62 protein-coding genes (1 of these 62 running past the window's edge) are annotated in these 57,671 nt (G+C 32.8%); 36 read left to right on the plus strand and 26 right to left on the minus strand.

Features of this window, described 5'->3' with window-relative positions:
* Positions 1 to 849: coenzyme F420 hydrogenase subunit beta (gene frhB / locus F555_RS0104745; RefSeq protein WP_018153424.1), on the plus strand; the 849-nt coding region annotated here is incomplete at its 5' end.
* Positions 850 to 1,236: 387 nt separating this feature from the next.
* On the opposite strand, the gene hypE is transcribed toward frhB, so the two are convergent.
* A complete protein-coding gene (gene hypE, locus F555_RS0104755; protein ID WP_018154074.1) occupies positions 1,237 to 2,241 on the minus strand; it encodes a hydrogenase expression/formation protein HypE in 1,005 nt (334 codons plus the stop codon).
* Positions 2,242 to 2,646: 405 nt separating this feature from the next.
* Between hypE and comA the strand changes: the two genes are divergently transcribed.
* The gene (gene comA, locus F555_RS0104760; protein WP_018154075.1) at positions 2,647 to 3,402 is read left to right on the plus strand and encodes a phosphosulfolactate synthase; all 756 of its coding nucleotides are present in this window, start codon (positions 2,647 to 2,649) and stop codon (positions 3,400 to 3,402) included.
* Positions 3,403 to 3,673: 271 nt separating this feature from the next.
* Here comA and larC read toward each other — a convergent pair whose 3' ends face one another.
* Positions 3,674 to 4,888, minus strand: a complete 1,215-nt coding sequence (larC, locus tag F555_RS0104765; RefSeq protein WP_018154076.1) for a nickel pincer cofactor biosynthesis protein LarC — start codon at positions 4,886 to 4,888, stop codon at positions 3,674 to 3,676.
* Positions 4,889 to 5,147: 259 nt separating this feature from the next.
* Here larC and truA point away from each other — a divergent pair, with 259 nt between their 5' ends.
* From truA to F555_RS0104780, 3 genes are read left to right on the plus strand one after another with little or no spacing between them, the layout of a single operon-like run.
* Positions 5,148 to 5,930, plus strand: coding sequence for a tRNA pseudouridine(38-40) synthase TruA (gene truA / locus F555_RS0104770; RefSeq protein WP_018154077.1), 783 nt, complete (start codon positions 5,148 to 5,150; stop codon positions 5,928 to 5,930).
* Between the two features lie 14 nt (positions 5,931 to 5,944).
* A complete protein-coding gene (locus F555_RS0104775) occupies positions 5,945 to 6,670 on the plus strand; it encodes a hypothetical protein (RefSeq protein WP_018154078.1) in 726 nt (241 codons plus the stop codon).
* 45 nt (positions 6,671 to 6,715) lie between these two features.
* Entirely contained in the window at positions 6,716 to 7,336 is a 621-nt protein-coding gene (locus F555_RS0104780; protein WP_018154079.1) for a MarC family protein, read from the plus strand.
* 47 nt (positions 7,337 to 7,383) lie between these two features.
* Here the strand turns inward: F555_RS0104780 and F555_RS0104785 are convergent, their stop codons facing one another.
* Positions 7,384 to 8,445 (minus strand): mechanosensitive ion channel family protein, encoded by a 1,062-nt coding sequence (locus tag F555_RS0104785; protein WP_018154080.1) that lies wholly within the window; start codon positions 8,443 to 8,445, stop codon positions 7,384 to 7,386.
* A 14-nt stretch (positions 8,446 to 8,459) separates the two neighbouring features.
* Positions 8,460 to 9,389, minus strand: coding sequence for a tyrosine--tRNA ligase (locus F555_RS0104790; protein WP_018154081.1), 930 nt, complete (start codon positions 9,387 to 9,389; stop codon positions 8,460 to 8,462).
* Positions 9,390 to 9,711: 322 nt separating this feature from the next.
* On the opposite strand from F555_RS0104790, the gene F555_RS0104795 reads away from it, so the two are divergent.
* From F555_RS0104795 to hisH, 7 genes are all read left to right on the plus strand, one after another.
* Positions 9,712 to 10,341: a DUF2067 family protein gene (locus F555_RS0104795; protein WP_018154082.1), complete on the plus strand. Its 630-nt coding sequence runs from the start codon at positions 9,712 to 9,714 to the stop codon at positions 10,339 to 10,341.
* Positions 10,334 to 10,627 (plus strand): DNA-directed RNA polymerase subunit L, encoded by a 294-nt coding sequence (locus F555_RS0104800; protein ID WP_018154083.1) that lies wholly within the window; start codon positions 10,334 to 10,336, stop codon positions 10,625 to 10,627. The genes F555_RS0104795 and F555_RS0104800 overlap by 8 nt, the downstream gene beginning before the upstream one ends.
* A 193-nt stretch (positions 10,628 to 10,820) precedes the next feature.
* Positions 10,821 to 11,462: a 50S ribosomal protein L1 gene (locus F555_RS0104805; protein WP_018154084.1), complete on the plus strand. Its 642-nt coding sequence runs from the start codon at positions 10,821 to 10,823 to the stop codon at positions 11,460 to 11,462.
* 12 nt (positions 11,463 to 11,474) lie between these two features.
* Positions 11,475 to 12,491, plus strand: coding sequence for a 50S ribosomal protein L10 (locus tag F555_RS0104810; protein WP_018154085.1), 1,017 nt, complete (start codon positions 11,475 to 11,477; stop codon positions 12,489 to 12,491).
* Between the two features lie 92 nt (positions 12,492 to 12,583).
* On the plus strand, positions 12,584 to 12,889 hold the full coding sequence (rpl12p, locus tag F555_RS0104815) for a 50S ribosomal protein P1 (protein ID WP_018154086.1): 306 nt from the start codon (positions 12,584 to 12,586) through the stop codon (positions 12,887 to 12,889).
* A 140-nt stretch (positions 12,890 to 13,029) separates the two neighbouring features.
* Entirely contained in the window at positions 13,030 to 13,575 is a 546-nt protein-coding gene (locus F555_RS0104820; RefSeq protein WP_018154087.1) for a TATA-box-binding protein, read from the plus strand.
* A gap of 162 nt (positions 13,576 to 13,737) precedes the next feature.
* On the plus strand, positions 13,738 to 14,355 hold the full coding sequence (hisH, locus tag F555_RS0104825) for an imidazole glycerol phosphate synthase subunit HisH (protein ID WP_018154088.1): 618 nt from the start codon (positions 13,738 to 13,740) through the stop codon (positions 14,353 to 14,355).
* A gap of 29 nt (positions 14,356 to 14,384) precedes the next feature.
* Here the strand turns inward: hisH and F555_RS0104830 are convergent, their stop codons facing one another.
* Complete coding sequence (locus tag F555_RS0104830; protein WP_018154089.1) at positions 14,385 to 15,272, minus strand: PHP-associated domain-containing protein; 888 nt, start codon at positions 15,270 to 15,272, stop codon at positions 14,385 to 14,387.
* Between the two features lie 25 nt (positions 15,273 to 15,297).
* Complete coding sequence (locus F555_RS0104835; protein WP_018154090.1) at positions 15,298 to 16,884, minus strand: bifunctional ADP-dependent NAD(P)H-hydrate dehydratase/NAD(P)H-hydrate epimerase; 1,587 nt, start codon at positions 16,882 to 16,884, stop codon at positions 15,298 to 15,300.
* Between the two features lie 573 nt (positions 16,885 to 17,457).
* Here F555_RS0104835 and acs point away from each other — a divergent pair.
* Positions 17,458 to 19,575, plus strand: a complete 2,118-nt coding sequence (acs, locus tag F555_RS0104840) for an acetate--CoA ligase alpha subunit (protein ID WP_018154091.1) — start codon at positions 17,458 to 17,460, stop codon at positions 19,573 to 19,575.
* 116 nt (positions 19,576 to 19,691) lie between these two features.
* On the opposite strand, the gene F555_RS09655 is transcribed toward acs, so the two are convergent.
* Positions 19,692 to 19,991 carry a HesB-like protein gene (locus F555_RS09655; RefSeq protein ID WP_255296111.1) on the minus strand — a complete coding sequence of 100 codons (300 nt, stop codon included), beginning with the start codon at positions 19,989 to 19,991 and terminating at the stop codon, positions 19,692 to 19,694.
* A 256-nt stretch (positions 19,992 to 20,247) separates the two neighbouring features.
* Between F555_RS09655 and psmA the strand changes: the two genes are divergently transcribed.
* From psmA to F555_RS0104890, 8 genes are all read left to right on the plus strand, one after another.
* A complete protein-coding gene (gene psmA, locus F555_RS0104855; RefSeq protein ID WP_018154094.1) occupies positions 20,248 to 21,033 on the plus strand; it encodes an archaeal proteasome endopeptidase complex subunit alpha in 786 nt (261 codons plus the stop codon).
* Between the two features lie 166 nt (positions 21,034 to 21,199).
* On the plus strand, positions 21,200 to 21,904 hold the full coding sequence (locus F555_RS0104860; protein ID WP_018154095.1) for a ribosome assembly factor SBDS: 705 nt from the start codon (positions 21,200 to 21,202) through the stop codon (positions 21,902 to 21,904).
* Between the two features lie 36 nt (positions 21,905 to 21,940).
* The gene (gene rpl37A, locus F555_RS0104865; protein WP_018154096.1) at positions 21,941 to 22,231 is read left to right on the plus strand and encodes a 50S ribosomal protein L37Ae; all 291 of its coding nucleotides are present in this window, start codon (positions 21,941 to 21,943) and stop codon (positions 22,229 to 22,231) included.
* Between the two features lie 130 nt (positions 22,232 to 22,361).
* Entirely contained in the window at positions 22,362 to 22,502 is a 141-nt protein-coding gene (locus tag F555_RS0104870) for a DNA-directed RNA polymerase subunit P (RefSeq protein WP_018154097.1), read from the plus strand.
* Positions 22,503 to 22,540: 38 nt separating this feature from the next.
* Positions 22,541 to 23,059 carry an rRNA maturation protein gene (locus F555_RS0104875; protein ID WP_018154098.1) on the plus strand — a complete coding sequence of 173 codons (519 nt, stop codon included), beginning with the start codon at positions 22,541 to 22,543 and terminating at the stop codon, positions 23,057 to 23,059.
* A gap of 9 nt (positions 23,060 to 23,068) precedes the next feature.
* Positions 23,069 to 23,329 (plus strand): KEOPS complex subunit Pcc1, encoded by a 261-nt coding sequence (locus tag F555_RS0104880; RefSeq protein ID WP_018154099.1) that lies wholly within the window; start codon positions 23,069 to 23,071, stop codon positions 23,327 to 23,329.
* Between the two features lie 221 nt (positions 23,330 to 23,550).
* Entirely contained in the window at positions 23,551 to 23,889 is a 339-nt protein-coding gene (locus F555_RS0104885; protein WP_018154100.1) for a prefoldin subunit beta, read from the plus strand.
* A gap of 58 nt (positions 23,890 to 23,947) precedes the next feature.
* Positions 23,948 to 24,946 carry a DHH family phosphoesterase gene (locus tag F555_RS0104890; protein WP_018154101.1) on the plus strand — a complete coding sequence of 333 codons (999 nt, stop codon included), beginning with the start codon at positions 23,948 to 23,950 and terminating at the stop codon, positions 24,944 to 24,946.
* 2 nt (positions 24,947 to 24,948) lie between these two features.
* Here the strand turns inward: F555_RS0104890 and F555_RS09590 are convergent, their stop codons facing one another.
* Complete coding sequence (locus tag F555_RS09590) at positions 24,949 to 25,488, minus strand: V4R domain-containing protein (RefSeq protein ID WP_018154102.1); 540 nt, start codon at positions 25,486 to 25,488, stop codon at positions 24,949 to 24,951.
* Positions 25,489 to 25,600: 112 nt separating this feature from the next.
* Between F555_RS09590 and F555_RS0104900 the strand changes: the two genes are divergently transcribed.
* The gene (locus F555_RS0104900) at positions 25,601 to 25,975 is read left to right on the plus strand and encodes a dihydroneopterin aldolase family protein (protein WP_018154103.1); all 375 of its coding nucleotides are present in this window, start codon (positions 25,601 to 25,603) and stop codon (positions 25,973 to 25,975) included.
* A 72-nt stretch (positions 25,976 to 26,047) separates the two neighbouring features.
* Here F555_RS0104900 and F555_RS09230 read toward each other — a convergent pair whose 3' ends face one another.
* The 11 genes from F555_RS09230 to F555_RS0104950 all read right to left on the minus strand — a co-directional run bounded on the left by F555_RS09230 (position 26,048) and on the right by F555_RS0104950 (position 34,399).
* Positions 26,048 to 27,001 carry a hypothetical protein gene (locus F555_RS09230; protein WP_157205740.1) on the minus strand — a complete coding sequence of 318 codons (954 nt, stop codon included), beginning with the start codon at positions 26,999 to 27,001 and terminating at the stop codon, positions 26,048 to 26,050.
* Entirely contained in the window at positions 26,956 to 27,822 is an 867-nt protein-coding gene (locus tag F555_RS09235) for a DUF2341 domain-containing protein (RefSeq protein ID WP_050559941.1), read from the minus strand. The genes F555_RS09230 and F555_RS09235 overlap by 46 nt, the downstream gene beginning before the upstream one ends.
* A gap of 3 nt (positions 27,823 to 27,825) precedes the next feature.
* Positions 27,826 to 28,377 (minus strand): hypothetical protein, encoded by a 552-nt coding sequence (locus F555_RS0104910; RefSeq protein WP_018154104.1) that lies wholly within the window; start codon positions 28,375 to 28,377, stop codon positions 27,826 to 27,828.
* A 10-nt stretch (positions 28,378 to 28,387) separates the two neighbouring features.
* Positions 28,388 to 29,236: a hypothetical protein gene (locus F555_RS0104915; RefSeq protein ID WP_018154105.1), complete on the minus strand. Its 849-nt coding sequence runs from the start codon at positions 29,234 to 29,236 to the stop codon at positions 28,388 to 28,390.
* 101 nt (positions 29,237 to 29,337) lie between these two features.
* A complete protein-coding gene (locus F555_RS0104920; RefSeq protein ID WP_018154106.1) occupies positions 29,338 to 29,907 on the minus strand; it encodes a hypothetical protein in 570 nt (189 codons plus the stop codon).
* 79 nt (positions 29,908 to 29,986) lie between these two features.
* Positions 29,987 to 30,394 carry a class III signal peptide-containing protein gene (locus F555_RS0104925; RefSeq protein WP_018154107.1) on the minus strand — a complete coding sequence of 136 codons (408 nt, stop codon included), beginning with the start codon at positions 30,392 to 30,394 and terminating at the stop codon, positions 29,987 to 29,989.
* 32 nt (positions 30,395 to 30,426) lie between these two features.
* Positions 30,427 to 31,290: a hypothetical protein gene (locus F555_RS0104930; protein WP_018154108.1), complete on the minus strand. Its 864-nt coding sequence runs from the start codon at positions 31,288 to 31,290 to the stop codon at positions 30,427 to 30,429.
* Positions 31,287 to 32,438: a DUF515 domain-containing protein gene (locus F555_RS0104935; protein ID WP_018154109.1), complete on the minus strand. Its 1,152-nt coding sequence runs from the start codon at positions 32,436 to 32,438 to the stop codon at positions 31,287 to 31,289. Before F555_RS0104935 ends, F555_RS0104930 begins: the two co-directional genes overlap by 4 nt.
* 76 nt (positions 32,439 to 32,514) lie before the next feature.
* The gene (locus F555_RS0104940; RefSeq protein ID WP_018154110.1) at positions 32,515 to 32,898 is read right to left on the minus strand and encodes a class III signal peptide-containing protein; all 384 of its coding nucleotides are present in this window, start codon (positions 32,896 to 32,898) and stop codon (positions 32,515 to 32,517) included.
* Positions 32,899 to 32,907: 9 nt separating this feature from the next.
* Entirely contained in the window at positions 32,908 to 33,939 is a 1,032-nt protein-coding gene (locus F555_RS0104945) for an A24 family peptidase C-terminal domain-containing protein (RefSeq protein ID WP_018154111.1), read from the minus strand.
* Between the two features lie 112 nt (positions 33,940 to 34,051).
* Positions 34,052 to 34,399, minus strand: a complete 348-nt coding sequence (locus F555_RS0104950) for a cysteine-rich small domain-containing protein (protein ID WP_018154112.1) — start codon at positions 34,397 to 34,399, stop codon at positions 34,052 to 34,054.
* A 244-nt stretch (positions 34,400 to 34,643) separates the two neighbouring features.
* Between F555_RS0104950 and F555_RS0104955 the strand changes: the two genes are divergently transcribed.
* Entirely contained in the window at positions 34,644 to 35,333 is a 690-nt protein-coding gene (locus F555_RS0104955) for an HDIG domain-containing metalloprotein (protein ID WP_018154113.1), read from the plus strand.
* On the opposite strand, the gene F555_RS0104960 is transcribed toward F555_RS0104955, so the two are convergent.
* Complete coding sequence (locus F555_RS0104960; protein ID WP_018154114.1) at positions 35,330 to 36,445, minus strand: tRNA (guanine(10)-N(2))-dimethyltransferase; 1,116 nt, start codon at positions 36,443 to 36,445, stop codon at positions 35,330 to 35,332. The two genes, F555_RS0104955 and F555_RS0104960, sit on opposite strands and share 4 nt — an antisense overlap.
* Before the next feature lie 354 nt (positions 36,446 to 36,799).
* Between F555_RS0104960 and nrdD the strand changes: the two genes are divergently transcribed.
* The 3 genes from nrdD (at position 36,800) to F555_RS0104975 (ending at position 41,016) form a co-directional block, all read left to right on the plus strand.
* The gene (nrdD, locus tag F555_RS0104965; protein ID WP_018154115.1) at positions 36,800 to 39,103 is read left to right on the plus strand and encodes an anaerobic ribonucleoside-triphosphate reductase; all 2,304 of its coding nucleotides are present in this window, start codon (positions 36,800 to 36,802) and stop codon (positions 39,101 to 39,103) included.
* Positions 39,104 to 39,292: 189 nt separating this feature from the next.
* A complete protein-coding gene (queC, locus tag F555_RS0104970; RefSeq protein WP_018154116.1) occupies positions 39,293 to 39,991 on the plus strand; it encodes a 7-cyano-7-deazaguanine synthase QueC in 699 nt (232 codons plus the stop codon).
* 20 nt (positions 39,992 to 40,011) lie between these two features.
* The gene (locus F555_RS0104975; protein ID WP_018154117.1) at positions 40,012 to 41,016 is read left to right on the plus strand and encodes an iron-containing alcohol dehydrogenase; all 1,005 of its coding nucleotides are present in this window, start codon (positions 40,012 to 40,014) and stop codon (positions 41,014 to 41,016) included.
* 43 nt (positions 41,017 to 41,059) lie between these two features.
* Here the strand turns inward: F555_RS0104975 and hemL are convergent, their stop codons facing one another.
* The 4 genes from hemL to F555_RS0104995 all read right to left on the minus strand — a co-directional run bounded on the left by hemL (position 41,060) and on the right by F555_RS0104995 (position 44,100).
* On the minus strand, positions 41,060 to 42,322 hold the full coding sequence (gene hemL / locus F555_RS0104980) for a glutamate-1-semialdehyde 2,1-aminomutase (protein ID WP_018154118.1): 1,263 nt from the start codon (positions 42,320 to 42,322) through the stop codon (positions 41,060 to 41,062).
* Positions 42,323 to 42,386: 64 nt separating this feature from the next.
* Positions 42,387 to 42,662 carry an EMC6-like membrane protein gene (locus F555_RS0104985; RefSeq protein WP_018154119.1) on the minus strand — a complete coding sequence of 92 codons (276 nt, stop codon included), beginning with the start codon at positions 42,660 to 42,662 and terminating at the stop codon, positions 42,387 to 42,389.
* A gap of 64 nt (positions 42,663 to 42,726) precedes the next feature.
* A complete protein-coding gene (locus F555_RS0104990) occupies positions 42,727 to 42,966 on the minus strand; it encodes a hypothetical protein (RefSeq protein WP_018154120.1) in 240 nt (79 codons plus the stop codon).
* 210 nt (positions 42,967 to 43,176) lie between these two features.
* Positions 43,177 to 44,100, minus strand: coding sequence for a manganese-dependent inorganic pyrophosphatase (locus F555_RS0104995; protein WP_018154121.1), 924 nt, complete (start codon positions 44,098 to 44,100; stop codon positions 43,177 to 43,179).
* Between the two features lie 468 nt (positions 44,101 to 44,568).
* On the opposite strand from F555_RS0104995, the gene F555_RS0105000 reads away from it, so the two are divergent.
* From F555_RS0105000 to F555_RS0105015, 4 genes are all read left to right on the plus strand, one after another.
* Positions 44,569 to 44,916: an ArsR/SmtB family transcription factor gene (locus F555_RS0105000; RefSeq protein ID WP_018154122.1), complete on the plus strand. Its 348-nt coding sequence runs from the start codon at positions 44,569 to 44,571 to the stop codon at positions 44,914 to 44,916.
* 1 nt (position 44,917) lies between these two features.
* On the plus strand, positions 44,918 to 46,990 hold the full coding sequence (locus F555_RS0105005; RefSeq protein WP_018154123.1) for a heavy metal translocating P-type ATPase: 2,073 nt from the start codon (positions 44,918 to 44,920) through the stop codon (positions 46,988 to 46,990).
* Positions 46,991 to 47,198: 208 nt separating this feature from the next.
* Positions 47,199 to 47,801: an XTP/dITP diphosphatase gene (locus F555_RS0105010; protein WP_018154124.1), complete on the plus strand. Its 603-nt coding sequence runs from the start codon at positions 47,199 to 47,201 to the stop codon at positions 47,799 to 47,801.
* Between the two features lie 48 nt (positions 47,802 to 47,849).
* A complete protein-coding gene (locus F555_RS0105015) occupies positions 47,850 to 48,734 on the plus strand; it encodes a triphosphoribosyl-dephospho-CoA synthase (protein WP_018154125.1) in 885 nt (294 codons plus the stop codon).
* 11 nt (positions 48,735 to 48,745) lie between these two features.
* Here the strand turns inward: F555_RS0105015 and F555_RS0105020 are convergent, their stop codons facing one another.
* Complete coding sequence (locus F555_RS0105020; RefSeq protein WP_018154126.1) at positions 48,746 to 49,213, minus strand: hypothetical protein; 468 nt, start codon at positions 49,211 to 49,213, stop codon at positions 48,746 to 48,748.
* A 17-nt stretch (positions 49,214 to 49,230) separates the two neighbouring features.
* The gene (locus F555_RS0105025; RefSeq protein WP_018154127.1) at positions 49,231 to 50,697 is read right to left on the minus strand and encodes a hypothetical protein; all 1,467 of its coding nucleotides are present in this window, start codon (positions 50,695 to 50,697) and stop codon (positions 49,231 to 49,233) included.
* A gap of 204 nt (positions 50,698 to 50,901) precedes the next feature.
* Here F555_RS0105025 and glyS point away from each other — a divergent pair, with 204 nt between their 5' ends.
* The 6 genes from glyS to F555_RS0105055 all read left to right on the plus strand — a co-directional run.
* Positions 50,902 to 52,632 (plus strand): glycine--tRNA ligase, encoded by a 1,731-nt coding sequence (gene glyS, locus F555_RS0105030; RefSeq protein ID WP_018154128.1) that lies wholly within the window; start codon positions 50,902 to 50,904, stop codon positions 52,630 to 52,632.
* Positions 52,633 to 52,811: 179 nt separating this feature from the next.
* On the plus strand, positions 52,812 to 53,438 hold the full coding sequence (locus F555_RS0105035) for a class I SAM-dependent methyltransferase (RefSeq protein ID WP_018154129.1): 627 nt from the start codon (positions 52,812 to 52,814) through the stop codon (positions 53,436 to 53,438).
* Positions 53,439 to 53,590: 152 nt separating this feature from the next.
* The gene (locus tag F555_RS0105040) at positions 53,591 to 54,799 is read left to right on the plus strand and encodes a nitrogenase component 1 (protein WP_018154130.1); all 1,209 of its coding nucleotides are present in this window, start codon (positions 53,591 to 53,593) and stop codon (positions 54,797 to 54,799) included.
* A gap of 11 nt (positions 54,800 to 54,810) precedes the next feature.
* Entirely contained in the window at positions 54,811 to 56,214 is a 1,404-nt protein-coding gene (locus F555_RS0105045) for a nitrogenase component 1 (protein ID WP_018154131.1), read from the plus strand.
* Positions 56,215 to 56,263: 49 nt separating this feature from the next.
* Positions 56,264 to 57,136 carry a nitrogenase iron protein gene (gene nifH / locus F555_RS0105050; protein ID WP_018154132.1) on the plus strand — a complete coding sequence of 291 codons (873 nt, stop codon included), beginning with the start codon at positions 56,264 to 56,266 and terminating at the stop codon, positions 57,134 to 57,136.
* 76 nt (positions 57,137 to 57,212) lie between these two features.
* Positions 57,213 to 57,671 carry the 5' portion of a nucleoside recognition domain-containing protein gene (locus F555_RS0105055; RefSeq protein ID WP_018154133.1) on the plus strand. The gene runs 468 nt beyond the window's last position, so the window shows 459 of its 927 coding nt (coding positions 1-459); the start codon lies at positions 57,213 to 57,215; the stop codon falls past the right edge of the window.

Consider the following 57,671-nt stretch of genomic DNA (forward strand, 5'->3'; position numbering starts at 1 on the left):
ATGGATCCCTTTGGAAAGTATAAAACTGTGGTATCTGCAAGAGCTGCAGATAAAACCATACTGAAAAAATGTCAAGATGGAGGTATTGTTTCAGCCGCATATATATACGGTTTGGAAAATGGCCTCTTGGATGGTGTTATTGTTGCAGATAAAGATGACAAATTACAAACAACTCCTAAAGTTGCAACAACAGTTGATGAAGTTTTAGAGGCTGCTGGAACCAAATACACAGTCTGTCCAACTATAAGTGTGATAAAGAGTGCAGTTAGAGAGTATGGATGTGAAAAACTTGGAGTTGTTGGAACTCCATGCCAAATAATTGCAACTAGAAAATTAATGAAATATCCTATAGGATTTAGGCACGTTCCTGATAAACTGGCATTAATTGTGGGAATATTCTGTATGGAAAACTTCCCATACAATGGTATGAAAACCATCATCGAGGAACACTGTGGAATAAAGATGGAAGATGTTGCTAAAACTGATATTGGAAAAGGTAAATTCTGGGTATATTCCAAATGGGGAGATGTTAAATCCATCAAATTAAAAGAAACCCACCCATACGAACAACAATCCTGCCACGTATGTATGGATTACACAGCTGAATTGGCTGATATTTCCACAGGTTCGGTGGGAAGCCCAGATGGCTGGAGTACAGTATTCATAAGAACTGCTCAAGGAGAAGAGTTCTTTAACAAAATGGTTGAAGCCGGAGCATTGGAAGTTAAACCAATAGAAGAAGTTAAACCTGGTTTAGGATTAGTTGAGAAACTATCACTAACTAAAAAAGAGAAAAACGCAAAAGAAATCGAACATAGAAAAGAAATTGGATTACCAGTTCCTTATTAGAATCTTTAATTACTCACGGCTTTACCGTGATAATGCAAAAAGTTTCGTGAGTTCGACGAAACTTCGTTGGATGATTAAGCTTTCAGTTTTGGGATCCAACACTTTTTATAAAAGGGTTGGAAGGAGAATGGATTACCAGTTCCTTATTAACTATCTAAAAGGCACTACCAAGCATTTTCTTTCTATTTTTTTATTTATTCTATTTTATTCGGTGGAACTGATATTGATACTCTTTAACATACCCTTGGGACAGGATCCCACATGAAACTTTTAAAAAAAGTTGAACGAAAACGTTTAGGTTTTCGTTGCATTGAAAGTTTTCAACTTTCAAAGCTTGAAATTGCTTTGCAATTTCATGCTCGAAACAAAGTTTCGATTTCATCAAAATTAACATACCCTTGGGATAGGGTCCCCTATCGGCGTATCAATTATTCTTTTTCCTACGATGGTTTCCATTAAAACCCCATTGTATTCTGAGGTAACCTCGCCAATTATTTGAGCATTTTTTCCAAGAGGGTGACTTCTTAAAATTTCTAGAGCTCTTTCTGCATCATCCTTTTTAACTGCCATTACTACCTTACCTTCATTTGCAACTGTTAGGGGATCTATTCCAAGAGCATCGGCTATTGACTGCACTTCATCACTTATTGGTATTTTATCTTCATATATGGTTATTCCCAAACCGCTTTTTTCTGCCATCTCATTTAAGGAATCTGCCAAACCTCCCCTTGTAGGGTCCTTCATAGCATGAACTTCTATCCCCTCATCTAAAACCTTATGAATCAATTCATTCAAAGGTGCAACATCGGATTTTAAATCAGTCTCAAAATCAAATCCTTCCCTCGTAAGTAAAATCGCCATTCCATGTTCTCCAATATTTCCAGAAACTATTATGGTATCTCCTTCTTTCATTCCGCAGTCTCTTATCGCCTTTCCAGTATCCACAATCCCAATTCCTGCAGATGAGATTATAATATCATCTACATTTGAAACTTTTGTATCCCCGGTTATTACTGAAACATTTGCTTCTTTACAAGCTTCATTTATGGATTTCATGATTCTATCAAGTTTTTCTATATCAAAACCTTCTGGAAGTATCAAGGACAAGGAAATAGCAAGGGGTTTTGCCCCCATAACCGAAAGGTCGTTCACCGTACCACAGACAGATAATCTTCCAATATCGCCACCTGGGAAAAATATTGGCTTAACTGTATGACCGTCAACTGTAAAAACAATTTCTTTATCCCCTATAGGTATTGTCGATGCGTCATCTAGATCCTTTAATCCTATTCCTCCATTTACAGAGGTATTCTCCAAATTACCTAAAATTGTATTTTTAATTAGGTCTTGCATAACCTTTCCGCCAGCACCATGCATTCTAGTAATTCTCATAAAACCATCTCCAAATGTTTTAAAGCCATATGTCATATTATTCGATTATAATTTATAGTAGTGTGCATTTTAACTAACTTATAGATATTATAAAATTTAAAAATACAAAAAACTACTTTATTTTTAATTCAACGAATAATTAATATACCCATAAATAACTGTATTATTGGTGTAATGTAATATACACCACTATAATCCCCTATTCATCTAATACTTATAAATTATAATGTACATGTTATTATGATCTATAACTATTAATAATTCCAATTATCCAAATCGTATTATAAAAAGAATTTCTTAAAGAAATCGACAATTATATAAATTATCGTCCTTATATTGTTTAATAATATCATTTTAGTACTAATCACCATATGATTTTTTCTTATAAGAAAGGATGTGATAAATATGAACGCATTTTCATTTTTAAATATTAATACTAGAAATGGAGTAACAATGGTTTTAGACAAAGGTTTACCTCCCCATTTCACCAAAGACTACCTTAAAACCTGTGGAAAATACATAACATTTGCTAAATTTGGATGGGGAACCAGTGCAGTTCAAGAACGGGATGTTTTAAAAGAAAAAATAAGATACTACAAAGAATACGGAATTAAAGTGTATCCTGGAGGAACACTATTTGAAGCTTCTTTTTTAAAAGGGGTTTTTCAGGAATATTTGGATGAATGTAAAGAACTAGGATTTGAGTGTATAGAAATATCCGATGGTTCAATGGACTTAAGCCTGGAAGACCGAGCATATGCAATAAAGAAAGTTAAAAACGAAGGATTTCTTGCAATTACTGAAGTAGGAAAAAAGAGTATTGAAAAAGACAAAGAACTATCCATAGAGGACAGAATAGAACTTATAAATCACGACTTAAAAGCCGGAGCAGATTATGTGATTATGGAAGGAAGAGAAAGTGGTAGATCGATAGGACTATTCGACGAATGTGGAAAGATAAAGAAAGACGAACTTGAAACACTTGCTGAAAATGTAGATATTGAAAAAATTATCTTTGAAGCCCCAAATAAGAACCAGCAAGTTGAATTTATACTCAGATTTGGCAATAGTGTAAATTTAGGAAATATAGCTCATGATGAAGTTATTTCTTTAGAAACGTTGAGAAGAGGTTTAAGGGGAGATACCTTTGGAAAAATCTAATTGATCATACCCTGGATACGTAGTATTATAAACCTTAACTAAATCAAAATCATTGGCGGACATATAAACTGAGGGGTTCTAATAAAAGTTAGAGAATCAGCTGTAAAAAAGGAGAAATATTGGGGTAGTAAGGTCTACATGGAGTGTTGAATCAAATTTAATGAGCGTAAACCATTATTGGCGTAAAAAAGTTCATAACAGTGTGGTTACAAAAGTTGAAGAAAAAAGAGCTCGTATCCAGGTATGGATTTAAAAATCAGATAAATATATACTAAAAATTATAAACCTCTCTAATTTTTTCATTTGCGGCCCTTACAACACTCCTAAGTGGAATATTTAATTCATTTGCTATTTTTTTTAGATCTTCATACTCTGGCTTTATATTTACTACTTTATCCCCCAATTTTGAGATTTTAACATTGAATTGAAATTTTTTACCACATAATTTAATTTCATGCAGTTTTTCTGATCGACATGCTTTTATCTTTGTGAATTCGTTTATTCTTACCCCTAAAGTTCCTGTTTCTTCCATAAGAATTTCCACAAACTTTTCGTATTTTGAATAAGGGGCAATTACCGAAATAATATCCACAGGCCTGTTCTTTTTACCCATTGCAGATGTTACGAAAACATCAGGAGCTCCTTCTCTTAAAAGCCTTTCCACAGTATAGCCAATAACTTCCCCTGGAACATCATCCACATTTGTCTCAAGAATAACCGTTCTCTCTTTAAGTTTGGATGTCTCCATTCCTTCAACTACCCTAAGAACATTTGGGATGTCCTTCATCCTCCTTATCCCTGCCCCATAACCTACCTTAATTGGAGTTGTTGGAGGATAAACATCAACAATTTTATCTATAACATTTACCAAAATCGCAGCTCCTGTTGGTGTTGTAAGTTCAAAGTTTGCCTGTAAGTTTGAATACTTTATCTTATGTTTGCACAAAATTTCAAGGGTTGCAGGAGCTGGAGCTGGTATAATACCATGTTCCATTTTTACATGCCCTCCCCCAAGTGCTGGAGGTGTGGAATAGATATTTCCGTCTAAAAACCCATTTTTATCGAGTAAAAAGACAGAACCTACTACATCAAAAATGGTATCGAGAGAGGCCACCTCGTGAAGATGAAAATGATCTTTATGAAGTTTTTTTTCAGCATATATCAGATCATCTATAATATTTTCTGTTATTTTACGGGCTTTTTCGGACAAATTAAGTTTTTTAGATACTTTAACTATAGCATCCTTTAAATCTTTAGGATCCTCTAGTCTCTCCTCAGATATTTTCATGTCGAGTTTTTTTGCCATTATCCCATTTACCTTTTCTTCAACTACATCTACTTTAAACTCTTGGCAGTTTTCAAGTTCATTTATGGCATTTTCAAGTTGTTTAACTATTTCAAAAGATTCTGTGAGATCCAGAAGTGCAGAAATAAACATATCACCAGATATCCCGGCAATCTTTGGATCGATGATTAAAGTCTTCATAATTCCACCTATGAATAGTCGTTCCAACCATTTTTTACAATATTCTGCATTAATTGTGGAACGACTATAGAGAAAAGAATTAATTTTTTATATCTTTTAAATACTTTTATTTAAGTAAGATTTGTACAATTTATTTAACTATGTTATGGAGTCAGTCCCTATTTATTATATATTTATTCTCTTGCTTCAAATCTTGATTAGTATATTTGTTAGAGCTCGTAGAGAATTTTGTGTTTTGATAGTACCCCATGGTGATTAAATGTATATCTTAAAAATAGCCTACGATGGAAGATACAGTTTTCAAAAGCAGCCCCATAAAAATACAGTTTGTGATGTATTAATGGATACACTTGAAGAGTGTAATTATTTAAACGATGGGAGAATTATATACTACGGAGGAAGAACCGACAAAGGGGTGTCTGCACTTGGAAACTTTGTAGTTGTTGATTTGAAAAAAGAGCCAATTTTATCACATATTTACTCAAAATTAAAAGGAAAAGGCGTTTGGGTACTAGGATATCAAGAGATAGACGAAATCCCGGCGGTAAATTATAGACATTATAGGTATATACTACCAAACGAAGGCCACGATATTGAACTGATGAAAAAAGCTTCAAAGAAACTTATAGGAACTCATTCATTTCACAATCTATCTAGAAAGGACAAAAGCAAAGAAAGAGATCCAATAAGAACAATATATGATATTAAATTAAGTGAGAACGAATATTTCATTACAATTGATATAGTTGGAAAAAGCTTTTTATGGAATATGGTTAGAAGGATGGTTTCTGTTCTGTCCAAGGTCGGTAAAAAAGAAATTGAAAACTGGGACGAATATCTAAATAAAATTTTGAGTAAAGAACACAGAGAAGGTGTTTCTCCCGCCCCTGCAGAAGGGCTGATATTGGTAGATGCAAATGTTAGTTTAAACTACATCTATGATAATTACGTCCTAAAAAGGTTTAAAGAAGAATGGAAAGAAACCTGGAGAAAGAGTGTAATGACTATGGGAATCTGTAAAACCATTGATGCAACTATTTAAAGAGATGAGCGGCTATGTCACAATTATATATTTCATCGATAGGTGTGGATATATCTTCAAATGATGTTCAGACAAATCCAAGGGTAAACGAAAAAATAGAAAGAGAACTAAAATTAGAGCTATCAAAAATTGGGGTTAAATCTGCCTTAACAAACATTACTGGGGACGACATCGTAATTACATCCCTTGTTCCAGACAAACTTGTAGAAGAAACCAACAAAAAAATATTTCAGATGTTAAAAAAACATGCTGAAAGCTTTGATGATCTAGAAGGCGTTAGTAAAAATCCTGAAACTGCTGGAGAAGGAGTATCCTATGCCATTGCAGAAGCTGGATCAGAATACGGAGATTCAATAATAGTTTCATTTGATACATACTGTGGCGAAAGTATTGTAAATGAAATGGCGTTGTTTGTAGAAGAGATAGGTAGGAAATTTGGATACGATTCAAGCTCAAGTGTATCATCTAAACCAGTTGAAATCCCTGGAATAGGCTACTCTGGAACATGCACCGATGATCCGGTAGTTGTTATAACCATTGAAAATATTCAAAATCTACCAAAATTAGCTGGAATGATTTATGGGGGACTTTTAGGGTTTGATAGAGTTTACTTCACAAGAATGAGCTCTCCAACAAATATAGTGCCACCAGGGGTAATATACACAATGTCTGCATTCTTAAACGGAAATGTTATTGATTTGTACGATGGCATAATAGGAAGATTTAACACAATTGGTTAAAAGTTAAAAGTTCAGATAAATAATTTAAAAAATTAGTGGGAAAATATGGATTATCAATTTGTATTACTGGCATTCACATCATTATTTGCAATAATAAATCCCGTTGGGCTAGTTCCAATATACGTAGCATTAACTTCTCAATACACTCATGAAGAGAAACTTAAAATAATAAAAAAAACCACAATGGCAACTCTCTTAATATTGGTCACCTTTGCACTGATGGGAAAGTATATTCTATTATTTTTTGGAATATCCATTCAGGCATTTAGCATAGCAGGGGGAATATTGTTATTCACTATTTCATTAGATATGCTTCATGGGAAAATTTCAGGAGTTAGGCATTCAAAAACAGAACAGGAAGCTGCAACAGAATTGGATGATATAGCAGTCATCCCTCTTGCAATGCCATTATTGGCAGGTCCCGGAGCCATAACTTCAGTAATAGTCCTAATGACAAAAGCGCAGGGCTATAATGATAAATTAGCAGTCCTCTTAGCAATATTCCTTTGTGTTATTGCTGCCCATGTGACTTTAAAATCATCGGAGAAAATAGAAGATAGACTAAGTCCAATAGGAATTAAAATAATGACAAGAATGATGGGGTTAATATTGGCCGCTATATCTGTCCAAATGATGTTGGGAGGAATTAAAGAAATATTCTTTTAATCTTTTTTAATATTATTTTAATCATCTCTTTTTAAAGAAAACTATATTTAATCATCCTTCTTTAGATATACCGTCTGAGTCGGGAATGCCATTTCAATACCTTCTTTTTCAAATTCTTCCTTTATTTTCAGGTTTATTTCATCTATTGTATTTAAGTAGTAATCAAAACCAAAATTTCTGATAAAGTATTCTACCCTTATGTTCAGAGAAAAATCCCCAAACTCTTTAAATGTTATTCTTATAGGCAGTATAACTCCGCGGTGCTCATCTAAAATGTTTTTAATTATTTCTTTGGCTCTCTTCAATTTTTCAACTGGAGTATCGTATGTTAGACCAATATTAATCAAAACCCTTCTCTTTCTCATTGCAGAGAAATTTTCAATCTCTGTTCTTAGAATGTTCGCATTTGGAACCACAATTAAACTATCATCAAATGTCCTAATTCTTGTGCTTCTAATGCCTACTTCCTCCACAATTCCTTCGGAGCTCCCAAATTTTATCCAGTCCCCCATGCCAAATGGCTTATCCATTATAATCAAAATCCCTGCAATAAAATTCTCCACAGTTTCCTTTGATGCCAGTGCTACCGCCAAACCTCCAATACCCAATCCTGCAAGGAGTGTTGTTATATCGTAACCAATATTATCCAACATCACCAAAAAACCTATTACTATAATTAAAATCCTCACTAACTTCCTCAAAGGAGGAATTACATGATCATCTAACTTAGTTTCCGACTTTTCTGCAAGTGGGGCGATGAATTCGATAATAAAATCATCAACAAACTTAACAAGAAACCAAACTCCAGATAATGTAACAACAACGTTAATAGCCTCATTAGCTAGAATTCCAATCTTTTGTGGGAGAACTAGATAGTTTAAACCATACCAGAAAAATCCTGCAAAAATCAAAATTATTAAGGGCATATCGAGTGCATCTAAAAGTATGTCATCAAATTTTGTTTTTGTCTTACCTGCAAGAGCTCTTAAATATTTTGTAGTTATAATTCTAACAAGTTTTCCAAAAAATACCCCTAAAAAAATGAAAACCAAAAATAAAATATAATTTTTTAGTGGATTTCCCAGATATATGGCATCCAGTATCGTCATAAAGTCACCATTGGCTATTTATTCAGCCTTTCCCTTATAGGCGTTAAAATTTTTATGATTTCCTCAGAAACTACGTTTTTTAAGTCCATAGGATGTAAACCCTCAATATATGCTGATTCTAATTCTTCATAGCTGTTAAAAGTTACATCTCCACCGAATTTTTCAGGTCTTTTTACGGTAACCGGATATTCCAAATAGTACTTTGCGATTTCCATTATAGGGTTACCTTCAACAACTTTAATTGGACAGTATGCCTTTTTTATCTTTGATTTTATTGTATTTGGTTCATCATCTACTGCTATAAAGTTTCCTTTTGAAGATGACATTTTACCTTCCCCATCTAACCCAGTAAGTACTGGGTTATGTATACAAACCGGAGCTCTGAATCCCATACTTGGTAAAACTTCCCTTGCAAGCATGTGGATCTTTCTCTGTTCCATTCCTCCAACTGCCACATCAACACCTAAGTGTTTAATGTCGTTCACCTGCATGAGGGGGTAAACCACTTCTGCAACTTTCGGGTTATCATCGTCCCTTGCTATAACTTCCATACTTCTTCTCGCTCTTTTTAATGTGGTTTTTAATGCAAGTTGATATACGTCCAATGTGTATTCCCTTTCAAGTTGGAATTCACTACCGTAAATATAGGTAGCATTTAAACCCATGGCTTCAAATACTCTTTTGTTGTATTCTGCCAATTCCCTTATTTCTTCCATTGTTCCTTTCTGGTTCAGGTAGGCGTGTAAGTCAGCTAACAGTATAATAACTTCAAAACCTGCATTTTGTAAATCTATCATCTTCTTAATTTGAAGGTAGTGCCCCAGATGTATTTTTCCACTGGGCTCAAAACCTATATATGCCTTTTTTTCTTTCTTGTTTATTACTTCCTTTAGTTCTTCAACTGATACAACTTCTAAAGCGTTTTTTAAAATATCCTCAATCATTTTTTCACCTGAACGAAGTGAAGGTGAGTTATAAAAAACCTTCGGTTTTTTATTCAATCCCTCTACCTAAATTATAAAATCAATAAAAATGATAAAATAACCATACATATATTTAATATATTAGTATTGTGACATATAGAATGTAAGGTTTTTATATTTTCTCAATTGCGGTAAAGTTGTGATATAATAGATTTTATGTCTTACTACTAAAACCTGACCTTTAAGATTTTATCCACAACCAATTCCCATACTACTATTTTGGATATCATTTAATTACTATTACTATAATTTATTAGTTTATTGATTATACGTGGTGCTGCCTATGAAAAGGGTTATTACTGTAAAGGGATCTAACAAAGAAATCATGGAAATATGTGATGAAATATCTAAGATGAACATTGACTGTGCCATTGAAACAAAAAAAGCAAGTTATTCAGAAGATATCGATGCCAGTGAAAATATAATAAGAATAAAAATATATGGTTACGATAGAAACAAAATGGTTGAAAATCATAAGGATATTTTAAATTTAATAAACAGAATACATAAAAAATATAGTGCAGATTCTCGAGGCTTTTATGAATATAGATTGAGTGATCTGAAAGTTCCTATAAACAAGGAGCTAATAATTGACACCCTTGAAGCTTTAAAAATTAATTTTAAATACATAAAGGATGAAAACTTAATTAAGTGCCCAGTTGAAATACAAGAACTTAACAAGATTTTAGAAGAGCTCCATGCCATAAACTCAGAGCTCAATTTTATGAACATTGGATCCAAACCTGTAAAAAATGTCATTGTATTAGCATCCTACATGACTGGAAGAGCTGTTGAAGATATTATTGATGAATGTCTTGAAAAAGAATTTTTCAGGGAAGAAGACGAAAGAATTGTATTAAACAAAGACATTAATCTAGTTAAAAAACATTTGTTAGAGGGAAACAATGAGTGAGTTTATAAAAATAATCCATAAAACAGAAAATGATATTGAACTAGAATTATTAAATGAAGACCATTCCTTATGTAATGTTCTAAAAGACATTTTATTAGAGAAAGATGGAGTTTTAATGGCCTCCTATGCTATAGACCATCCAGTTTTAGATCCTGAAACTGGTAGGTACATTTCCAATCCAAAGTTAATTATTAAGACCTCAGAAGGAGTTAATGCAGAAGAAGTTCTAAAGGATGTTCTAAAGGAAGTAATAGGGTTATGTAATCAAGTTTTAGAAGACTTATAAACTAGCTATTCAACTAAATATATTTCTCCAAGTGTGGAAATGAAAGAAGTATAAAGACCAAAACACGGTCAAAAAACTTCCAAAAAGTTTATAATATATATTATCATAATCTTTATATAATAGATATTTTATAGTAGGTTTGCTCCATGTTCAAAACCGCATATTGCGGTTAATAAATACAGGAGGCCACAACATGGACAGAGAAAATATATTGAAAGCAGTGAAGGAGGCTCGTTCTCTCGCAAAGCCGCGAAACTTCACACAGTCACTAGACTTGATTATAAACTTAAAAGAACTTGACCTCTCAAGACCTGAAAACAGGTTGAAAGAACAGGTAGTATTACCTAACGGGAGAGGCAAGGAACCTAAGATAGCTGTAATTGCAAAAGGTGACTTAGCGGCACAAGCTGAAGAGATGGGCCTCACTGTTATAAGACAGGATGAATTGGAAGAATTAGGGAAAAATAAAAAAATGGCTAAGAAAATCGCTAATGAACACGATTTCTTTATAGCTCAGGCAGATATGATGCCACTTGTAGGTAAAACTTTAGGTCCTGTTTTAGGTCCTAGAGGAAAAATGCCACAGCCAGTTCCTGCAAATGCAAACTTAACCCCACTGGTTGAAAGACTTAAGAAAACAGTTTTAATAAACACGAGAGATAAACCATTATTCCATGTTTTAGTTGGAAACGAAAAAATGAGTGACGAAGAACTTGCTGAGAACATTGAAGCAATTCTAAACACCGTTTCCAGAAAATATGAGAAAGGGCTTTATCACGTTAAGAGTGCATATACAAAACTTACAATGGGGCCGCCAGCCCAAATAGAAAAATAAGGGGTTGAAAATATGATAACGGCAGAATCCGAACATAAAATTGCCCCTTGGAAGATTGAGGAAGTTAACAAATTAAAAGAATTACTTAAAAATGGCCAAATTGTCGCATTGGTAGACATGATGGAAGTCCCTGCAAGACAACTTCAGGAAATCAGGGACAAAATTAGGGGAACAATGACCCTAAAAATGTCAAGAAACACCTTAATCGAGAGGGCTATCAAAGAGGTTGCTGAAGAAACCGGTAACCCAGAGTTTGCAAAATTAGCAGACTATATCGATAAAGGGGCAGCAATCATAACCACAGATATGAACCCATTTAAGTTATACAAAACCTTAGAAGAAAGCAAAAGTCCTGCACCTATAAAAGGTGGGGCAGTTGCTCCTTGCGATATCGAGGTTAAAGCGGGATCAACTGGAATGCCTCCAGGACCATTCCTAGGTGAATTAAAAAGCGTAGGAATTCCTGCTGCAATTGAAAAAGGTAAAATAGGAATTAAAGAAGATAAAGTAGTTGCTAAAGCTGGAGAAGTTGTTTCACACAAACTCGCAGTTGTGCTCTCTGCATTGGGTATAAAACCTGTTACAGTAGGTTTAAACTTATTAGCAGCTTACGAAGATGGTGTCATTTACACACCAGATGTGTTAAAAATAGACGAAGAAGAATTCGTACAAAAAATACAAGATGCTTACAGCAAGGCATTCAACTTGTCAGTCAACGCTGCAATACCAACAGCACAGACAATCGAAACATTGTTGCAAAAAGCATTTGCTAACGCAAGAGCTGTATCTATTGAGAGCGCATTCTTGACTGAAAAAACCACAGATGACATCCTTGGAAAAGCATACTCACAAATGCTTGCTGTTGCAAGAGAAGTTGGTGACGATGCTTTAGATGATGAATTAAAAGAAAAATTATCTACTGCAGTTGTTGAAACCAAAGCTGAAGTAGAAGAAGCTAAAGAAGAAGAGAAAGAAGAGAAAAAAGAAGAAGCAGCTCCTGCAGCAGCTGGTTTAGGATTACTCTTCTAAGTTCTTAAAAGTAGTAAATATTCTAACCGAAAAAAATATATATTCAAATAAATAATCAAAGAAAAAGGAAATTTATATTCGGAGGTGTAATTATGGAATACATATACGCATCATTATTATTACACTCAGCAGGTAAAGAAATTACAGAAGACGCTGTTAAAGCTGTATTAAGCGCAGCTGGTGTTGAAGTAGAAGACGCTAGAGTTAAAGCTTTAGTAGCTGCATTAGAAGGAGTAGACATTGAAGAAGCTATCGAAAAAGCTGCTATGCCAGTTGCAGCTGCAGCAGCTCCTGCAGCAGCTCCTGCTGAAGAACCTAAAGAAGAAAAGAAAGAAGAGAAAAAAGAAGAAGACACCACAGCTGCAGCTGCAGCAGGTCTCGGTGCTTTATTCGGATAAGTTTGCAACTTTGTTTGCAACAAATTTCTTCTTTATTTTTTATTTTAGGCAAATTAATCCATATATTTAAATATACTATATAAATATTTATATAATATATAACCAAAACATATAAGGTATATAAATACATGGTGAAAAGGATGGAACCTGAAATAAAAATTGTAAACGTGGTTGTCTCCACACAGATTGGAACAGATATAGACTTGGAATATGCTGCTGATATATTAGACAATGCAGAATACGAACCTGAACAGTTTCCTGGCTTGGTTTGTAGATTAAGTGATCCAAAAGTTGCATTGCTTATATTTAGAAGCGGTAAATTAAATTGTACCGGTGCTAAGAGCAAAGAAGATGCTGAAATAGCGATAAAAAAAATAATAAAAGAGTTAAAAGACGCAGGAATGGACATAATAGATAATCCAGAAGTTAATGTTCAAAACATGGTGGCTACAGCAGACCTAGGTATTGAACCTAACTTGGATGATATCTCAACACTTGAAGGTACTGAATACGAACCTGAACAGTTTCCTGGTTTAGTTTACAGACTGAGCGACCCAAAAGTTGTTGTCTTAATATTTGGCAGTGGTAAAGTTGTTATCACCGGCTTAAAGAAAAAAGACGATGCATATTTAGCACTTGATAAAATCTTGAGCACATTAAAAGAACTAGAAGAAGAATATTACTAAATTTTATTTTTATAGTTGGTCGCATAATTAGTACTATATCGACGTTAATATACCCATACCTATGACCACTATATTTTGAACATCAACTTGATCTACTTTTTAAAATCATCATAATGTCTCATTGTTCAAAAGTTGTCTAAAAATAAGTTTAATAGTGATATCGTGATTGCAATAATCGACTACAATGCTGGGAATTTAAGAAGTATTGAAAAAGCTGTTGAACTATATACTAACGATGTAGTTGTAACTAGCGATCCTGAAACCATTTTAAGTGCGGATAAACTTATATTACCTGGTGTGGGAAATTTCGGAGACGCGGTGAAAAACTTATCCAAAAGCGTAGATAAAGACGAGAGCTCATTAAAGGATATTATTAACAATAGCATCAATAAAGTTCCATTCTTAGGCATATGCTTAGGGATGCAGTTGCTCTTAGAGAGAAGTGAAGAGAACAGTGCTTTAAGTGGTTTAGGTGCCATAAAAGGAAATGTAGTTAAATTCAAAGACGTAGGAAAGATACCGCACATGGGATGGAACAACGTAGAACAGGTTAAAGATATTCCACTTTTCGAAGGAATAAAAAATAACGAATACTTTTATTTTGTTCATTCCTATCACGTAAACCCTTCAGAAAAAGAAGTTATAGCAGGTCTATGCGAATATGGATATAGTTTTCCATGCGTATTGAACAAAGATAACATATACGCTACGCAATTTCATCCTGAAAAAAGTGGAAAATCTGGCTTAAAAATGATAGAAAACTTTGTAGAATTAATTTAAAATAAAAATTAATAATGCTATTGAAAGTATTAAAATACTTCTTTTAATTTAGCCTTGGCTTTCTTTTTTAGATAGAAGTTTCCGAGAATTCCTGCAACTATTGGAAGTGGCGTGGCAATATAGATCAATCCTCCAAAAACTGCATGGAGCTTTTTAACCCTTGATGTAGGCATTTTGAAAATTGTATCTTCCTTTCTAACTGCCGATTTTAATAAAATTTTTTCCGATACATAAACTACATTGTAGCTCCATAGAATTATATCTGAAAGCGGAGTTGGAGCTCCTCCAAATGAAGTTTTCCTCTTAACTATTGCATCATATAAATCATCAGCTGAATTTCCCTTAAATTTTGTATGGCCATTTCCAACCATCTTAGCAAGATGAGCATCACTATTACCTAAAACTGCTATAGGACATTTGTGATAGTTTTTCATAATTCTATCCAATGCAAGATTATTTACAATACCATCCCTATGGTATGCATTGAATACCTCAGCTCCATCAAGTTTCAATTCAAAAATTTTATCTCCAAGGGCCTTACATATTGGGCTGTATGGATGGGGAGCTATTGCCAAACCTCCTTGTTCGTGTATTTTTTCGATTGTTTCCTCTGCTGACAGTCCAGCTGGAATTTCTTGGTTTAAAAACAAACCAATGATCTCCCCATCCTTTGACATTATCTCGCTTCCCACAATGACCTCAACACCATATTCCTTTTCCAGTTTTTTGGTTTCTAGAGCTCCCCTTATAGTATTATGATCTGTGATTGCCACAACATCTATATCGTTTTTTCTTGCCCATTTCATCACATTTTTTGGTTCTTCCACAGAATCTGGGAATTTTAAACCCATGTATTTCATCAATCCCGAATATTTGGTGTGTATGTGCATATCTGCTTTGATATTATCTTTATCCATAAAATCCCCCAAATATCTTTAAAAATTACCCAAAGAGTTTCAAAACTTTAGGAATGTTATCAATAATATCCATTGAAGTGTAATAATATCCCTTTTTTTTCAGCATTAAATCTCCACAGTAACCATTGATAAAAGCTCCACAACAGGACGACACAAAAGGTTCATTTTTAGCAAACAATGCTCCAATAATCCCACAAAGAACATCACCAGTACCCCCAACAGTCATTCCAGGATTACCGGTTTTATTTATCTTGATCTTGTGTCTATTGAATATTATGTCGTATCTTCCCTTTAAAACTATCGTTGAATTAAAGGTATTTTGTTCAATATACTCTTTCATATATTCAAACTCTCCTTTGTGGGGTGTAAAAATAAAGTTATCCTTAAATTCAAAATTTGAATAATCTATTACTTTTATAGCATCTGCATCAATAACAACTTTTTTATCAGTCTTTTTAAGGAAAGAGTTTACAAATTCCTTAGTTCTATTATTCACTCCTAAACCACTACCCAAAACTATACAATCATATTTTTTGGAAACCGACAGTATTTCATCAATATGCTCCTCTCCAACATAATCGCCTTCTAATTCATAACCCATTAATTCAGGATAATTCCTTAATGCATCCATAACATTCCTTACAGAAGCTACGGTTACTAAATCGGCCATTTTTGAAGCTGCCAGTGCGGATAAAATCGGAGCTCCGAAAAACTCCTTTGAACCGCCAACAACTAAAACTTTTCCATTCTCTCCCTTATGTGAGTCTGAACCTCTTTTAATCAGTGTTTTAAAGTCTCCAGTACCGACGATAAACTCTGCAGATTTTGGAATGCCTATTGACTTAACAACTAAATTATCATCATTTGAATTCCTACTGGATTCGAAAACCGAAGGTTTTCGTAACCTACTGGATTCGAAAATCTCTGATTTTCGTAATATGGTCTTTCTCTTGTGGAATGTAACAACCTTGTCGGCATTTAGATCTCCAGTTTCAACGTCCACACTTACTATTTTTAGGGATTCTTTAAATTCTTTTTTTATTCTGTTTAATTCAGTTACTGCAGTTTTAAAAGGCTCCCTTAATTCCCCCTTAACTCCAGTTCCCAACATTGCATCTATTACAATAACTTCGCCTTTTTTTGTATTTTGTTCAATCCTTTCAATTATGTCCAAAATATCATTGGGTAATATAACTTCTTCAATGGTTAAATCCCCAAATTCTGAAATGTTTTTTAAAATCTTAAAATTCTCCCTACTTTCATAGGTTTTTATATTCTCGCTCCTGCCGAGTAAAATCAGGCTAACATCATAACACTTAGAAAGATGTCTGGCAACTACAAACCCATCCCCGCCATTATTTCCTGTCCCACAAAAAACATATATTTTTTCGTTGGAATTAAGAATTTTTAAGAGCTCTTCATACACTGCCCTTCCAGCATTTTCCATAAGTAAAATTTTTGGAATTCCAAGATATTCACAGTTGTTATCTATTACTTCCATTTCTTTTGGGGTTATGACATCCTTTTCTTTAATATTTAACTTATTGACTATGTACCTAAACATTTGTAGGTCTTTTTGAGGTACTTTATTGTCGATAGTTTCTTTTTTCATTCTAATCCCCTTTCATCATATATCCTAAAACCGTATTATAGTGTGTACGAATTTATAGTCTCGGACATAACAAACTTAAATATATCCTTCAAAATATACCTACTCAACTTCGTTGAGTAGGTATCGGGTTTTGGAATCACCAACGAAGTTGGTGAGCTATGAAAACCGTTAGGTTTTCGTTCAATCAAAACCTCTCGACGAAACCGAAGGTTTCGTGAGTTCGACAAAAACCAAAGGTTTTTGTGAATCGACAAATCACTTTGTGATTTGTCTCGATCAGCAAATCGAAGATTTGCTTCGATTTTTTAAAAGGTTTTGTCCTACACTATACATTCATTATAATTCCAATAAGAAATTTAAAGAAAATTAAAAAAATTTAACTTAAATTTAAACATAATAAATTAACACCGAATTTACTAAATCTCAATAATTTCTTTGACGCATACTTGATATAATCCAACATACAGATATATACACAATGTAGGATACTAAAGTATCTATATCTCAAACTATATAATTTTTTTATATTTTAAAATAAAAAATAAAATTATAACCGTTTATCGGGGGGAAAATGTGAATGATTTTAACCATTTATTTAATCCAAAATCAGTTGCCATTATTGGAGCTTCTGAAACTGAAGGAAAAGTTGGGTACTCCATACTTAAAAATTTGATATCATTTAAAGAAAAAGGTGGCGAAGTATATCCAATAAACCCAAAGTATGAAGAAATATTGGGCATTAAATGCTACAAATCAGTACTGGATGTTCCAAATAATATAGATCTGGCAGTTGTAGTTGTTCCTGCGCAGTTTATTCCTGGAGTCATGGAAGAGTGCGGTAAAAAAGGAATAAAAGGGGCCGTGATAATCTCAGCAGGATTTTCAGAAGTTGGAAATATTGAACTTGAGGAAGAAGTCAAGAAAATAATAAAAAAATACAATATAAGAACAATAGGTCCGAACTGTTTAGGAATAATCAACATGCATAACAGATTAAACGCATCATTTAGCAAGGAATACTTTAAAGAAGGAAATATAACTTTTATTTCACAGAGTGGTGCAATATTAACTGCAATATTGGACATAGCTCCCCTTTTAAATCTTGGATTTTCAAAAATTATTAGCATGGGCAATAAGATAGATATTCAAGAAAGCGATCTAATGGAATACCTGGCAGAGGATGAAACTACAGAAGTTATTGTACTATACATTGAAGGTTTGAAAGATAGTAAGTTCATAGAATCTGCAAAAAAACTTGCCAAAATTAAACCGGTTATTGTATTAAAAAGTGGTAGGACAGAAGAAGGGGCAAAAGCAGCTTCTTCCCATACTGGAAGTTTGGCAGGAGATATCCAAATATACTCTGCAGCATTTAAAAAGGGAAAAGTGATAACAGTTGAAACTTTTGAAGAGCTCGTAAACTTAATGCACGTATTTTCAACTCAACCTATCATGAAATCCAACAAAATAGGTATAGTGACCAATGCCGGCGGTTTTGGAGTATTGGCTGCAGATATGTGTAAAAAGTATGGACTAAAACTTGGAGAATTTGAAGAATCTACAGTAAATGAGTTAAAAAAATATCTTCCAAAAACATCATCCATTTCAAATCCTCTTGATTTAATTGGTGATGCAGACACTGAAAGATACAAGAGGTCACTAAATATACTTAAAAAAGACAAGAATATAGACGGTTTATTGGTTATTCTGACTCCGCAAGAGATGACCAAACCTATGGAAGTTGCAGAGGAAATAATCAATATAAAAAGATCCATGGAATGTGAAAATAACAATAAGCCAATTGTTGCATCCTTTGTTGGTGGAAAATCCATTAAAGGGGCAAAGAGTCACCTGCGAAAAAATGGAATACCTGCGTATATTTCCCCAGAAAATGGTATTGAAGCACTATCAAACCTGTATAATTACTATTTAATGAAGATAGAGGACGAGAATATTGAATATGTAAACAAAATTAGAGAAGAAGTTCTTGAAATAAAGAACAAAAATAGTGAAACTATCGAGAATTTACTTAACAATCCAAATGAATACAATGCCAAAAAATTCTTAGAGCTCCATGGGATCAACACCCCAAAGAGATACTTGGCAAAAACTGCTGAAGAAGCAAAAAAATATGCCGCTGAGCTGAACAATAATGTAGTTATGAAAATATCCTCTTCAGACATTCTTCATAAATCGGATGCAGGATGCGTAGTTGTAAAACCTGAAAACATTGAGGAAGCATTTAACACCATAATGGAAAATGGAAAGAATTATTTGGCTAGAAACAAACCAGATGGAATCATTGACGGAGTGTTAATTGAAGAATTTGTTGAAGGATTGGAGCTCATAGTTGGTGGAAAACGGGATAAAGTGTTTGGTCCTGTAACCATGGTGGGGCTTGGAGGTATCTTTGTAGAAGTTTTAAAAGATGTTTCATTTGGAATTCATCCAATAACAAAGGAATACGGTCTTAAAATGCTAAAGGAGCTAAAATCATACAAAGTCCTTGAAGGAGTTAGGGGACAACCTAAAAGAGATATAGAATTTATAGTGGAATTAATAACAAAAATCGGAGTGATTATGGAGCTCTACGATGAAATAAAAGAAATAGACATCAATCCGTTATTTGTAAAAGAAGATGGAAAAGGTGGATGTGTAGGCGATGCACTGATAATAGTCAATAGTCAATAACCAATTAATCAAAATAAATGACAAAATATAATTAAAGATAAAATCGATATTAAAATAAAATTTAGACAGAGTATCCGGCTCCTATTCACTAACTTAATCCCGTCTGGGTTCTTAAGTTAGCAAGAGCCGCCACCAAATCCTTTAACAGCTAAGCGAGGTCCACCAAATAGTGATTTTTTCAGTATTATGTGGACTTCATTTAAAAACTGCTTAGCTATTTTGTCCAGATATATTTTGAAATCTCCTTCATAAATTAATTCATCGCCTTCTTTTGGAGATTTCAAAACATCTATTGAGAATTTAGGTCCTGCTCATCCAAACCCTTCAAAGAATATTATTAAAGAATCGGAATCTCCATGCTTCAATTTCTCCTTAATAAAATTCATTGCATCATCAGATATAGTTACTGGTACCATAAGATCATCACCTCGTACCTATAAATAGGATATTAGATTTTATAATATATAAATGTTGTGACATAAACATGCACATATGCGTTATAACAAAATATATTATGTAAAATCAATTACTAACACAATGACGATTAAAAATAATATAAAAAGATAAGTATATATAAAATAATAAGATGTAAATAACTATAACTGTAGATTTAAAGGTTTACCAATATTATCAAACATTATTAAATCCGATTAACATCGTGGAGGGAATTTTATGCAAATGGTTCCAACATCAGGATACGACAGAGCAATTACAGTTTTTAGCCCTGAAGGAAGGCTTTACCAAGTCGAATACGCTAGGGAAGCGGTAAGAAGAGGTACTACAGCGGTGGGCATTAAATGTAAAAATGGGGTTATTTTAGCTGTTGACAGAAGAATAACTAGTAATTTAATAGAAACGTGTTCAATTGAAAAGATATTCCAGATAGATGATCATATCGTGGCAGCTACCTCAGGTTTGGTTGCAGATGCTAGAGTATTAGTCGATAAAGCGAGAATAGAAGCCCAGGTAAATAAAATAACATACGGAGAGCCAGTGACTGTTGAATCTCTTGCAAAAAAAATCTGTGACATTAAACAGGCATACACACAACACGGTGGTGCGAGACCTTTTGGTGTAGCTTTACTAATAGCAGGTATAGACAGACATAGTGCAAGATTATTTGAAACCGATCCTAGTGGTGCTTTAATCGAATATAAGGCAACTGCAATAGGTTCTGGAAGACCGCTAGCAATGGAAATATTGGAAGAAAAATATAGTGAAGAGATAACTGTTAAAGAAGCTTTAGAATTGGCAATATATGCATTGAGCAAAACTACTGAAGAGTTAAAGCCTGAAAATATAGATATGGCGGTTATAAAAGATGACGATAAAATCGTAGAAAGAATACCTCTGGAAGAAATTGAAAAATTAGTTAAGAGAGCATCTGAAAAATTAGAGGCTGAAGAAGAAGAAAAAGAGAAAGAAGAGAAATCTGAAGAAGAAAAAGAAGAAGAATAATATATTACCCTTTTTTAATCATATTTCTATTTTATATTTAGTTGGGGAGAATGGATAATTAAGATCCAGGGGGCTACTGAGGTTTTGTTCAATATTTGCCAGTGTTGTTGAACATTTATTTTTAATTTAAATATGGAAAGGTATATAAATAAAAAGAAGGGATATTATGGTGTCATTAGACAAGGCAGTTATAGCAAGATTTCAATCCCACGGGGAAAAGTTTGAAATACTTGTGGACCCTTATTTAGCAGCTAAATTCAAAGAAGGGCAAAAAATAGATATTTCTGAAATTTTAGCAGCTGAAGCAGTTTATAAAGATTCTGGAAAAGGAGAAAAAGTTCCAGAAGATTTATTAAATAAAGTTTTTGGAACTACGGATGTTAAAGAAATAGCTAAAAAGATTATATTGAAAGGGCAAGTTCAACTTACTGCCCAACAAAGAAAGGAAATGAAGGAACAGAAAAAAAAGCAAATCATTTCCATAATCTCAAGAAACACCATAAATCCTCAAACAGATACTCCGCATCCTCCAAAAAGGATTGAAAACGCCCTAGAGGAAGCCAGGGTGAACATTGATATTTATAAAAGTGCTGAAGAACAAGTTCCAAACGTTATCAAAGAACTTAGGAAAATTTTACCTATTAAATTCGAAAAAAGAGATATTGCCGTTAGAATTCCCTCAGAGTATGCGGGGACAGCATACCATACGCTCCACGAGTATGGTACTATAAAACAGGAGGAATGGCAACCTGATGGTTCCCTAATAGTTGTTATTGAAATTCCGAGTGGGATTGAAAGTGAATTTTACGCACACTTAAATAAAATTACAAAGACAAACGTCCAAACAAAGATACTAAAAAGATACGACTAACAGTTAATAACAGTTAATTAAAAGGAAGGTGATATAATGCCAGAATTTAGCCATACAAAAAAAGTAGGTTCAGCAGGAAGATTTGGATCAAGATACGGTAGAAAAATTAGAGTAAGATTAAGAGATGTTGAAATAAAACAAAAGAAAAACTATAAATGTCCAGTTTGTGGATTCCCTAAATTAAAAAGAATGAGTACATCAATCTGGGTCTGCAAAAAGTGTAACGCTAAAATAGCAGGAGGAGCTTACACTCCAGAAACTGGTGCTGGTAAAGTAGTAACCAAAGCTATCAGAAGAGTCATTGAAAGTAAAAGCAGAGAAATCTAAGATTTGAAGATCCTAAGAACCATAAGATACATATATTTCCTTTTTATCTTATTTGATAAACACAATTACTATTTTGATTTTTTTGATATTAACTGATAGATGGTAAATATATCCCAATATTGGTGAGATTATGGCAGAGTATAAATGTTCAAACTGTGGTAGAATCGTAACTTTAGATGAAATAGGCCTTAAAGCCAAGTGTCCACACTGTAGTAACAGAATATTGATAAAATTAAGACCAAGAATAGTTAAAAAAATACAGGCTAGGTAAAATTCAGGAACTACAATATTTCCTAAAGGTTCGATAAAATGATAATTACAACATCGAGAAAACCCTCTCAAAGAACAAGAAGTTTTGTAAAAGATTTAGCTTCTGTTTTAGGTATTAAAATATTAAATAGGGGGAAAACTCCATTAAAAGATATCCTTGAAACTTATGATAATTTCATAGTTGTCGAGGAATTCAAGGGAAATCCCGGAAAACTAAAATTTTACAATACTAAAAAGAACGAGGTACTCTCGTTAATAATTGCCACTAAGCTTCAAAAAGAAGTATGTGGGGAAAATGTGGGCATGATTAAAAAATTAGGTGCAGAATTTGATAAAAGCACCAGCGAATATAAAAATGTATTTTACGATTTTCTGTTCAAAAACTTGGATAGTTTTGACGAATTAAATGAAGATGATAATGAATCCAGTTTTAAAGTTGGCTTTAAAAAGTCGTCAAAAGATGATAATGTTTTTTATATTCAATTCTACAAGGGAGATAAAGAATTGGGTCCACTAATCAAGGTCAAGTCTGTTAAAATAATGGATATTGAATCCTAAGTTGATAATATGGACGTTAAACCTTCTTTTAGTTTAAAGATAAAATTCGACTCTACAAAAGAGGCTAAGGTTGTCTATGAAAGTATTTTTTTAGAACATTTAGATTCTCAGATAAAATCAAAATGCGTTATGAAACTTGAAGGAGATACCTTGTATTTAGAGGGGGCTGCCGATGAACTGAGTATTTTAAAAGCTTCCGTTTACTCCTACCTAAGATGGATAAAGGTTGCAGAAAATATATATAACCTAACAAGAAATGAAAATAAATGAAAATAAGAACTAAATATGGTGGTGTGCATTACGTACTTAATTAATGGATACAATTAATTTTGTTAATATAAAATTCTTGTTAAATCGAAATATAGGTTTTATTTACTTCATATATAATATTTTGATTTCACTTAATTGCACACCACTATAAATAACACTAACATATATAAACTCATAATTAATTTAATAATTAATATTATAATAAAAACAGGAGGGAAATTATGGAATTACCACCAAATGTTCAAAATCAGTTAATGCAGTTTCAACAACTTCAACAGCAGTTACAAATGATAGTTTACCAAAAACAGCAAATAGAAACTCAGTTGAAAGAAATGGAAAAGGCTCTCGAAGAAATGGAAAAATCCACATCTAATGAAGTATTCAAAATGGCTGGGGGCATCCTTGTAAAGAGAGAAAAAGAAGAAGTTAAAGAAGAAATTAATGAAAAAATTGAAACTTTAAAGTTAAAAGTTACTAGCTTAGAAAAACAGGAAGAAAAAATGCAAAAAAGACTCATGGAATTACAGGAAAACCTACAAAAAAACCTACAAGGTAACTAATATCTAAGTTTTTTTATTATTGTTTTATTAATTTTTTTATCTTTTTTAAGGTGCTTTTATGAATGAACTACTGAAAAAGTATTTAAAAACTGCCAATGAAATACTGTTTCTATGTCACCACAATGCAGATCCTGATGCAATAGGTGCTGCAATTGGTTTAAAATATCTGGCAACTTCTTTTAAAAACCACAAATCCAAAAACATTAGAATTTCTGCCAATTCTGTAAGCAAGTTATCAAGATCCATTATAGAGGAACTAAACGAAGAAATAGAAATTGTAGAGTACCCTAAACTTCCAGAGCTCGTATTTTTAGTAGATACATCCAGCCTAAATCAAATAACGGTAAATGAAAATCAGTTAAAAGAATCAAAAGTAATTCTAATAGACCACCATAAAAAAACAGACCTGGTAAATATTTGTGATCTTTATATTGTTGATGAAAATTCGCCTTCCACATGTGAAATTGTTTCTAAGATTTTTCGAGATATGAACATATACCCTCCAAAAAAGGTAAGAATGGCACTCTTGTGTGGCATACTCTACGATACAAAGCACCTTAAAATAGCAAAGGAATCCACCTTCAATATCATATCCTGGTTAATTAAGGATATAAGCTTCCAAAAAATTTTATATCTCCTTTCACAAGAGAGTGAGCCTAGTAAAAGAATTGCACACTTAAAAGCCTGTAGCAGGATGGAGTTAAAAGAATTAGATAAATATATTGTAGCTCTTTCACATATAAGCTCACATGAAGCATCCTGTGCAAAGACTATCGTCAGTATTGGAGCAGATGCTGCCTTTGTAGTTGCAGTTAGAAAAAGAGATAAAGAAATAAGAGTAAGTGCAAGATGTAGGAAGGCGCTATCTAAAAAGGTTCATCTCGGATATTTAATGGAAAAAATCGGAAAAGAACTTGGCGGGGAAGGTGGGGGCCATGCAGAAGCTGCAGGTTTAAATGCTAAGTATGAAAAAGGGAAAAGCAAAGACGAAGTTATAAAAGAAGTCCTTGAATTATGCTATACTTCGTTAGAAAAAGCCCTAAATAATAAAAATTAAGATTATGGATCCTGTATTTTAACATCATACTGACAAAAATCATCTCCAAGACCTATACAATGGGTCTCGGTTGCCAGTACCTTTTTACACAATATATTTTCAAAACATCCTGCAATAAAGCCTCCTTCAAAATCACATAAAGTTTTTCCAACGTTAGGCAAACCCGTGCAAGTTATACAGTCATTTATCCTTATTTTTAATGGATTTTCGCTTATTATTTCAATATAACCCACATTATTACATTTGCAGTATTCTATAAACCCCCATACTGAAGATAAGCTTAAAGACCTTCCAAACTGTTTTCCTATCGAATACAATAGGGAACCTACTTCCATATCCACATTTCCCAAGTAATTTACAGGGATGCAACGAATAAATCTAAATAAACATATGTCAAATTCCCTTTCAGGAGTATTTCTATTTTCTTTTGATTGATTGACCATAGATAGTATTTTCATATAAGATCTACAGAGCTCACCAGTGACTTCATCTAGGGGTATATTCAGACTTCTTGCAGTCTGAACTTTATATCTATTGTTCATTATTTTCATCCCCTTTAAAACCATATAGTTATATGAGGAATATTGCATATAAAATGCGTGTGTTTAATCATAAAATTCTTAAAAGCAGTTTACGATTAAAAGGGAGGATATCATGGTAAAAAAACTTGAAAAAGATGAGATATTTGACTCCTACTTCAAAAACTTAAGTGACCGAGAGAGGGCAGTTTTTGAGGGTGGAATCACACTTGGAGCTCTATTCCATCAGTTTGTCGGAGCTCCTGTAAGTTTAAATACGAAAGAATCTCTGGAAAAAGCCATGGAAGAGTCTATGAAAAATCAGCCGTTTGTAGATGATATTGAAGTAAAAATAGTCGGAGACCTTAAAAAAGATTCCTATGTGTCCCTAACTGGGGAAATGCTGGATGTTAAACTTAAAATAAGGGTAAAAGAAACTGTTGCTATTTTAAAATTAAATTATGTTAAAGAAATTGACTATCCTTTGATGTATGTTGAAAAAATTGAATAAAAAATCCTGTAAGGGATTTATAGCTCACCTTCGTTTCACTCAGGTGATTAAATAAAAAATTTATTTAATTTTTTAATTTATCCTAATGCCATATCCCCATGTATTTTCATTTTTTCCTGCCAACATGTCTATTATCGATGGTGAACTGTTATCCTCCACAAAGTAAGGGTTATAACTAATATCTCCTATTTCTCCGTAGTGAGTGCTATAATCTCTTGGAGGAGATATGTAAATAAGCTTTTTGTCAGTAATGACTATAGGCTCTTTTTCAGCATACTTTCTTACTCTGAAGTTGTCAAAGTATATATCTTGACCTGGAGAGTTAAATCCCGCGGAAGTACCAAGTTCAAAGTAATTTCCATGGGTATCCGGTACATTATAATTTATCATCCAATCTGGCTCATTGTTATTTAGGTAATCGTCTATTGTATAATATTTACCAGATACCATTCTATTATTTACTATTTGTATTTTTACCCTGTACCAAGTAAGGATACGTGGTACTTCATTAGCATTGATTTCAAGCCGAGCTCTATGAATGTCCAGAATATTACTTTTGCCGGCACTACCATTTTCTGGATATTCATGACTTATCTGTAAATTATCAAAATCATTATCATATGCTAACCAGATTAAATCGCCATTTGGTATGAATTGAAGAGCAGCCCCATTTCCATCCACTCTCCCTCCCAATTCCAACGTATAGAATTCATCAGGATGCCTGTCATCGTTGAAGTAGCTCTTATTTGCAAAATATCCTACCATTATATTTGGGGTGTTATATGAAGTACTATATCCCTTGGCATCGACTTCAATTATATAACTATCCAAGTTCGTATTATCCTGCGAAATCATTCTAGCAACGGGTGGAGCCTTCTCATACTGAATCATTTGTTTATTATACAATTCATTATATAGCGGACTATCAACCTCGCCATAGTTCCAACCTGAATTAATGGATGTGTAATTCCATTTGTAGTTTATGGAATTTTTATCCTCAAAATCATCAAACAACTCAAATACCAAATCCCCATTACTGGATGTACTATAAAGGTTGAAACAATTTTCACTACTGCATTACCATTTGCATCAATATTGGGCACTTTTATCCAAACTATGGCTTTATTGGCCACATTATCCCAATATTCTATCCAATATGGAATCGTGTTGTTATTTTCATCATAGAACCCCAAACCTATTCCATCAGGGTCACTACTAAAATCATAATTGGAGTTATCTAATATTATCTTTACCTGAAAATCAGTTAAACTATAGTTGTTTGGATTGTAGATTGTAATAAAACCCCTGCCAGATGATTTTACATAGTGATATGCATCTATAACAGTTTTTACAGTGCAGTATTGATAGGAATTTATAGATTTTGACTTAAATACCCCATCTTTAGATAACGTATAATTAAATGAATAACCTACTTTAAAAGTAAATCCATCCACCATTGATATATTGGTTATGTTAAAATCATAGGTTAGATTATATCCTGATTTACCATATTCCTTACTAACATTTTTCAAATAGTTATTAACCATTTTTGACACGTTAGTTTCTAAAAACAATAGAACCTCGTCTGTACTATTAAAAAATGGGTCTGTTTCTCCCGAATTATACTTATTTATAACCCTGAGCTCTGCATCGTTTAGTACCTTGTTAAATACGATAGGAAGGGAAGTTTCAACAGCATTTTCAACTGTTGATGATTTTAAATCCACAGAGGATGCCTTCATTTCATTTAAAACTTGATCTTTTTGAATATCAATTGTTTGATAAAGTAAAGTACCCGTAAGGAACAACAATAAAACAAGTGTAGTCATTGTTTGAGATAGGTACATTTTTTAATCACCATAAACCTTCAGTGTTACTTTTATAGGAGTATTATTTTTAAAATAAAAAATGGCTTTTTTGTAATGATAAGAACGGTAAATATCCTTTTTCAAATGGTTATATGCATCCTCCTCGCTTATAAAGTGCTTATCAGTAATTTTTAATTCGTTATCGTCTCCATAAACACCATACCATCCCTCAGTTCTGTTCATTAGAATTACAGCTGAAACTAGTACAAAATTACTGGTGTTTATTCCTTCGTTGGTGTTTGTTCCATTGACGCTGTAGTTTCCTATTGTTAAATTGTAATTTCTAAACCTTATCCTGTTTTTAATTACCTTTTCTGCCACATCAGCATTGTTGTTATTCATAAGCAGTATTGCAGTTTCAAGGGTTCCATCTGTGACAAGAGTTTTCAGTTGATACGTAACCTTATCGTGTAAAATGTTTGTTTTTATCGCATCCATATAGTTATCCGTGTGTTCCACCATAGAAGAAGTAAAAAAAGCCATTCCAACTAACATAATAAGAACAGCAGCTACTAAATCACTATCAAACAGCATATAAAATCACCTAATTCATATCAACAATACCTGATATATTGTAAGGCCTGAGCTGTGCCACATAAATTGTAGAGGATTGATTGTAAACAATGGTTATATTAACAGGTATGCCATTTGCGGTACTCAATAATCTAATTTCATTAGGTTCGTAACCATCTGAATTATAAGTTGCTATAACCTTTCCAAACTCTGTTATACTCGGCGTATTACTTACAGTTAATTTAAATGGCACTCCATTAACAGAAAATATGGCTATTTCATTGGAGGATGTATTGATGGTGGATGCGTTAATATAAACGAGCTCTGATGAATTTCCAACTGCAAAATATAATATATCCCCTTCTTTTAGAATTTCATATATTCTACTCGTATTTGAATATCTATATGTTTTTATAGGTACAAGAAGGTTTCTAGTCTTTACATACGAGTTGTTACCATATTCAGCGATATATTCTATAGATGTTGTACTAACATTTGATGTATAACCACCTATTGAAACATTAAAATGAACACATTTCACTGGATCCTCTGTATTTGTATCCAAACTATCTATGGCATAAATATCAAATGTCCCAGGTATTTTCTTAGAGTTACCGTATCTAATTGTTAGGTTGCCTAAAAATCCTTTATAACTATCATTATAATTATCTGAAGGAAATTCATGCTCTTTAAATAACATGTCTGTCATCAAGTTAGCTTTTTCAAAATCTTCAATATTTCTTCTTTCCTCCTGAAAAGATAGGTAATTATGAGAATACGTAAAGTATGTTATGTAAAATAGTACTACAAACAACATGGCCACTACTACAGCCTCATAGGTAAATACATAACCTTTATTTGATTTTAATTTTGCTAACATAATACCCCTCAATAACATATATCCTAAAAACCTCTCTCCATATAACAAGTAAATATATCAAATATCAATAAACTTTAAAATTTATTAAAAAAGTTCTTTAATCATTTAATTCTTACGGTAAGGTTTTTATACACATAAAACTCCCCAAATGATATGTTCACAATGTTTTGAGGTAAATTAAGACCACTGGGGGCTTTTCCTGTAATATGTATATAGACGCCATTTTCATCATATTCTGGCGTAAATATTACATTTGTTTCATTCTTAACTTCTATTTTTTTATCTGAGAAATAAATAGTATAATTTAAATTCCCCATAGATTTAAAAGTTGTATTTATGGCGACTTCCTTTGAATAAGAGGTCAATACATAATTTTCAAAGACATCAATTGTTGCATGTGCCCGTTCAGCCTTCTCGGATTCCTTAAAACTATTTGCAGTATTTAGCACATTGTAACCTATAAGAGAAAATACAATTAAAAGAAACAAAATAGCGATTACGGCGTCTAGAGATACTTGCCCTTTTATACCACTCTTCGAGTTTTTGTTCAATCTTTGATTTTTGTAACCTACTGGATTCGAAAACCACCACGATAGTGGTGGGCTACAAAAACTCTTTGAGTTTTTGTTTAATCTTTGATTTTTGTAACCTTTGGAAAATAGTTTCCACATAATTAATCACATCTTAAAAAATTATTTGTGAGCTCCAACACCAAAGTAAAGAAATAAGAAAATTGCGTTTATTTATGTTTCATGTTTCGTAAAATCCAATACGTATATAGGTATCATGTCTTTCTAAAACAACCTTTATGGTACTCATATTAGTGGAAAAAGGAACGGTAGTTGAATTAACAATGTCAATATTGCAGGTTGTACGTATAGTAAACCCATTTCCTGAGACTGTAATGTTTTCTCCAGTTATATCCCATTCCGCTGGAGGGGATTTAATATATATTGTCTTTGAAGAACCCGCATCTGCCACAGAAAGCATTTCTACATTGTTCTTAACATTGGAAAGTGCAGCATGAGCTAAACTTGCAGCAGACACCTTAACAGATTTATCAAGGCCATATATTCCAGGCACCATTGTCGAAATAATAATTGCGACTAAAAGTGCTAAAAATAATATGGTAAATTCCAGTGAAACTTGGCCTCTCATATCACCACAGCCATTTATTTGATTTTAATTTTTTAATAATATAGTCGCTTATCTTCTTCCTTCCAGTACATTTTATACGAAAACTCGACATCCTTCGAAGATGATGTAGTATAACTTATTGCAGGTATGTCGAATGGTTTTAGGGATATAGTATTTATTTCATAGCCAATAGTAGGTATTAAAGAGTTATCCAAAAGCCAGTTGCTGTATTCGGTATCATAATACTTTCTCTTTGATGTATGGTCCTCTACCCATTTAGAATAAGAGTCCATCCATATATCGGCATCATATCTTCCCATTATTTTATTGAACCTATAGTAATCCTTTAAAATCATCGGTGCGGGAATCACTATCCCCAATACATCAGTATTTTCCTTTTTTATCGTTCCTCTTACATACAACTTAAAATCCCCTAATTTTATCCCATTTCTTTTAGCCATTGGGAAAATCTCACTAGGGTTAATTATTCCGGTGGTAGTTACAACACCCGGACCACTAACATCAAAATTCTCTTGGGCATTATCTGCAACTAAAGAATATGTCCCATTTCCATATATTTTTATTTTTGTTGTAGTATATGGAGGAATCCAGAATCCTTCCTTTCCGTTTAATGTAGTTATATGCTCTTTGTCAGGTATAATCATATCGTAGTAACTAAGGCCTTCGATTAAACTCACAGTTAAAAAATCCTGAGATGATTTAAGGGTTTTTTCAGAATATGTTATATTATCAGGTACTGCGACAAATACGGAGTAGGGATATAGATTTGTAATTTCCCCAGTTAAACTCCAATACACATCCATACTAGCAATAGTTGTTTCTGAATAACCTAAGGGTATCACTAAAGCCAAGATCGTAAAAATTATAAGTTTTTTTGGATCTAGTGGAGAATTCATAGACTACCACCTGTTGATTGCACAATATAGAGATCTTCTGAATTATGTGATATTAAGTTAGGAACCTGTTCTGAAGGAACTATTATAATTAGTAAATAATCAACGTTTTCATCAAAGATTTGAGTATCCTCTTCAATTTTATTTAGTTTCTCACCATATCTACCAAATTTCTCCCTTATAGTTTCATAGTCAAGTTTATCTGCGGCGGTAGCATGTAAAACTCCCGGTAAATTATCCAAACTGTATGATATCGATGATGAACTTGAAATTGAGGTAGTATCTCCATTATCACTTACAGTACTTGAAGCTGATTTTTGTTCTGAATATCCTATAGATGGAAGTATAACATAGGCAGAATCAACAATCGCATACTCTGGAGGTTCTTGAAGATCTTTCTTGTTGTATATTAGAATGGTATCTCCTGAAAGTGGAATCTTACCACATTGTTTTGCAGAAACTACTATTGTAAGTTTACTTAATTGGGATACTGGTTCCACACTGAGCTCCTTAAGTTGGGATATACTTAAGGACTTCATGAACTCTACGAAATCTTCTTTTGACATGAATCTTCTCTCATCACCCATTTTAATATAATAGTATTCATCGTCAGAAGATAATATTTTCATTAGTTTTTCATTTAACATGGTCCTAACTTCATTTTCAATATTTGATTCTCTGAATAGCTCATCAACTTCTTGCTGAGTTTTTGCCATTGTTATTTTACGTACCAATTCCTGAGCTTTTGTGTTTTCATTGTAATATATCCCATAACTATTTTTAATCTGATTGATGGCGTCCTCTTTATATTTCTTCAGCTCTATGTAATCCCTTGCTTCGTCAATGATCTTGTTTATGTCTTCTATATTGTCTTTTTGTTTGATTTTACCAATAAACACAGCCTTTTGAGTATCATGGGGGTACTTTGAAAATAGAGCATTAATGGTATCTATTGCCACCTGCTTATTACCATCCAATTCCTGAAGTTCCTTGGTTTTTGATACATAATATAGGTTATAAGCCTCAAAAATTATTATAAACAATACGATAACTATTAACGCCAATTTCAACTGTTTCGGAGGAATCTTTGATGTTCTTTTGGATTTGGTTTTTAAAGTTTTCAACTTATTGCTAAATTCTTCCTCAGCCATTATGATACCCCACTAATTAAAATTACAAGGATGTATGTATTAACTTAAATATTTAGTTAATAGTTTAAATATATTTTTATTGGACAATAATATTAATATCATATTTGTTGGGATCGATATTTTGACTCTCTACAATATAATTTATTATAAAATCTTCAACTGAATTTATTTCAGCCTCATCCCCTCGAATATAAATTGTAACATTGTAAGTTCCATCATCAACTTTATTCCAGCTCACTCCAGAATACGATATTGTACGACTTACACTCGTTCCATTGTATCCTGAATTAACCATTGAAACTGCAGTTTTAGCTGCAATATCTATTTTATCAATCGTCCTATCCTCTTCACTGAACGAATTATTTAAAAAATGAGTAATGGAGTATACTGAAAGTACCAATACTGCCAATGCAAGTATTGAGAACTCCAAAGACATTTGACCTCTTCGGGCATGAAACATAATATCACGCTATTTAATTGTAAAATGTAGTGCAATAATCACCATATAAGATAAAAGAACAAATGGAACAAAAGGATACGTCTTTAAAATGTTTAGTTCTTTTGGGACCTTTCCATTTTTATATAAATTTTTTATTAGATCTATATCTTCATTGGATAAACCCTCACCATCCGTTAAAATTATCCTCTCAGTTTTGTCCGATTTTCTCAATTCATCATAAACCATTTGTTTGAATCTCTTTATCAAATTTGCATTTTCCACCACAACGTTCCCGTCATCCTTTATAGTGATTATATCCCGTAATATATCTCCTTCTTTAAGTTCTTCAACTGATTTCTTGGATGAGACTTCAGCTCCTGTTATGGCATATATGACTATTGAAAGGATAATCAACTCCCCAACATAGATTAAAAAAGATGTTAATACATTATTCTGGATAAAATAACCATTATCAAAAACATACAATCCCAACAAATAAATCGGAGCAACATATCCTATTTTTCTCGTTATATCCTTGTAGTTTTTTATTTTTCTTGACACAAATATTGAAATTATAACATACGCCCATACAATTAATTTAGCGTATTTAATATGATAAAAATCGGTCAAATAAATAATAAAACTTAATACAGTAGCCAGATAAGCTGATGAAGGTACTATCTCCTTCCAGTATCTTTTAAATATATTCAACATTGGAAAAAACGCTGCAAATGCAGCACTTAACCCTATGAGCAATAAAATACCATTTGGAACATAGTATTGAGTTTCATAGGCAAAAATTGGAGAAAGGGCCGTGAATATCTTTACATCGCCGCCCCCCATACCAACTCCTAATATCAAACATAACAATAACGTTGCAAAGAATGCTATAATCGCATCAAACCCAAAATAATAATATCCAATAGGTAAATTAACCAATAACATTAAAATAACTACAAAATGGGGTATTATTCTCTCCTTAATATCCGTTATAGTGGCAACTCCCAAAAGTATCAAATTGAATAAATACACTCCAACCAATATGCTGTCATAACCAAACATGTTATCTGCCAAGATCATCCTTATTAATATATTATAAAGCTTTTTTTGAAATATTTAACACTTTTAACACTTATTTGTTGTCCCCCTAATAAATATAGTTTTAAAATATAGTTTATTTATTTTTCACTTTTTCTTTGATCTTTAATACTAACTCCCTATTATCAAGGAGCTCTATGGATTCATCCAATCCCTTGTCCTTTGTAAGTTCAAGAATCTCTTTTAATACTTCACAGGCTACTTCTGGTTTATGTATCCAATGGCAGTTCATACAGCTCCACACTTTAGAACCATCTTTTCTTTGAATCCACTCCCCTAACTCATCATCCTCACATGGATAAAATGGACAATAACACCACAGACAGCACTGACCGTCAAAATGACATGGATAATATTCACAGTCCCTATTTGCACCACATATTGTAAGTACTTTTTTTAAATGATCTTTCGCAAGGTCTATCATTCCATCACCATCCAACCCTTTTAAAAAAGTGTTGGATCCCAAAAATATAAGTTTGGCATCCAAGACTCTTTAAAGGCTTAGCTATTAAACTACGAAAATCTAAAGTTGAAAATTTTTATTTCTAAACCTAATAAATTTAACAACATATAATAACTCATAGTTATTGTTAATGACCATACATAATATATATTCATTGATTATTTATTATTTTTATTATTATGTATTGCATTAAAAAGGTGAATAAATGGAAAAACTTATTGAGTTAGCAAATAAAATAGAGAACAAAGATTTAAGGGAAAGAGTTATTGATTTTCTAAAAAATCCACTACCCACCCATAAAGACATTGATGATACAGGGATAAAAGTCGAAAATTCTCCTGCAAGTGTAAAAAGGCATCACAAATATTCAGGGGGATTGATAGAGCATATACTGGCCGTTACAGAGATGGCCCTAAAAATGGCAGAAGTGTTGGACGAAGTTTATGGGCTGAGTTTGGATAAAGACCTAATAATCGCAGGGGGATTGCTTCACGATATCATGAAACCTCAAAATTATATCGAAGACGGGGAGAAATTCGACCATATACCAAATTTCCATCTAGATCATCTAACCTTGGGGGTTGCAGAGCTATACAAAAGAGATTTCCCTATCGAAGTTATCAAAATAGTTGCAAACCATCATGGGGAATACAGCCCATCAAGGCCGGATTCAATTGAAGCTTGGTTGCTGCACTATGCAGATAATGTAGATGCTTCAATAAATGATATTGCCATAAAAGTATGTCAGGCCAGAGCTCGGGATCTAAATGTAGAAGAATCTGAAATTTATAAGAAAGTAACCCCATTAAAAATCTATGAAATGAGATCAAAGGAAGGTAAAGAGAAACTAAAAGAATTTTTAAAAGAAACCTTGGATCTGGAGGAGGAATATTAGGGTTTATTGTACTCCACTATAGATTCAATAACATCAATTAATTTTGCATCTGTTTTAACTCCATTTGAATTATAATGTACTCTTGTTGCATTAAAACCCTTTTCTTTTAGATTATCTATCAATTCAGAAATCGGAGGTGCCAATTTCTTTATAAAACTGCAAATTTCATGAATATCATAACATCCTATTTGATTTAACTCGCATTCTTTGGAAATCGAATCTAAGACATTTATGGCCTTTTGTGAATAGTTTCTTTCAATGGACACTTTTAGCGCATCGTTAACGATATTTGGATCATTTATAGGGCCCAAATACAGCGGACCGCCAAATCCTTTTTCATAACCATTATTAAAGCTTCTAAATATTTTTTCTTCATTTATACTCTTCATATAACCTAATTCTCCTATGGCATTATCAGCTTTATTTGCCCCTCGTTCAGTAACTAAAAAAGTTCTTACATAGTGGTCAGTTGCATGGGAAAATATAGGTTTAAGTCCGATATCGTACTTTGAGGCCATTCTTATAGCATAGCCTATCAAAATCCTTACTGCCACCTCCTTATCTTTTCTTAAAGGTATAGCATTGTATCTTCTAATACAGGATTTTCTGTAAGCACCGCATAACACCGCCGTATCTGTGGCAGTCATACACAAAACTCCATTTTTTGTAATTGTGGCCCTTATGGCACTATCCAAATATGGAGCTGGAGAACCAAATGGATCCAGATCAACTACATTAAAGACTCTAAAATTCCTCGACAACAGAACATTTGCATCCTCGTGAAAGATCTCAACGTTATCGTTTCCATTTAATTTTAAATTTTCATTTGCCAGTTTTACTGCATTTGGATTTATATCTCCTATAACAACTTTTAAATCTCCCTTAAACTTTAATTCATTTGCATACCTTAAACCCCTAGCACCACTACCTCCCAACGGATCGCAAATTAAAAATTCATCCCTTTGGAAATTATTTAAAAAACTTTGAATTACGGAAACAGATATATCTCTATTAACTTCCATGATAGGATTATAGAATACCTTATCCTTCTTTGATAGTGTTTGACTTTCAGGAACCATTAATTTTGTTTCACCCTCTTCAATGATTTTCATTTTATCTCACCGATGATTTGTGTTTTATTTTGTTATATTTTATTATTCCTATCTATTTGAATTTAGATGAATTAATTACAAAAAATGTTATATAAGTTGGAATGTAAAATTTAGTGTATATCACAGAGTATAATAATACCGTGTATGGTAGTGAATATAATTGCAATAATATCTATAGATACATATGTATGCAGTATTTAAAATAGATAAAAACTAAGATCACTAAACTATACTTCCAGTTAATACGAAATTCATCCTATTTAGTCCGTTTTTCGACGAAATTATTACGATATTTTGATATATTATAACTCACAAAATGATTATAGATCATTACTATTTTGCGAAGGTGGTTAAATGGCAACTAACACAAAATACGACAATTTTAAAGTTAGTGTAGTTAAAAGAAACGGAAGAGGTGAAAAATTCAATATAACCAAACTTGTAAAATCTCTTTTAAACTCCGGGGTTGATTATGAATACTTAGATCCAATAGTTGACCAAATATCCAGTAAGATTTACGAGGGAATTTCAACAGACGATTTAAAGGACATCGTATATGAAACACTAAAGGAATTCGATAAAAAAACCGGGAAAAATTATGCAAATAACTACAGATCCGAGAACTGTTTAAAAATAAGAACCTCAGAAAAAGAATTTGAACCATTTAACAAAGAAAAGATAGTTCACGCTTTAGTTCAAGAAGCCGGGGCAGATGAAAAAACAGCTAACAAAATAGCAGATGAAGTGGAAAAAGAGATAAAAAAATTGGGCGTTAAATACCTCACAGCTCCGATGATTAGGGAAGTTGTAAACGCTAAACTTATTGAATTCGGTTTGGAAGAATTAAGACACAAACACACTAGATTGGGGATTCCTGTTTATGATATTTTTAAATTAATCAAAAAAGGTACAAGGGAGAATGCAAACCTAATGCACAATCCTGAAAGTATTCATAAGTGGGTAGCTGACGAAACAATGAAGCAGTTTGCACTGTTAGAAATTTTCCCAAGATTTATAGCAGATGCTCACATGAGGGGGGACATTCACTTACACGATTTAGAATACTCTGCGATAAGACCAGTATGCTGCCAGCACGATTTAAGAAACTTCTTTATGTATGGGCTTAAAGTCGATGGAACCGGGAGACATACAAGTGTTTCAAAACCTGCAAAACACGCTGAAGTAGCCATACAACACGCCGCTAAGGTATTGAGTGCTGCACAGTGTGAAATGAGTGGTGGACAAAGTATTGATGAATTTAACATTTGGCTGGCCCCATATGTGAAAGGATTGAGTTATGAAAGAGTTATACAGTTAATGCAAATGTTCATCTATGAAATGAACCAAATGTACGTGGCCCGTGGAGGTCAAACCGTATTTAGTAGTATAAACTTAGAACTAGAAATTCCTGAGTACTTAAAAGGCAAACCTGCCATAAAAGCCGGTCAAGTTGTTGGAACCTACGAGGAATACGAAGATGAAGCCAAAATGATTGCTGAAGCATTAGTTGATGTTTTAATGGAAGGGGATGCAATAGGAAAACCGTTTTTGTTCCCTAACGTTATATTCAAATTAAGGGACAACGCATTTAAAAATGAAAACAAAGATTTGATATTCAAGATTCATGAATTAAGTGCCAAATGGGGGCTCCCATACTTCATCAATATGATGGCAGACTACCAAGAGGGTAACACCAACGCCATGGGTTGTAGAACAAGGTTAAGTGGAGATTGGAAAAACCCTGAAGAAGGCACCTTAAGAACAGGGAACATGCAATGGTACACCCTCAACCTTCCAAGAATAGCTTATGAAGCTAATGGTGACGATGATAAATTATTTGAGATCCTAGGGGAGAAATTGGATGTTATAAGGCAGGCTTTAACCATCAAACACGAGATTACACTTGAAAGACTACATAAAGATAGGGTATTACCATTCCTAACTCAAAAATTCGGTGAAGACCAATACTATAGATTTGACAATACAACTAAGACATTTGGATTTGTAGGGTTGAATGAACTACTTAAATACCACCTTGGCGAAGAATTGCACGCCTCAAAAGATGCTTTAGAATTTGGAGAGAAGGTTATAGAATTCATAAGAAAATATGCAGATGATTTGAAAAAAGAGACTGGTTTAAGATGGACTGTCACTCAAACTCCTGCAGAAAGTACTGCAGGAAGATTTGCTAGATTGGATTACAAATACTACAAGGAAGAAACACGCTCAGTTATAAATGGGGATTTAAACGATATTGGAAGTTTATATTACACCAACTCTTCACACGTTAGAGTTAATGCGCCAGTATCCTTAGGAGACAAAATAAAAGTTGAAGAAAAATTCCACCCACTATGTAATGGTGGGCATATTGGGCACTTCTGGAATACAGAAGCCTACGCTAATCCTGAAGTATTAATGGATATTACTAAAAAGATAACAAAAACAAATATCGGTTTCTGGACCTACACAAAGAATTTAAGTATCTGTGAAAACTGCAATATGGGAATGAGCGGATTAAGAGACAAATGTATAAGCTGTGGAAGTGAAAATGTAGAAAGATTTAGCAGAATAACAGGTTATCTTCAAAATGTTTCAAACTGGAACAAAGCAAAACAACGTGAGTTAGTAGATAGAAGGAGTAACATACCTAGAATCTAATATTTTTAGTTTATTTTTTAGTTTTGAAGTTTTTACTTACGTCAATTTATATCGTGTACTTCTATTTTCGGCAGTTAAATATTTTAAACCTCTCTTCTTTAAATTATTCAATAGTAAAAAACTTTAATATATATTTAAATATACATAATTAGGAATAGAAATACAAATGGAAAAATTAAAGGTGTTTTTATGAAAGCGGTTTGTGTTTTAAGTGGGGGATTGGATTCAACTGTCGCTGCTTTAGTGGCTAAAAGTAAAGGTTATGAACTATACACGATTACATTCAACTACGGACAGCAGGCCGTGGAAAAAGAAATAAATTCTGCAAAAAAAATTTCTGAAGTTTTAAGTGCAGAACATAAGGTTATTGAGTTATCGTTTGTGAAGGAATTCAGTAAAAGCGGACTAACCACTGGAAATATCCCAGAACTAAGTTTTGAAGACTTGGATGATAGTGAAAAAACTGTTGAAACCATGAAGGCCGTATGGGTTCCTGCAAGAAATATGATTATGTTTTCGATTGCCTCAGGGTTTGCAGAATCTGTTGGAGCTAAAAAAATCTTTACAGGATTAAACAAAGAAGAAGGAGTAACATTTCCAGACAATACTAAAGAATTCATAGATATATTTAATAAAAGCTTAGAGTACGGAACTTTGAATAAGGTTAAAATGGAAGCTCCGCTTTATGACTACGATAAAACTGAAATAGTTAAGCTTGGAAAAAAACTCGAAGATGAATTGAAACTGGAAATCCTAAAATACAGTTATTCTTGCTATAAAGACAATGGAAAAGATTTCTTACACTGTGGATCATGTGAAAGCTGTATGAGAAGAAAAAGGGCATTCCAAAATGCAGAAATTGAAGATCCAACAGAGTATATCATTTAAATTTACAACTAAGTGAAAAAATGATAGTAATTCCAAGATACGTACTAATTGAAGAGAAGGCGACAGATAAAATCTTCACAATACTTTCCAAACTTAATCTAAAAAAACCACTTGTAATAACTGGAAAAAAAACCAAAAAATACAATATAGGTTTTGAATACCTATACTACGATGAAATAGATCTTAACGATCTGGACTCTATTGTAAAAAACGCCAAAGAATACGATTCTATAATAGGAATAGGTGGGGGAAAATCACTTGATATTGGAAAATTTATCTCCTACCACATAGAAAAACCATTTATAAGCGTTCCAACTACTGCATCAAACGATGGTATTGCATCCCCAATTGTCTCCATAAAACAGCCTTCGTTTATGGCAGAGAGTCCAATCGCCATAATTGCAGATGTAGATATCATAAAAAAATCTCCTAAAAAACTCCTAAGTGCAGGGATGGGAGATATTGTATCCAACATTACGGCAGTTTTAGATTGGAAACTGGCCCATAAGGAAACTGGAGAAAAATACAGCGATAGTTCAGGGATATTCTCAAAAACAATTGCAATGGAGCTAATAGACTACGTCCTAAACTCAAATCTTGACGAGTACCCAAAAAAGTTAGTTAAGGCATTGATAGCCAGTGGAATAACCATATCAATAGCTCATTCCTCTAGACCAGCTTCTGGAAGTGAACACCTATTTTCTCATGCCTTAGACCATCTAAAGAAAGAATATGATTTAAAAACGAATTCCCTGCATGGAGAACAGTGTGGTATTGGAACAATTGCAGTTTCATATTTGCATAATCAGGAAGACATGTTGAAGTTTGAAACCATGGAAAAGATAAAAAATTCCCTTGAAAAAGTTGGAGCTCCGATTGATAAAAAAGGTCTTGGAATTGATGAAGATATTTTAATAGAAGCTCTATCTATTGCCCATAAAATAAGGGATAGACATACTATATTGAGAAACGGACTAACAAAAGAACAGGCACGAGAAATACTGGAAAAAACCGAGATTATTTAAAATCTAATAAAAATAAGATAAAATAAAAAAAGATAATTTTAACTTATAATTTTTTAAAGCTCTCTTCTATAGCATTTAACGTATTATTTATATCTTCATCGCTGTGTTTTATTGATGTAAAGCAGCATTCGAACTGTGAAGGTGGTATAAACACTCCATTCTCAAGTAGTCCATAGAAGTACTTCATAAATCTTTCTGTATCGCTCTTTTTTGCAATTTCATAATCTAAAACTTCGTTCTCATTGAAGTATATCTGGAACATTGAAGATATGTTGTAAACTTTTGCAGGAATATTGAACTTTTCAGCAGTTTCCCTTAGGAAATCAGCTATTACTTTGGCTTTTTTTGAATTTTCTTTATAGAAGCTGTCATCAAGGTTTTTAAGAGTTTCAAGCCCTGCGGTTATTGATATTGGATTTCCGTTAAATGTTCCTGCCTGATATACTGGTCCAGCAGGTGAAAAGTTTTCCATAAGCTCCTTCTTACCAACTATAGCTCCTATTGGGAATCCGCCCCCCAATATTTTACCAAGGGTAGCTAAATCAGGAGTTACACCAAAGTATTCTTGAGCACCACCTTTTGAAAGTCTAAAACCAGTTATAACTTCGTCAAATATTAATACTATATCGTTTTCTTCAGTTATTTCTCTTAAAAATTTCAAATAATCGTCTTTAGGTAAAATACAGCCAACATTGCCCATTACTGGCTCCACAATTAAACAGGCTATTTCATCTTTGTTTTCTGCTATGGCTTTTTTTATTGCATCTTCGTCATTAAATGGAACCAGTATTGTATTTTTAGTTGTTTCTTCAGGTATACCTGGTGAATTAGGGGTTCCATGTGTTAGAGCTCCGCTTCCACTTTTTACAAGTACGTAGTCATGGGCACCGTGGTATGCACCATCAAATTTTATTATTTTCTTTTTGCCTGTAACCCCCCTTGCAAGCCTTATAGCGCTCATGGTAGCTTCAGTTCCAGAATTTACAAATCTAACCATCTCAGCACATGGGATTCTCTTTATAACTTCTTTGGCTAAAGTTATCTCCTTCTCTGTTGGAGCTCCGTAGGCAGTTCCCAATTCAAGTTGTTCTTTTACTGCATTTGATATATTCTCGTTTGCATGACCAAGAACCATTGGACCATAGGCAAGGCAGTAATCTATGTATTTATTCCCATCTACATCGTAAATATAACTGTCCTTAGCTTTTTCAACAAAAAATGGATAAGGTTTAAAATACCTAACAGGACTGTTTACACCACCAACTAAGTATTTTTTTGCCTCATCGAATAATGCTTTTGAATTCATATTATACCTCCTTTTTAATTAATAAATATAAACACTCTCTCCTATCAAAAGCTCTTTTAAAAGGTTAAAAAGCCCCATTGTACTTTAAAACCCAGAAAACAACCCAAGTAAAGAAAAATGGAACTACACCACTTCCAAGCCATTGTTTTCCATCCATACTATCTCTACCAAATATAAGTGCAGTTATGTGTCCAGTTATTAACAAGCTAAATATCATAAATAACAAGGCAGCTAAACCACTAAAAAATCCTAATCCAGACAGGTAAACATAGTTTGTAAGTAATCCGCATATCGAACCACCTACAGTATGCAATATGGCAACCTTTCCATCTAAATCCATATAAAACACCTATTATTTGTTATTTTTTCACATAATTCAGTATCATTGATATTGTTGCATATCATTATTCCCTTGATATATCATTAATTGTATATATTGTAATAGTTTCCTTTGGTCTCTTACTATCGGTTGTTGAATAATCTAAAACAATATCAACTTCATCATTTGCATAAAAAGTATCGTCAACCAATATTTTATCCCCCTTTTCCAATAAAAAAGCAAACTTTCTTTTTGTTTTTAAGGATCCTTTATCGATTAATATTTTCTCTTCTTTTAAAATCGGTTTTATTATTGAGTAGTGCATAGAGCTCATCCCCAGATATGGTGTGTTTATTACCAATTGCTATTTAACTTTAAATAAATTAGGATATATAACTTTTAAAAAATCTTTTAGGCATTGTTCTTATTTATAAAAATTTTATAATATATAGTTTAATGTCGTTATTTCGTAAATGATCGTAATATTCATTAAATCAATAAAATAAAAAAGAGTATGTTATTTTATTTAAAATACCTATTGATTGTAGTATGTTTCAAGAGGCGGAACTACCTGTTTTTTTCTTGACATTACTCCGTCTAAGAATACACTATTTCCTTCAAGCTTTACATTAAATGCATTTTCAAATGCTTCTTTGTTACCTGCAACTAAAACTTCACTGCCTTCCTTCATTATATCAGTTATTAAGAAGAGTATGAGATCATAACCTTCGTTCTTTAATTTTTCTTCTATGACTTTGTATATGTCATCTTTTTTATTTTCTACTTCAGCTGTATCAATAACTTCAACCTGCCCAATTCCTACCTTGTTTCCATTTAAATCGAAATCTTTGTAATCTATTGAAACTATTTCTTCAGGTTTCATTTTTCCTACAGTGGATTTTGCCTTAAGCATTTCCATTCCATATTCTTCTATGTTGTCGATTCCTGCAATTTCTGCTAATTTTTGGGCCATTTCCTTATCGAGCTCTGTTGTAGTAACTGACTTAAAGAGTACAGTATCGGATAAAATTGCTGAAAGTAACAATCCTGCTAAATCAGGTTTTAATTCTTTGTTTTTTCCACCGATGTAATCCATAATTCCTTTAAAGTAAAGTTCTGCAATAATTGTTGCCGTACACCCAACAGGTTTTGCCAAGTACAGTATAGGTTCGGATGTGGAAATATTTATTTTGTGGTGGTCAATTATTCCAATTAATTTTCCATTGTCTAAGTCATCCAAAGCTTGGGTTTTTTCAGCATGATCTACTAAAAAAATATCCTTTCCTTCTGCAGAGGTTATTAATTCAGGCTCCATTAATCCGAACTTCTTTAATACAAATTCAGTTTCAGGGTTTAAGTCCCCCTGTCTTGCTGGGTAACCATCTAAAAAGTGAGCTAAAACTATTGCTGAACAAACACTATCTGTATCTGGGTTTTTATGGCCTACAACATACAACATCCTATCACCAACTATTTTTACATTTATTTTGATATTTTACGTTTGTCTTATTATGGTTAATATCAATAACACGGTTAAATAATAAAATAAGATATAAATATAAATAGGTAATGTAATATAACTATATACGCCTCCAATAAACCGACCTACATGAAGCCTGTGGATTACCTTGCTGTGATAGAGGGTTCGAAATTGGAGGTACAATTTTATTACACTCTCGACATGGGTTAGCTACCTGACGTGGCGTATGCTTAGAATGAAGGATCAGTGTTAATGTCGGGAGACAGCTATTCAATATCTAACAGGTACTATTCAATACTATTTAACACATTACATAATTTTAATTGTTATCAATATTCGAATTTTCGAGTGTAGTGTGTGATTATTTTTATACTTTATTTGCATGTTAAAAATATACAATAATTATAAATAACATTTGAACAAATGTTCAATTGAACTGGTGATATAATGTCTTATATTTGTGAAGTTTACAAAGAACATAGGGAAAAAATAAAAAAAGTAAATAAAAATCTTCCAGAAAACGACACAATTAAAGAACTTTCAAACTTCTTTGATGCATTTGGGGATCCAACAAGACTTAAAATTTTACTTGCCCTTAAAGAAGAGGAACTTTGCACCTGTGACCTATCGAATATTACCGGACTCTCGGTTTCGGCAATTTCACATCAGCCCAGGGTTTTGAAGGACAGAAAAATTGTCAATTATAGAAGGGATGGAAAAAATGTATTCTATCGTTTGGAGGATGAACACCTTAAGGAGATCTTAAAAGTTGCACTAGAACATTTAGGTGAGTAAAATGTCAAAAAAACTTAAATTGAAAGGTTTAGATTGTGCAAACTGTGCATATAAGATTGAAAATGCCTTAAAAAAAGAGGGGTTTGAGTCTGCATCAGTTAACTTCGCTACCGGTGAGCTCACCATTGAAGGGGATATAGAAAAAGCCAAAAATATAGTGAAGAAAGTTGATTCAGGGGTTGAAGTAATAGAAAAAGAAGAACATCACCATGACTGCCATGATCACGGTGAAGATCCAAAGAAAATGCTTTACTTCATAGTTCCATCGTTAATTCTTTTTGTAATTGGGGTACTACTTAGGTACTACTACAACTACGACAATATTTTTGTATTTGGAATATTTGTCGTAGGCTATATGTTAGTAGGGTGGAAAGTTCTAAGGAACGCTGTTGTAAACTCCATCCACGGAAATGTCTTTGATGAGAACTTTCTTATGACAATAGCCACTTTAGGAGCCTTTGCTATTGGAGAATATCCTGAAGCCGTAGGTGTTATGCTCTTCTATATGGTGGGTGAGTTCTTCCAGAACTTATCAATAAATCGTTCTAGAAAATCAATTAAAGGGTTGTTAGCATTAAAGGCAGACTACGCAAACTTAAAGATTGGAGATAAGACAATTAAAGTTAAACCTGAGGATGTTAAAGTTGGTGATCTAATCTTAGTAAAACCTGGAGAACGGGTACCATTGGACGGATTGGTGATTGAAGGTTCATCAACTGTTGACTCTTCAGCACTAACTGGTGAAAGTATACCTAGGGTAGTCAAAGAAGGAGATGAGCTCCTATCAGGAATATTAAACTTAAATGGTCTTTTAACAGTTAAGGTTACAAAGGAGCTCAAAGAATCGACAATTTCAAGAATCTTTGAACTAGTTGAGAACGCAAGTGCAAGAAAAGCAAAAACAGAGCGTTTTATTACCAGATTTTCCAGATACTATACTCCAATAGTCGTAGGTTTAGCAGTACTCATAGCCACAATCCCACCCCTGGTTTTTGGAGAACCTTTATCCAATTGGGTATATAGGGCATTGGTACTATTGGTTATATCCTGTCCATGTGCATTGGTGCTTTCAATTCCTTTAGGCTACTTCGGAGGAATTGGAAAGTCTGCCAAAGAGGGAATACTCGTCAAAGGTTCAAACTTTCTCGATGCACTAAGCAAAGCTAGAATTGTGGCATTTGATAAAACAGGGACTTTAACAAAAGGAGTATTTAAAACGGTACAGATAGTCGCAAAGAACAGCTTTAACAAAGATGAAATCTTAAAGTTTATGGCATTGGCTGAAGCTCATTCAAGTCATCCAATAGCAAATGCAATAAAAGAGGCTTATGGAAAAGAAATTAATGAAAACGAGATTAAAGAACATGAGGAAATACCAGGGTATGGAGTTAGAGCCAAAATTAATGGAAAAGAAATAATGGTTGGAAACGATAGGCTTTTGCATAAATTTAACATCAAACATGACACCTGTCATGTAAAAGGTACGGTTGTCCATGTGGTTGTTGATGGAGAGTATGCAGGTTACGTAATAATATCCGACGAGATAAAAAAAGATGCTTTAGAAACCATACAGGAGCTCAGAAAACTTGGAGTTAAAAAGATTGTAATGCTTACCGGTGACAGCAAGGATGTTGCAGAAGAGATAGCAAAAAAAATCGGCTTAGATGAGTTTTACGCTGAACTGCTACCTGAGGATAAGGTAAATATTATCGAAAAGCTTGGGGCAGAGAAAGAAAATGGTACCGTTGTTTTCGTTGGAGACGGAATAAACGATGCCCCAGTTATTGCAAGGTCAGATTTAGGTGTTGCAATGGGAGCTCTGGGAAGTGACGTTGCCATAGAAACAGCAGATATAGTTATAATGGACGATAAACCTTCGAAGCTACCTTTAGGAATTAAAATATCAAAGAAGGTACAGAATATAGTTATGGAAAACATAATCTTAATTTTAATCGTTAAACTGTCATTTGTACTACTCGGAGCTCTTGGACAGGTCACAATGTGGGAGGCCATATTTGCAGATGTTGGAGTTGCACTACTTGCAGTTTTTAACTCGATGAGGATATTAAAATAGGGGAACAATTTAAAGTATTTAGATAACTATTTTTATTCTATTATTCTTATTCACTACTACTGCATAATTATTATTAGAATATATGTGAGTTACTCAGGTGATTGAACAAATCCCTGCGGGATTTAGTTGAATAATCTATGATTATTCAACTTCCCTGTAGCTTCGCTACAGTGGATATAGCTCACCTTCACTACGTTCAGGTGATTTTATGGAAAATATAACAATTTATTTTGCAACAGGCAACCCCAACAAGATCAAAGAGGCCAATATCATTTTAAAAGACTTAGATGGCATAAATATCGAGCAGATAAAATGCCCTTATCCAGAAATTCAAGGAACACTTGAAGAGGTTTCAGAATTCGGAGCTAAATATGTTTATGAGAAAATAAATTATGAAAATCATAGATTTTCAAATCCAGTGGGAAAACCGATAATAGTTGAAGATAGTGGTTTTTTTGTTGAAGAGCTCAATGGATTCCCAGGTACATATTCAAAATATGTTCAAGAAACCATAGGAAATGAAGGAATTTTAAAACTTCTCGAAGGTAAGGAAAACAGAAATGCCTATTTTAAAACTGTTATTGGATACTGCGATGAAAATGGAGTTAAATTATTTAAGGGAATTGTAAGGGGAAAAGTCTCAGAGGAAATTAGAAGTAAAGGATTTGGATTCGCCTATGACAGTATATTTATTCCTGAAGGGGAAGATAGAACTTTTGCAGAAATGACTGCCGAAGAAAAAAGTGAAATATCACATAGAAAAAGAGCTTTTGAGGAATTTAAAAAACATTTAGAGAACTTAAAAAAATAACATTATGAAAATCAAAGACTTTCAATACCCTAAACGGGAAGTGAGATTATGGATTCATTCGACATTATGAAAGCATCACAAATTGCTTGCTGTCTTGAAGTGAGCAGTTTTAAACCTGGAAATGTGCACAGAAACAGAGATTATAAAGATATAATGTACCACCACTTTATAGCCTCAGGAATAGGTTTTGGAAATATTGTTTATGAAGCTTCCAAGGATAGCAAAAATTCAGGATACTACATAAAAAAAGGGGTCATAGAGTCTAAAAAATGGTCTCCAACAAATGCAAACCTTGGAATAGTAATGTTACATATGCCTATTGCAATGGCATCTGGAAAGCTTGAGAAGTTTAATGAAGATAAATTAAAGAAAGAACTAAAGGAAATTGTATCAAATACCACAACAGAAGACGCCATTAATGTGTATGATGCCATTAACATAGCCATGGCTGGTGGATTAAACACTCCAGAAGAAGGTCCTGATGTATCGTCAGAAGATGCTAAAAAAGAATTAATTGAAAAGAATTTAACACTCTACGATGTTTTCAAGATATCTTCCGAATGGGACAATATATCAAAGGAATGGACCGATAATTTTCAAATATCCTTTAAAGGCTACAATTTATTAAAAGAATACTACGAAGAGTTTGAAAACATAAATTTGTCAATAACAAAGACATTTTTAAAAATACTCTCCGAATATCCGGATACACTGATTTCTAGGAAAAAAGGAATTGAAAATTCAAAAATGGTCTCAGAAATGGCTAAAGAAGTTCTGGAAAACTTTAACCAGGAAAAGGTAATCGAGTTCGATAAATTTTTATCCAAAGAGGGAAATAAGTTAAATCCAGGAACCACTGCAGATTTAATAGCATCATCTTTAATGATATATCTACTCGATAGAATCGATAAAAATAATACTGTGTTGTGGTAAAATTAAGTTATTTATTTTTTAATTTCTTTCAGTTTGTTTATTATGTTATTTAAATTTTCTTTAACTCTTTCTATTTCATCTTTTTCATTTTTATTTACATATTCGGATAACTCTTTTTCTAATTCATTTTTTGCTTTTTGAATTTCATCTATTGAATACCTATCATTTAAATCTATTAATTTACCAAGATTAATTGAACCTATTAATGAAGTCATAAGGAGCTCATATTTTAAAATATTGGTAATATTAGTATCACAATATGCCAACCACAATATATTTATGATTTTTTTATCCACATCATCTGAGATTTTAAAAGTAGTATTTGTTTTTATTCCCGTATCTGTTTTTTCTGTATCAGTAATCGGAATATAAAATTTATTTATTAAATCCAATAAATAGCGTTTATTGATTTCCTTTAATTTATCTATGACATAGAAAAAACAATCATATTTATTTAAAGTATATGATTCTTTCAACATAACTTTATAGATATTATTTATTTCATCATTAATTTTATCAATTTCAGGCGGTTGTATGAAGTATTTATCATCTGAATTTGAAGTTTTAGGTATGGAGTATATGAAGGTTTATCTAAACTTTCAATTTTTTCTTTTAATTCATTGATATTCATTAATATAAACTGATAGCTATTGTCTCTTATGGCTCTTTTTACTGTTCCATATTCTCCATATGGATTATATATTTTTTTAAGAAATTCTTCTAATAACCATAAATAACAACTATCCTTAGACCGTTCATATTCGAAAATTATTTTAAATGAAATCGTCTTAAAAACATCGTGGTTTGAGGTGTACAATGATATGGTATATTTTTCAAAAAGTTTTCCTATGGTTTCGATTATTTTATCTGTAAATATTATTTTAAATCTTTTAATTTCATCATTCTTAGCATTTAATGACATACCGTTTTCATAAATTGTTTCTATTATTTCCAGTTCCAAATCAATGTCGTTGTTATTATTTATTTTCACTTCTGCAATTTTATATAATGCGTCTATTGATGATTCATAAACCTTATGCCATAATGGGTCTTTTGACTCTTTTTTATTTAATATACTGGTATATTCATTTATTATACGCCTTATAACAAAAGTATAATCTATAAAATACCCCTGATTCTTTGGATTATTACCATACTTTTTAAATAATTTCTCATAATATCCCCCTAATGAAGATATGCACTTTTCCGCAGTATCTAAATCACCGGATTCTAATTGGTTTTTTATTATTTTATATACTCTGAATAAAGAATTATATTCCACGGGTTTTTCTATTTTCTTTTTATCCTTAGACTTTCCATTAGTGCCATTATTCCCGTTATTATTAGTTTTAATTTCTTTTTTCAATAAATTTTTTAATTTCTCCATATATGTTAGGTTTTTTATTTTTCTAATTATTTTATTTTTCCAATTATCTTTGGAAAGTTCTTCTTTTGATAATTTTTCTAATACATAGCAGATTGATTCTGAGGGATTAACAATTTCACAAACTTTTTTAATATATGAAAGAAAAGTACATACGCTTAGTAAAATACCGAAAATTACAACTAAAACTAAATATACATTAAATACTTTCATAATGGCACTAAGCAATAATATAATAGATAAATATAGAATTACTGCTAAAAATTTTAAAAATACTTCATCTTCAAGAAATAATTTCATTATTACGGTTCCCCGTTTATCAGAAATATGTTGTATTATCAATGTAGTAATTGAAATAAAGATGCCACTTACAGTAAAAATAGCTATGGCAACATCTATTAAGCCATCATTTAACTCATTTAATCCATAATCTAAAAGATTATAACGTATTATGTTATTTATTATCCCAATAGTATAATTATAATCTACAAAAATATCAAGAATAAATGCACCAATTAAAATCAATAAGCCCCAATATGAAGATTTTATTAAATCCCCCATAAATTTAATATTACCCATATATGCACCCCAATAATCAATAATAAAACAATATTATAAATTGAATTTGTCGTATAAAACATATTGGAAGTATTAAATATCTTTTTATAATCTATTTTTATTCATAATTCATATTCAGTAAATTATATATGCAATCCTTTTTTAACTACTTTAAATAAGGTAATGGAAGATTATGTGTTTAAAATTATATTCAACGGTGATTAGATGAGCGAAGATAAATACGATAAAATCATAGATTTGGCAAAGAGAAGAGGTTATCTATGGAGCTCCTTTGAGGTATATGGTGGTATCGCAGGTTTTGTTGATTATGGTCCTTTAGGCGCAATATTAAAAAATAACGTTATTGAAACCTGGAGAAAGCACTATATTGTTAAAGAAGAGTTTTACGAAATAGACAGTCCAACTGTAACACCGTATGAAGTATTAAAGGCTTCAGGACACGTGGATAACTTTACAGATCCGATGATTGAATGTAAAGAGTGTTTGGAAGCTTTTAGGGCAGACCACATAATAGAAGAAAAAGTAGATATTGATACAGAAGGAAAAACACTACATGAGCTCGATGAGTTAATAAAAGAACACGAGATTAAATGTCCAAAATGTGGTGGAGAATTTGACAAGGTTAAAGAGTATAATTTAATGTTTGTTACATCAATAGGTCCTGGTGGAAAGAGAACAGGATACATGAGACCTGAAACAGCTCAAGGAATATTCATACAGTTTAGAAGAATATCCCAGTTCTTTAGAAACAAATTACCATTTGGAGTTGCCCAGATTGGTAAGGCATATAGAAACGAAATTTCACCTAGGCAGGGAGTTATCAGATTGAGGGAATTCACCCAGGCAGAAGGAGAGTACTTTGTTCATCCAAATATAAAGGACTGTGAAAAATTCAAGTACGTAGAAAATGAAGTAATCCCACTTTTACCTGCTAAAACCCAGATGGATGAAAACTTAAAACCAGAAGAAAAAGTAGTTCAAATGACACTAAAAGAAGCTGTTGAAAAGGGAATAATAAGACATGAAACAATAGCATACTTCATAGCAGTAGCTAAGAAGTTTTTATTGGATATTGGTATTGACGAGAAAAAATTGAGGTTTAGACAGCACCTACCAAATGAAATGGCCCACTATGCCATAGATTGTTGGGATGCTGAAATATATACAGAAAGATTTGGTTGGATTGAGTGTATAGGAATTGCAGATAGAACCGATTACGATCTAAAGGCACATATGAACCACAGCGGTGTTGATTTAAGAGTATTTGTAGAGTTTGACGAACCAAAAGAAGTTGAAGTTTATGAAGTTGAATTAAACTACAAAGTTGTTGGTAGGATATTTAAAAAAGATGCAAAATTGATTGAAGAAGCCCTAAAAAACATGGAAAACGATGAAATGGAAGAACTTGTAAATTCATTAAATAAAGATGGAAAATATATTTTAAAAGTAGGTGAAAAAGAATTTGAAATTTTAAACGACTATTTAAAAATAAACAAAGTTAAAAAGAAAATAAGCGGGGAAAAAGTATTGCCCCACGTTATAGAACCATCCCATGGTATAGACAGGATAACATACTGTTTAATTGAACATTCATTTAAGGAAGAGGAAGATAGAACCTACCTAGATTTAAAACCACACGTAGCTCCTATAAAAGTTGGTGTCTTTCCACTGGTAAATAAACAAGGTATGCCAGAGATTGCAAAAGAGATAAAGGACATGTTAAGAAACAACGGCATTATTGCTGAATATGATGACAGCGGAGCTATAGGAAGAAGGTACATGAGAATGGATGAGATAGGTACACCATTCTGTATAACCGTTGATGGCGACACACTGAAGGACAATACAGTAACGCTCAGAGAAAGAAACTCAAGAGAGCAAAAGAGAATTAAAATTGAAGAAGTTGTTGACTATATTAAATCGTCCTTGCATTAAAATAGAATTTCATTTTCTTTTCTTTACAATTTTTTGATTTATTATGAATTTTTCTGATTCGTCGAGACCTTTGTTTTTGTCAGGTTTTAATTTGTTAATAATATACACCCATAAAATATAAATATTGAATATTATTAAGTCTAAATATCATAATAACAAATAATATAAATTGTGATAATATGGTGAATAATGTAAAGGAAGAAGTTAAAACATACTGGGATTTTAGAAGTGATTCCTATGATAATTCTCCCGGTCATTCTGGTTTTGTAGATATTTGGAGAACTGTTTTATCTGAAACTTTTAAAGGGAAAATGAAAATCCTTGATGTCGGATGTGGAACAGGTTTTTTATCCTTGATTTTAGCTGAATTAGGGCATGATGTTATAGGTGTGGATTTATCTGAGGGAATGCTCAGTAAAGCAAAAAAGAAGGCGGAAGAGAATGGATATGATATTTTATTCAAATTAGGGGATGCCGAAAATCTACCTTTTGAGAATGACTCTTTTGATGCTATTGTGGAGAGGCACATACTATGGACGCTCCCAAATCCAGAAAAAGCCATTAATGGATGGGCCAAACTTCTAAAAAATGGAGGTAAATTGATATTGATTGAAAGTGAAAAGAAGGAAGGAAATGTTGCCAACCACCACTATAACGAAGAAATTGCAAAGGAGCTCCCTTTTTCAAACGGCATAGATTTGGAAAAATTCAAAGAGATAGCAAATGAATGCAATTTAACATTTAAAGTAGAAACTTTGGACTGCGAGAAGATAAATTTAATGATTGTTTGCGAAAAAACTTGTTAATTTTTCTTTATTTGATTTTATCGATATATAGTTGAATAATATAAATGTATATTTGATAATAAATAATTAGTAATAAATAATAAATATTATGTAATAATTTATGTTAAATTACATTAAAATATTAATAAACTAAAAATTCATTTGGTGATTCAATGGAACCTTTGCAGGGTTGTAGGATGATTGGAGCCATTAGGGCATTTAATGGAATACTTGACGGATATTCAATATTACACTCACCACCTGGATGCCATTCTGGTGTGATGATGTTGGAAGTTTTGCAAGATAACAGCGATTGGAGAATTGCAGTTTCTGGAATGCATCAAAGGGATTTGGTTTATGGGGCGGAGAACAAGTGCTTATTGGCAATAAAAAAGGTATATGAGACCATTAAACCAAATTTTATTGTTGCTATGGATTGCTGTTCATCAGGTATTTTAGGAGAAGATTTAGAGAGCATTGTTAATTTAGCAAAGGATGAAATTGATAAAGATATAATCTATTTTAGCGGAGCAGGATATCACAGTTTGGCATATTCAGGTTATGATGAAGCATTAAAATCATTAGTTCAATTTATGGAGCAAAAAGAAACCATTCCAAACTCAATAAATTTGATTGGTATAAAAATCGATGATTTTAAGGCTAAGGAAGATATTGAAGAAATAAGGAGGATTTGCTGTAATGCAGGAGTTAATATAAATTCTATTTTAACCTGCGATACTTTTGATGCCATAAAGAATGCTCCAAATGCTGAATTAAATGTCGTCTTTGGAGATGGAATTAAATTGGCAGAATTAATGAAAAAGAAATTTGACATCCCATATGTTGTTGTTGATTATCCATATGGCTTAAATGGGACCTTGGAATTTTTAAACTCGCTAAATGAGCATGTTAATGTTGATTTTGAGTTTGTTGAAGAGGAAAAGAAGAGGATAATCAAAACTGTTGAAAAGGTTCAGTTCTATTTAAAAGGATTCTACGGCATGAGCTCCGCAGTAGTTGGAGATTATAAGGCATTTGGATTTGCCAAATTTTTGTCTGATGAGATAGGGTTTGACATTGATACCTTGGGCGTTTCAAAATTTTACAATATCAACAGCAAAATAAAGGAAATTAAGGATATCGTGGAAAATATTGTTATAGACGACAGAAAGGAGCTGGAAGATAAAATTATGGAAAATAACATTGAGATACTGTTTGGTTCCAGTTATGAAAAGAAAATGGCACAAAATAAAAACATACCATTAATAAGGTTCTCCTATCCAGTAGTTGATGAAATATCTTTAAGTAATACTCCACTTGCTGGATTTAGGGGAGCTCCTATAATTATTGAAAGAATTATAAATGAAATTACAAAGGCATAATAGGTGGCGATATGCAGTATAAAGAACAGAAAATAAGAATTTGCTCAAACCTTCCACTGCATAGGCAAAGCGGTGTTCCTGGGAAGGTTTGTGGAGCTTTAAGGATTGCAAACCAAATAAAAGGATGTGTCCCAATACTCCATTCACCAGTAGGTTGTGCATTCCAAAGGAAGATAAACACATTTGCACCTTATGAGATAACCTACAATTTACCTTGCACAAATTTAACAGAGGTTGATACAGTCTATGGCGGTCATGAGAAATTGGTAGAAAAGGTTTTGGAGGTTAATAAAAAATATCATCCTGAGCTCATATTAATTATATCAACATGTGCCCCTGATTTAATTGGAGAGGATTACGATATTACATTGGATGAAGTCAGGGATATGATTGATGCAAAGATTATATACGACACAGGAAATGCAAAGAGAGCTCCCGTTGGCATGCAAAGTGCATTATATTCATTAGCCACTCAGGTAATGGAGGAACAGGATAAAATCAAAAAAAGCCTGAATATTTGCAAACTTTCATACCATAGAACAGATTCAGTTGATGAATTTGTAGATATTTTGGAAGAGATGGGAGCTCATGTTAATGGAGTTTATTTCAACAACAACACCGTTGAAGATATAAAAAACATTCCAAGAGCTGAGCTCAATTTGGTAGATTTTCCAGCAGATTGGGTATTATATGCCGAGAAGAAATTTGGGACAAAATATCTTGTGCCGCCACGACTAAAAATAGAAGACTCACTAACGACATTAAATGGGTTTGCCAAATATTTGTATGCTATTGCAGGAGCTCTGGACTTGGATACTGATGTAATTGAAAAAAGAAAAAAAGAAGCAGATGAAAAACTTGAAAAATATAGGAAAAAATTAAAAGGTAAAAAAATAGCAAGTGGATTTTCAGTTCATGGAGGGGCAATGCAAACACTGATTGAAGACGTAGGAATGGAATGCCCTGTTTTAATATTAAAAACTAGAAGAATGAATTTAATGATGAAAGATGATGCTGTTAAACACATATCCAATTCAATGACAAGATTTATTGAAAATCATCAAGGATATGCTCCAGAAGTATTGATAAATCCAACTACTGAGGAAGAAATAAAGGCTATGAAGGAACATGGTATTGAATTGTGCGTAGGCGGAATGGAAAATAACATGTTTGAATATTTAAGAAACGGCATAAAATTATTCGATATGAGGCGGATGATGCAAATATCAAAAATGGGCTTCAACAATTCTGTAAATATAGCAAGGGAAACCTATAAAATTGTCTCCAAAGAACCAAAATCACACTTGTTATTGGGAAATATAGAGTATTCAATGAGAAATCCAAGTTTATCAAACTATTGGGCAGATATTGTTGATATATTCCAAACATGCTGGCATTGTGATTGTAAGGACTAATCATAATGAGATTAATATAATTATATAAAATAAGAATTAAGGTGATAATGTGAAACAAATAGCATTTTATGGAAAAGGAGGAATTGGTAAATCTACAACAGTATGCAATATAGCGGCGGCACTTGCAGATGAGGGAAAAAAGGTAATGGTAATCGGGTGCGACCCAAAACACGACTGCACTTCAAATTTAAGGGGTGGGGAAGAGATTCCTACAATATTGGACACGCTGAGGGAAAAAGGAATGGAAAAACTCAGTTTAGAAGATGCAATAGAGGGGAGAAAGATTGAAATGGATGAAATCATCCATAAAGGGTATAACGGCATATACTGCATTGAGGCAGGAGGACCAAAACCAGGATACGGATGTGCTGGAAGGGGTGTCATTGTAGCAATAGATTTGTTAAAGAAAATGGATATATATGAAGAATTAGGCGTGGATATAGTTCTTTATGATGTTCTTGGAGATGTTGTTTGTGGAGGATTTGCCATGCCTTTAAGAATGGGATTGGCTAAGCAAATTTATGTTGTAACTTCCTCCGACTACATGGCAATGTATGCGGCAAATAATATATGCAGAGGCATGAAGGAATTTGCTAAAAAAGGAGGAAGTAGGCTGGGAGGATTAATTTACAATGTCAGGGGTTCATTAGATGCTTATGATTTAGTTGAAGAAATGGCCAATAAAATAGGAACTGAGATTACAGGTAAGATTCCAAATTCTATGCTGATTGCTGAGGGTGAGATTGAAGGAAAAACTGTAATTGAATATGCTCCTGACAGTGAAATTTCATCTATTTATAGAGAGCTCGCCAGGAAGATTTATGAAAATGATACAGGAGTAATTCCAAATCCTCTGGAAAATGAGGAAATAATGCAAATTGGGCAGGCCGTTAAGGAAAGGATTAAAAAAATGAGGAACTAATTGTAATGTTAATTTTATTCGCAAATTAATCTTATATTGTTATTTATATTTACTAAAAGGCATAAGGGCGATACCATTGGATATATTATCTTATTTAACTCAAATAATCGTTTTATCATCAGTTGGGATTATTATTGCAGGAATCATTGAAGAAACAAATCTATTGTCCATAATTAAGAAAATAACAAAACCATTATGTTTAATCTCAAATTTACCTGAGGAGTGTGTAGTGGCGTTATTGGGGAATTTTATAAATCCAACAGTTGGAAAATCGATGCTTGCTAAATTCTACAAAGATAATAAAATAAACAGTAAAGAGACAATAATTACTACAATAATAAGTCCATTGCCAATAATTTTAGGAGAGAGTATATTTAGGGTGCAGCTACCCCTTGCAATTGTTCTCCTTGGATATAAATTAGGTACAATATATGTGCTTTTTAATATGTTTTCTGGATTTTTAATGGCTTCAATTGGAATTATATATTCAAATATCTTTTTTGAAAGGAAACCAATAAACATCAATACCAACAAC

This window comes from Methanothermococcus thermolithotrophicus DSM 2095 (assembly GCF_000376965.1).
Classification (GTDB): Archaea; AGJL01; Methanococci; order Methanococcales; family Methanococcaceae; genus Methanothermococcus; species Methanothermococcus thermolithotrophicus.

Bases quoted from the DNA above. Each gene is read 5' to 3' on its own strand.
- hypE (WP_018154074.1), bottom strand. From the start codon at position 2,241: ATGAGAATTACTAGAATGCATGGTGCTGGCGGAAAGGTTATGCAAGAC.
- comA (WP_018154075.1), top strand. From the start codon at position 2,647: ATGAACGCATTTTCATTTTTAAATATTAATACTAGAAATGGAGTAACA.
- larC (WP_018154076.1), bottom strand. From the start codon at position 4,888: ATGAAGACTTTAATCATCGATCCAAAGATTGCCGGGATATCTGGTGAT.
- truA (WP_018154077.1), top strand. From the start codon at position 5,148: ATGTATATCTTAAAAATAGCCTACGATGGAAGATACAGTTTTCAAAAG.
- F555_RS0104775 (WP_018154078.1), top strand. From the start codon at position 5,945: ATGTCACAATTATATATTTCATCGATAGGTGTGGATATATCTTCAAAT.
- F555_RS0104780 (WP_018154079.1), top strand. From the start codon at position 6,716: ATGGATTATCAATTTGTATTACTGGCATTCACATCATTATTTGCAATA.
- F555_RS0104785 (WP_018154080.1), bottom strand. From the start codon at position 8,445: ATGACGATACTGGATGCCATATATCTGGGAAATCCACTAAAAAATTAT.
- F555_RS0104790 (WP_018154081.1), bottom strand. From the start codon at position 9,389: ATGATTGAGGATATTTTAAAAAACGCTTTAGAAGTTGTATCAGTTGAA.
- F555_RS0104795 (WP_018154082.1), top strand. From the start codon at position 9,712: ATGAAAAGGGTTATTACTGTAAAGGGATCTAACAAAGAAATCATGGAA.
- F555_RS0104800 (WP_018154083.1), top strand. From the start codon at position 10,334: ATGAGTGAGTTTATAAAAATAATCCATAAAACAGAAAATGATATTGAA.
- F555_RS0104805 (WP_018154084.1), top strand. From the start codon at position 10,821: ATGGACAGAGAAAATATATTGAAAGCAGTGAAGGAGGCTCGTTCTCTC.
- F555_RS0104810 (WP_018154085.1), top strand. From the start codon at position 11,475: ATGATAACGGCAGAATCCGAACATAAAATTGCCCCTTGGAAGATTGAG.
- rpl12p (WP_018154086.1), top strand. From the start codon at position 12,584: ATGGAATACATATACGCATCATTATTATTACACTCAGCAGGTAAAGAA.
- F555_RS0104820 (WP_018154087.1), top strand. From the start codon at position 13,030: ATGGAACCTGAAATAAAAATTGTAAACGTGGTTGTCTCCACACAGATT.
- F555_RS0104830 (WP_018154089.1), bottom strand. From the start codon at position 15,272: ATGGATAAAGATAATATCAAAGCAGATATGCACATACACACCAAATAT.
- F555_RS0104835 (WP_018154090.1), bottom strand. From the start codon at position 16,884: ATGAAAAAAGAAACTATCGACAATAAAGTACCTCAAAAAGACCTACAA.
- psmA (WP_018154094.1), top strand. From the start codon at position 20,248: ATGCAAATGGTTCCAACATCAGGATACGACAGAGCAATTACAGTTTTT.
- F555_RS0104860 (WP_018154095.1), top strand. From the start codon at position 21,200: ATGGTGTCATTAGACAAGGCAGTTATAGCAAGATTTCAATCCCACGGG.
- rpl37A (WP_018154096.1), top strand. From the start codon at position 21,941: ATGCCAGAATTTAGCCATACAAAAAAAGTAGGTTCAGCAGGAAGATTT.
- F555_RS0104870 (WP_018154097.1), top strand. From the start codon at position 22,362: ATGGCAGAGTATAAATGTTCAAACTGTGGTAGAATCGTAACTTTAGAT.
- F555_RS0104875 (WP_018154098.1), top strand. From the start codon at position 22,541: ATGATAATTACAACATCGAGAAAACCCTCTCAAAGAACAAGAAGTTTT.
- F555_RS0104880 (WP_018154099.1), top strand. From the start codon at position 23,069: ATGGACGTTAAACCTTCTTTTAGTTTAAAGATAAAATTCGACTCTACA.
- F555_RS0104885 (WP_018154100.1), top strand. From the start codon at position 23,551: ATGGAATTACCACCAAATGTTCAAAATCAGTTAATGCAGTTTCAACAA.
- F555_RS0104890 (WP_018154101.1), top strand. From the start codon at position 23,948: ATGAATGAACTACTGAAAAAGTATTTAAAAACTGCCAATGAAATACTG.
- F555_RS09590 (WP_018154102.1), bottom strand. From the start codon at position 25,488: ATGAACAATAGATATAAAGTTCAGACTGCAAGAAGTCTGAATATACCC.
- F555_RS0104900 (WP_018154103.1), top strand. From the start codon at position 25,601: ATGGTAAAAAAACTTGAAAAAGATGAGATATTTGACTCCTACTTCAAA.
- F555_RS09235 (WP_050559941.1), bottom strand. From the start codon at position 27,822: ATGTACCTATCTCAAACAATGACTACACTTGTTTTATTGTTGTTCCTT.
- F555_RS0104910 (WP_018154104.1), bottom strand. From the start codon at position 28,377: ATGCTGTTTGATAGTGATTTAGTAGCTGCTGTTCTTATTATGTTAGTT.
- F555_RS0104915 (WP_018154105.1), bottom strand. From the start codon at position 29,236: ATGTTAGCAAAATTAAAATCAAATAAAGGTTATGTATTTACCTATGAG.
- F555_RS0104920 (WP_018154106.1), bottom strand. From the start codon at position 29,907: ATGTGGAAACTATTTTCCAAAGGTTACAAAAATCAAAGATTAAACAAA.
- F555_RS0104925 (WP_018154107.1), bottom strand. From the start codon at position 30,394: ATGAGAGGCCAAGTTTCACTGGAATTTACCATATTATTTTTAGCACTT.
- F555_RS0104930 (WP_018154108.1), bottom strand. From the start codon at position 31,290: ATGAATTCTCCACTAGATCCAAAAAAACTTATAATTTTTACGATCTTG.
- F555_RS0104935 (WP_018154109.1), bottom strand. From the start codon at position 32,438: ATGGCTGAGGAAGAATTTAGCAATAAGTTGAAAACTTTAAAAACCAAA.
- F555_RS0104940 (WP_018154110.1), bottom strand. From the start codon at position 32,898: ATGTTTCATGCCCGAAGAGGTCAAATGTCTTTGGAGTTCTCAATACTT.
- F555_RS0104945 (WP_018154111.1), bottom strand. From the start codon at position 33,939: ATGTTTGGTTATGACAGCATATTGGTTGGAGTGTATTTATTCAATTTG.
- F555_RS0104950 (WP_018154112.1), bottom strand. From the start codon at position 34,399: ATGATAGACCTTGCGAAAGATCATTTAAAAAAAGTACTTACAATATGT.
- F555_RS0104955 (WP_018154113.1), top strand. From the start codon at position 34,644: ATGGAAAAACTTATTGAGTTAGCAAATAAAATAGAGAACAAAGATTTA.
- F555_RS0104960 (WP_018154114.1), bottom strand. From the start codon at position 36,445: ATGAAAATCATTGAAGAGGGTGAAACAAAATTAATGGTTCCTGAAAGT.
- nrdD (WP_018154115.1), top strand. From the start codon at position 36,800: ATGGCAACTAACACAAAATACGACAATTTTAAAGTTAGTGTAGTTAAA.
- queC (WP_018154116.1), top strand. From the start codon at position 39,293: ATGAAAGCGGTTTGTGTTTTAAGTGGGGGATTGGATTCAACTGTCGCT.
- F555_RS0104975 (WP_018154117.1), top strand. From the start codon at position 40,012: ATGATAGTAATTCCAAGATACGTACTAATTGAAGAGAAGGCGACAGAT.
- hemL (WP_018154118.1), bottom strand. From the start codon at position 42,322: ATGAATTCAAAAGCATTATTCGATGAGGCAAAAAAATACTTAGTTGGT.
- F555_RS0104985 (WP_018154119.1), bottom strand. From the start codon at position 42,662: ATGGATTTAGATGGAAAGGTTGCCATATTGCATACTGTAGGTGGTTCG.
- F555_RS0104990 (WP_018154120.1), bottom strand. From the start codon at position 42,966: ATGCACTACTCAATAATAAAACCGATTTTAAAAGAAGAGAAAATATTA.
- F555_RS0104995 (WP_018154121.1), bottom strand. From the start codon at position 44,100: ATGTTGTATGTTGTAGGCCATAAAAACCCAGATACAGATAGTGTTTGT.
- F555_RS0105000 (WP_018154122.1), top strand. From the start codon at position 44,569: ATGTCTTATATTTGTGAAGTTTACAAAGAACATAGGGAAAAAATAAAA.
- F555_RS0105005 (WP_018154123.1), top strand. From the start codon at position 44,918: ATGTCAAAAAAACTTAAATTGAAAGGTTTAGATTGTGCAAACTGTGCA.
- F555_RS0105010 (WP_018154124.1), top strand. From the start codon at position 47,199: ATGGAAAATATAACAATTTATTTTGCAACAGGCAACCCCAACAAGATC.
- F555_RS0105015 (WP_018154125.1), top strand. From the start codon at position 47,850: ATGGATTCATTCGACATTATGAAAGCATCACAAATTGCTTGCTGTCTT.
- F555_RS0105020 (WP_018154126.1), bottom strand. From the start codon at position 49,213: ATGTTGAAAGAATCATATACTTTAAATAAATATGATTGTTTTTTCTAT.
- F555_RS0105025 (WP_018154127.1), bottom strand. From the start codon at position 50,697: ATGGGTAATATTAAATTTATGGGGGATTTAATAAAATCTTCATATTGG.
- glyS (WP_018154128.1), top strand. From the start codon at position 50,902: ATGAGCGAAGATAAATACGATAAAATCATAGATTTGGCAAAGAGAAGA.
- F555_RS0105035 (WP_018154129.1), top strand. From the start codon at position 52,812: ATGGTGAATAATGTAAAGGAAGAAGTTAAAACATACTGGGATTTTAGA.
- F555_RS0105040 (WP_018154130.1), top strand. From the start codon at position 53,591: ATGGAACCTTTGCAGGGTTGTAGGATGATTGGAGCCATTAGGGCATTT.
- F555_RS0105045 (WP_018154131.1), top strand. From the start codon at position 54,811: ATGCAGTATAAAGAACAGAAAATAAGAATTTGCTCAAACCTTCCACTG.